Origin of the sequence: Desulfosarcina variabilis str. Montpellier (assembly GCF_048565275.1) — a bacterium.
Lineage (GTDB): Bacteria > Desulfobacterota > Desulfobacteria > Desulfobacterales > Desulfosarcinaceae > Desulfosarcina > Desulfosarcina variabilis.
Map to the genome: position 1 here is coordinate 8,647,702 of NZ_CP159846.1, position 57,671 is coordinate 8,705,372.

Consider the following 57,671-nt stretch of genomic DNA (forward strand, 5'->3'; position numbering starts at 1 on the left):
ACCCGAAGGAGCGTTTCTATGGAGTTCGCCTATTTGAAAAGCGTGCAGGCTCGTCTGGATGCGATCCGCACGTTGACCCGCGACAACCGTATACCGCCCAGCCGGCGGTTCAACTATTCCATCAAGGATATCGCCCCGGGCGGATTCGTTCGCCTGGACGGCGATGTGTGTCACGTCATGGCCGGCGGCCGCTATGATGAATGGGATGAAAAGTACCGCAAAAAACTGGGGTATACGTCCCATGAGTATCGTCTGCGCAACCTGCGCACCGGACAGATCATTCTATTGGAATGGGACGAGGAGGATCAGGTCGTCAGCGCCAGTGTCAGTACCAAAAAGCTAAAGTGGGCGGAGCTGGCCGACGAGGCCGGGGAGGCCATCGACGAGGACGATCTGGAAGAAATGGATTCCGGAGACGGGATCAAGTACAACGGCAAGGATTTCTGGTACGACGATGACTGGGCAGCCAAGTATGTACCGGCCGGCAAGCGCAACGGGGAAAAAGCCTGGATCTATGAGTTCGAAGCCAAAGACGGCGAAATGCTGACCATCGAGGAATGGGGCGGCGGGGAGAAGGCCGACGACTACGAGATCTGGCACTGTCTATCGGTCGATCCAGACACCATCGAGGTGTTGGCCGCATCCGGTGCGAAGGAGGCCTCATGACCTGTCGACGGTGGTGTGCCATAATCGTCGCCTTTTTGCTGCTGGTTGCGTGCGGCATCGACAGGGATCTCAAACGCGAGGCAAAAACGCGCCAACAGGACATGCAAAACGCCAGGTCCCGGATCAAGACCAGCCGGGACAAGTACATGGCCTGGAAAGACACACCGGAATTCGAGCCTTTCGCGCGTTATGAGGCAACCTACGGCTGGCCGGACCAGTATGCGGCGGCGCTTGCCGAACTCGACTCGGCAAAGGCCGTCTGGACTGAAATCGAACAGATCCTGGATGCGAACCAGCCGGAAGACGAGGGCAAGCTCCGCTCCAAGATTATTCAACTCAGACGCCGGCTCGCCGTGGCGTTGCAGAAGTCCAGACAGCCGAACAGCCAGATTCGTTTACTGCACAACCTCATGGCGGATGCCCCATCGCACATCGCCAAAGCCGAGGCGCAGGTGGCCGAAATGAAATCCATGGTCGCCGAGATCCGGCCGCTTGCCGATCAGGCGACGGCCGACAGCAAGACCCACGGCTGGAACAAGGAGGAGGATATCGCCGAGCGCTTCAACGGCTTAAAGAAAATCCACACCGATGCGCTCGAGGCACTGGGCCGCGCCAAGGCCCAAACCACGGCAACAGACACCAACTATGCCATCATTGCCGACGGCCTCCATCAAGTCGAGCAGCAGCGGGAGGCCATGGAGAAGTCCGCCAACGCGGTGAAGCAACGCCTCGGCGAACTCAACCGAAGCTATACCAAGCGGCTGATCGACATGAAGCATGTCTATACTGTCACCATCGGCAGAACAAGCTGGGACAACTACTACGACTATCCCCGCGAGACCAACTTCATTTACCCGCCGCGGCCGGTCGACCAGGCAACGTTCGAGTACCTGTCTAAACAAACCGGCGATATCGCCTCAGGGTTATACCGGCCGCGGCCGCGCATTCCACAGAACATGTGGCGGTCGCTAAACATCGACAGCGACAAACGCGCCCCACAGGGAGACGATAGCGCTGTCTTCTGGGTAAACGATTGGGAGATCCTGTACTATCACCGTTACCGAATCATCGAAAACGGACAGAAGCGTGAAACCGACTGGGAGGCGGTGGATGAGGATGTTTTTGCCGAGAACATCGACAACATGGGCATGGACATTCTGTCCAAACCTTACGGCATGTATGCCGACGAGGCCATGCAAGCGGCCATGCCACCCGGCATGGCCTATGTGGGCAATAAACAATACGGACGCTGGCAACAGGATTCGGCGGGCAACCGTTTTTGGGCCTTTTATGGCCGCTATGCCTTCCTCAACGCCATGCTGGGAGGCAACCGCTATTATTACAACGACTGGGACCGTTGGCGCCGGGACTACCGGGGTCGCACCCCCTACTACGGAAAAAATACCGACGGGTCAACCATATACGGCACGAACGGATCCATGGTTCGCAATGACCCAAATTATCGATCATCCACCTTTGCCAGCCAGGGCGGCATTAAGGCGGCACCGGCCAATATCCGGTCCGCTGCCGGTGGTGTCCGCGGGCGTGGACCGGGCAGCCGTGGTAAATAGGACACACTTAAGCGGTTAACTGTTAGCGATTAGCATTAAAAAGGATATTGAACCGTTTTATCTTAAAGCTAATGGCTAAAAGCGAACCATTCACCTTGGGTATGACACAGGGGCGTTTTATTTTATCAGAAGGAGCTTTTGCCATGGATCAATTGAATAAGGCTTTCATCATCATGGGCAGCGGGCTGGTCTATGTGCTGATATGTAGCGGCTTTGCCTATCTCGCCTGGTGCATTGCCGACTGGCGGACCGCACAAATCGACGATCTCAAGGAAATCGACAACGGCAACATGGCCGTGGGCGTCCGCCGCCTCGGCCTGCTGACCATGTTCGGTTTCGGATTCTCCGGCGCGCTCACTGGTGGCGGAGCCGGTTTCGGCTACGACGTATTAACCTTGGTGGTGGATGGCGCCCTGATCGTTGTCTTTGCATTTGCCTGCCGGTATATCAATGACGTGGTAATGATGGGCCATATCGATAACGATGAACACTGTAAAAACGGCAATTTGGCGGTGGGCCTTGTCGAGTCGGCCAATTACGTGGCCACCGGGCTGATCCTCTGGGGGGTGTTTGCCGGCGACGGGATGGATCTGGTTCGGGGGTCGCTCGGTGCGCTCATTTGGTTTTTAATCGGGCAGACGACATTGCTCGTGATCGGATGGATTATCGAAACCTATTTCACCAGATTCAACATCCGCAGCGAGATTGAAAACGGTAATATCGCTGCGGGCGTGTTTCTGGCCGGGGTGCTGATCCCGCTGGGTATCATTATTCGTGCCAATATCCTGGGCCCGAGTTTGGGACTGATCAACGATGTGATCCTCTTTTTGGCATACATGCTGGTAAGCCTGGTGTTACTGGTGTTGTTCAGCTTCGTTTTCGATCTTATACTCCTGACCCACGCCACGGTCCGGGAGACAGTGGAAGACAAGCGTAATGTAGCCGGCGTCACTGTCGGTGCGGCAGTGAATATTCTGGTGGCGCTGGTGGTTGCGGCGAGCCTGTAGGTAGTGCCCATCCAGAAATGACCAATTTGCCTAACCGGTTCTCCGGAAAGCTCCAGCTGACATCTGTTCCAGCATAGTAGCATGATTTAACTGGTCTATGGGCCAGTGTTAAGTTTAAAGTGTTAAGGAAAGGCATCCTATCGATTCCTATATAAAATCAGATCTGATCCACCACTTAACACTTAGGGTGCAGGTAAAAAATAATTACACCAGATTGCGCCGGATTTGCGTTCGTCTACAAGGCGCATCCGCCGGTGCATATTTGGAATCTGTGCCGGTGGATGGAACGCCGTAGACGGGCACAAGGACAAGCAAGATGGAGTAATTATTTTTTTCCTGCGCCCTTATACAAAACAACCTTGTTGGGAGCTTTCTGGAGAACCGCGTTTGCCTATTTCTGGAAGGACAATAGTGAGGACAACAAATGGCGTCACCGCCGACGGCAAAGCCGCCATTGCCTGGGCCCGTCTGCTGCTCGTCACCTGTACGTTTTTAACCGGTGCGTGCGGTCTGGTGCTGGAGTATATCCAGGCAACGGTTGCCGCCTTCATTCTGGGGAACGCCATCGAGCAATGGGCCGTGGTGATCGGCCTGATGCTTTTCATGATGGGCATCGGCAGCAAGGCCCAGCGGTTCGTTATCGGTGACAAGAATCTGGTCCAGGCCTTCATCGGTATCGAGATCACCCTGGCGCTGGTCGGCGCCTGGTCACCCCTTAGCATTTATGCAGCCTATGCTTACATGGCCAACCATTTCATGCTGGTGCAGTATGGCTTTATCATGTGCATCGGGTTTCTGATCGGCCTCGAGATTCCCGTGGTCACCCGCATCAACCGGGATTACACCTGTGAGCTGAAAATCAACCTGGACTATATCCTCAGCGCCGACTACTTTGGCAGCCTCGCCGGTGCGCTCTTTTTCGCATTTGTGCTATTGCGCTATGTGCCACTGACCGAGAGCAGTTTTATCGCCGCCACCCTCAACTTCGTCCCGGCCATGCTGGCCTTTGTCTATTTTTACCGGCAGGGCCGCATCCAACGCATCGGCGGTTTGCTGGTTGCGTCCCTTTTGGTCTTTGCCTCCCTGGTGACCGGATACACGTACAATCGCGACTGGAATATCAAACTCGAACAGTACTTGTATGACGATCGTATCGTGTACAGTAACACCACGCGGTATCAGCACCTGGTCGTCACCCACAACCCGACCCTTGATGAATATCGCTTCTACATCAACGGTCACATTCAGTACAGCACCACGGACGAGGCCCGGTATCACGAATCACTGGTACACCCGGCCATGCAGGTGGCCGCCTCCCGAAAAAAAGTACTGATTCTAGGCGGCGGCGACGGCATGACCCTGCGGGAAGTGCTCAAGTACAAGGATGTGCAGTCCGTGGATCTGGTCGACCTGGATCCGGATATGGTCCGGCTGAGCGCCACCCATCCGGTCCTGCGGCAACTCAACGGCGGCGCTTTTGACGATGCGCGGGTTCGTGTTGTCGATGCCTTGGGCGTCGAGACGGGCGAGGGGTACGACCTGTTCCAGGAAAACGGGAAGCAGACCGATGAAAAGTTGCCGGATGTCGAAAAAGTGGCGAGGCTGAATGTCATCAATATCGATGCGGACAAATTTTTGACCCACGCCAAACAGCCTTACGATACCATCTTCATCGATCTGCCCGACCCGTCCACGATTGAACTCAACAAGCTTTACACCAAAGGATTCTACAGCAAGGTCAGGCGTCTGCTCACTGATGGCGGAGCCGTTGCCGTGCAGGCCACCAGCCCGTTTTTCGCCCGCGAGAGTTACTGGTGCATCAGTCGCACAGTGGCCGCCGCGGGATTGAACACGGTCAACTACCATGTGAATGTGGAAAGCTTTGGCGATTGGGGGTTTGTCCTGGCCACCAAAAGCCTGAAAAAGGGGTATGTAGAAAAACGCATGGCTGAGATGTCTCTGGATGGAATCAACACCTCGTTTTTAACAGCCGAGGTGTTTCGGGCTGCCTGCGTGTTCGGCAAGGACTTGATGCAGGTCAAGCACGATGAGATCAATACGGTCATGCACCCCGTACTGACCTACTATTATCTCAAGGAGGACTGGCAGTACGATTAGCGATTAGGTGTCTTTCAACCCGAAAGTGAAAGTATATTTTACGATGTTTCAATTGTTATCCTACCACCATTTGGTATTCAGAGAATGCTCTACTTTCGGGAAGAAAGGCAACCCGGAAATCTACATGCGATTGCCCTGCCGGTGATCTTCAGGGCAATTTGACGAAACCAGATGGTTGATCTATACTGAATTCGTCCAATCGCACAAATATTTATTTATCCAACAAGCAAATCAAACGGTCCAGATCAAGGCTTTCGAAAAAGCATGTCGAAAGCCATCATTCGATATTGTTGCTTTGTTCAGCACAGATAGAAAAGACATTGGACATTGTTGAATAAAAACGACCTGCCTGATTGTTAGAAAAATACGGCAGCACGCTTGGCCCGGAGCCAGGGATGTTCGTCGAATCTTAGTTCACCGATCCCTTGGCAACATCGAAACCCGACGGATTGCAGGTGCCCCATGGAAGAAATTTTTCAATATGTGATCAGCAATTTTCCCACCATACTGCGGTTGACCATCGAGCATCTTTATCTGGTGAGCATATCGGTGGGCGTTGCCATCCTGACCGGCGTCCCCATCGGAATTCTCATTACCAAAGATAAAAAACTTGCCGATGCCGTCCTGTATGCCGCCTCGGTCGTCATCACCATCCCATCGGTTGCCATGTTTGGTCTGATGATTCCAATACTATCACTGGTCAACCGGGGAATCGGGTTCTGGCCGGCGGCCATCGCCATTTTTCTGTACTCCCAGTTGCCCATCATCCGCAACACGCACACCGCCATCAACAATATCGATCCCGCCCTTCGCGAGGCAGCCAAAGGCATGGGCATGAGTGACTGGCAGCGCTTGGCCAAGGTAGAAATCCCGCTGGCGGTACCCGTGATCATGGCCGGCGTACGCATGGCCGTGGTCATGAATATTGCCGTGGCCACCATCGCCGTTTACATTGGTGCGGGCGGTTTGGGAACCATCATCAACGAGGGAATCACCGGCACCAACAGCACCAAACTGATCGTGGGGGCACTGGCCGTGTCTTTGCTGGCGATTATCGCGGACTACCTGTTTCTTTTCATCCAAAAAATGTTGACACCAAAAGGCTTGAGTGGGGAGACGTCATGATTCGGCTTGAAAATTTGACCAAACATTTCGAGGTACCGGGCAAAGAGCCGGTGATCGCCGCCAACAATGTTTCCATGGAAGTCGGCAAGGGAGAGATTTGCATTTTCCTGGGACCATCGGGATGCGGTAAAACCACGGCACTGAAGATGATCAACAAGCTGATCCCCAAGACCTCCGGGAAAATCTACATCGATGAGCAGGATATCGACAGTATGGACCCCATCGCCCTGCGTCGAAAAATCGGCTACGTGATCCAGCAGATCGGCTTGTTCCCCAACATGACCATCGAGGCCAATATCTGTGTGGTGCCGGACCTGTTGAAGATGGACAAAAAAAAGAGCCGCGAGAAAGCCTGTGAACTGATGGAGATGGTCAACCTGGACCCGAAAATCTTTTTAAAGCGATACCCACGGGAGCTTTCCGGCGGGCAACAGCAGCGTATCGGCGTGATTCGGGCGCTGGCCGCAGATCCACCGGTGATGCTCATGGATGAGCCCTTTGGCGCCATCGATCCCATCAACCGCGAGGTGATCCAGGATGAATTTCTAAAAATGAACGCGGAGCTGGGCAAAACCGTTCTGTTTGTCAGCCACGACATCGACGAAGCCATTAAAATGGGAGACAAGATCGCCATCTTTCGGGAAGGTGTTCTCGAACAGTGCGATACACCGGACGAAATCCTGGCCAACCCGGCCAACAGCTTCGTCAAAGAATTTGTCGGCACGGATCGCGCCTTGAAACGGCTCAAACTCCTTAAGGTCACCCGGGCCATGATGCCCTTCCGCATGGTTCTCAAGCCCGAGGACACAATGGAAGCGGCGGCCAACAAAATGAGCGACCGCAAAGCCCACATTGCCGTCGTGGTCGGTCCGCGAGGACGTGCGAGGGGTTATGTTACCAGCGAAGAGGCCAAAGGCGTCCGCAACGGGATGGTCGCTGACTTTATCGATCCCATCCCTGGCATGATCAATGAGAACGACAACCTGCATGACGCCGTATCGCAAATGTATGCCCATGCAACAGACTGGATGCCCGTGGTGGACGATGAGGGCATTTATAAAGGATATATCACCCAGCACATCATCGCCAGTCTTCTCGGAGAAACGCCTCGTAAGGTAGGCGATAAAATCGTTTAGGATCGAGACATGAACACCATCATCCAGCTCATTCAAAGAAGCAAGACGTTTTTGTTGTATCTGTTGTTGGCCCTGGTCTACCTGTTTGGCGTGCTTTCGGAATCAACAGGATTGATCGATGAATTCACGGCGTCCTACGAAGACTGGATTTACCTGGTCCGGCAAAATATTTACATCGTCTTTGCCTCGGGAATCACGGCCTCCATGTTGGGAATCGCGGCCGGCATTCTTATGACCCGCCCCTGGTTTAAACGATATTCCCAGGCCTTTGCCCAGAGCTTCAATATCCTTTCGGCGGTGCCCACCCTGGCGATTCTGGCCATCATCATGACCCTTACCGGGCTTGGATTCAAATCCGCTTTTATCGGCCTTTTGACCGTCACCATTCTGCCCGTGGTGCGTAACACGTTCCAAGGCATCCGGGAGGTGCCCGAGCACATGATCGAAGCGGCCCGGGGACAGGGCATGACCGATGGACAGATTCTGTGGAAAATTCAGATTCCCAATGCCAGCTACGTGATCTCGGCGGGCATCCGCACCGGTTTTGCCTTGAATGTAGGCACCAGTCCTCTGATTACCCTCATTGCTGCCGACAGTCTGGGAGAATATATTTTCACCGGCATCCAGCTCAATGAGTTCAATTCGCTGTTGATCGGCTCCCTGTCCGTTGCCGCACTGGCTATTGTCACGGACTTTGTCTTGTCCAAGCTCCAATACTGGCTGCTGCCCAAGGGGGTTAACCCCCAACGTTTCGCAGAATAATAAAAAATATAAAAAGGAGAGACTCGTGAAGAATGAAATGAAGTTTTTCGGCCTTGCCGTGATGCTGATGACCCTTGCGTTTTTCGTGCAAACGGCCTCGGCAGCCTCCATCGTGGTCGGTGGCAAGGGGTTTACCGAGCAATTGCTGCTGGCTGAAATTACCGGCCAGTATTTAACCAGCAAGGGGTATACGGTCGAGATGAAAACCGGTATGGGCACATCCCTGGTACGCGAAGCCCTGGAAAACAAGCAGGTGGATCTGTACTGGGAGTACACGGGCACGGCGTTTCTGACGTTTCACAAAAACAAGTTCGCCAATCAGCCGGGAGAAGCGATCTATCAGGCGGTCAAGGCCAAAGATGAGAAAATCGGTATCGTCTGGCTTGACGCCTCAAAAGCCAATAATACCTATGCGCTGGCGGTGCGCCAGGCCGATGCCAAGGCAAAAGGGCTCATGTCGCTGGAAGATCTGGCGACTAAACTCAATGCCGGTGAAGAATTAACCCTGGGGTGCAATATTGAATTTTACAAGCGCGACGATGGATTAAAGCCGCTGCAAAAAGCCTACGGGTTCAAGTTTCCCCGCTCAGCCATCAAGCGTATGGACACGGGGTTGGTCTACAAGGCACTCAAAGATGGTGACGTGGACGTAGGGCTGGTGTTTGCCACGGACGGCCGCATTCCGGCTTTCAACTTCAGTGTGTTGAAAGATACCAAGAATTTCTTTCCCGCGTATGCTATTACGCCGACCGTTCGCAAGGAAACCCTGGCCGCGCACCCGGATCTGGCCGACCATCTCAACAAACTCTCTGCATTGTTCGACGATACGACCATGAGTGCATTGAACGCCCAGGTCGACGTCGACAAAAAATCCGTCACCACCGTAGCCGAGGGCTTTTTAAAAGAGAAAGGCTTGATTTGATCAAGCGCGCGCTCCAATGGACTCACTGACCGATCATGCCATTGATTTCACCCTGCGGACCCACTGGGCGGATCTGCCCGTCAAGGTCCGGCATCAGGCCATACGCTGTCTTCTGGACACCCTGGGCGCTCTGATCGCCGGATCGCAGACACCGGTGGCCGGCCTGGTTGAATCGATTGCCCGGCAGCAGTTCGCCGGCGACCAGGCCACCATTTTAGTTTCCGGAAAGCGTGTATCCGCTGCCGGGGCTGCCCTAGCCAATGGTTTTTTCGTTAATGCCCTGGACATTGACGACGGCTATCGCAACGTCAAGGGGCATCCCGGTGCATGCGCCCTGCCGCCGGTATTGGCCGGTGCCGAACTGGCCGGCGCCTGCAATGGCCGTGAGTTTCTCACCACCCTGGTGATCGCCTACGAGCTGGGTATCCGCGCCGGTTTGATCCGTCATGCCACCTATGCATGCTACCACGCATCCGGCAGTTGGGGGGCCATTGCAGGAGCCGCTGCGGTGGCCAGGCTTTTGGGATTTTCTCCAGAAAAGGTCTGTCACGCCATGGGAACCGCCGAATACCATGCGCCCATCGCCCCCATGATGAAAGGCATCGACACCCCGTCCATGGGCAAGGACGGCATCGGCTGGGGCTGCATGGCGGCAGTAATGTCCGCGCTTATGGCCGGTGCCGGATTCACCGGTATCCGGCCGTTGTTCGACGACGCCCCGGACCCTGACTGGGTGGGCGGCCTGGGAAGCCGCTGGGAAATTCTCAACCTTTATTTCAAGCCCCATGCGGCCTGCCGCTGGGGCCAGCCGGCGGTTGTTGGCGCACTGGCCATCGCTCACGACCAACAATTGATGCCCGACCAGATCAGGCGCATCCGCGTACGCACCTTCGAAGCGGCCACCCGCCTGCCCAATGATCCCCCAAAAGATACCGAAGCAGCCCAGTACAGCCTGGCGTTTCCCGTGGCCGCCGCCCTGTTGGATGGCGCGGTGGGGCCCAACCAGGTATTACCGCCGCGCCTTCACGACCCAGACCTGTTGTCCCTGATGAATCGGGTATCCACCGAAGCGGCGCCGGAATTCGAGGCTGAATTCCCGGCCAAGGCGCCGGCTGAAGTCATCGTGGAGACCTCGGACGGCCGGACCTTTTCTTCGGGCCGCATCCAGGCCCCGTGGGAGCCGCCGGATACCCTGCCGACGGACGGCGATCTGGAGGCCAAATTCCTCTGGCTGACCGCCCCGGTTCTTGGAGAAACCAACGCCTCGTCTTTGATGAAAAGCATCTGGTCGGCCGACCAGTGGGAAACCATTGATCCCCTGTTGGATGGGTGCCGGGTGTAAGCGCCGCATGCCGTCGCAGTCAAATGTATTCATCTAACCCCGAATCGGGCGATTATCACCGAACTAACGAGAATGGCAAAAATGAAAATTTTCCTAAAAATCTTGAAAATTGTCGGCATTCTTATTGTTGCCGTTCTGGTAATTGCAAGTGCGGCAATCTATTTTTCCGGCCCGCGATTACCTGAGGCTGCTGACGAAACCATTAACGCGGCGTTGAAATCCGATTTGCCTGAGCTTATCAAAGGGCAAACCGGATATGTCCATCCGGAAAATACATCCGTCTGGTATGAATCCATTGACCCAAACACAAAGGCCAAGGGGACAATCCTGTTGTTCATGGGCATCGCCAATGATGCCTTGGGTTGGCCCCAACGGTTTATCGATTTGTTGGTCGATTCCGGCTACCAGGTCATACGGTATGACTATCGAGGCACGGGGATGTCGGATTGGATGCCCGAATGGCAACAATCCCCTTATTCTCTATCCGAGTTGGCCTTGGATGCAAAACTGATTCTCGACGCCCTCAATATAGAAAAAGCCCATCTTCTCGGTCTTTCCATGGGCGGCATGGTCGCCCAGGCGTTTGCCATCCGCTTTCCCAAACAAGTGTTTACCTTGACGTTGATGATGTCTTCCGGAGATATCCTGGACAAGGACATCAAAGGCATTTCAAAGCAAACATCGATTGACCTTTTTAAAATCGCACTTAAATATGGAATTTTTCCGACAGAGAAAAATCTGATCAAACTGCACATTGCGGCCAGAATGATCCTCCGAGGAGATGCCGACTATCGAATTGATGTGAAAGGGACCGCCGAGCAGGTCCTATACAATTTAAGGAAAAGGAAGGGGTACAATCCTCAGGCTTCCCGTCAACATCAGGCAGCGGTAAGCCGGTCCGGTTCCCGTTATGAGCAGCTCAAGCAACTGAAAATCCCCGCATTGGTCATTCATGGTCAAAAAGATCCTTTTGTCCCCATTGACCACAGCAAAAAATTGGCTTCCGCTTTATCAGATTGCCGAACGAAATGGTTTGAAAACATGGGCCATGACATCCCCCCCGATTTATATGATGCACTGGTAACGGAGCTGATCAAAAATTTTGAGCAAAATCCTCAATAACACCGAAACGGCATAGCCATTTGGGAGATTACACATGAACATCACCCACGCTTCAATCAGTCCAGGCAACAATCAACCATCGAAAACAGTACGCGTATTGGGTATCGGCGGCAGTCCCCGAAAAGGCGGGAATTCAGATGCGTTGTTGGAACAAATACTCAAAGGTGTTCAAGAGCATAATATTGACTATCGAAAAGTCCAGTTGCGGGAGTATCAGTACCAGGGATGTATCGGATGTGAAAAATGTCGAAAAAGCGGTCGCTGTAGTGGATTAAATGATGGCATGTCTCTGATCTATCCATATGTGATTGAATCCCAGGGGTTGATATTAATTTCGCCGACACACAATTACAATGTTACCGCATGGGTAAAAAGCTTTATCGATCGACTGTATTGTTTTTATATTTTCGACGATAATCGTCCACGCGGATGGTCGAGCAGGCTGGCCGGTCAGGGCCGCAAGGCCGTCATCGGAGCCGTTTGCGAGCAGACCAATAAAACCGACATGGGATTTACCTTGGAGGCAATGCGCTATCCGCTGCAAGCCTTGGGATATGAAATCGTCGGTGAGCTGCCGGTCTACGGTATATTTGACAGGGCAAAGGTCAAAGACCAGGATGAAACCATGCAAAAGGCCATAAAATTGGGCCGTGCATTTGCCAGTTCCTTTTAATATTTTCCCAATGCAGGCATCAGCCGGCTGCGGAAGATGAGCCAGAATGTCAGCGTGATCGTGCCAACGATCGTCCCCATCACTCCCAGGACCAGGATTTTGTCCTGCCATGCCAGGGAAATGATTCCCATCCCGGCGGCACCGATGGTCATGAAGGCAAAGATGACCAGCGCCGAGGCGGCGCCCACATCATGCTCCACCTGTTCGAGAATCAGGTTGTTGCTGGGCGGACGGTTCAGACCGAAGAAAAATGAGAGCACCCACATGGGAACCGCCAGGCTCCACGGACTGTGATGGGGCAGAACAATCAGCGCAATACTGGCCAGCACCATGCCGACGAAAGAAATGGTGATCAGGTTGCGCGATGGATAGCTGCGGGTAAGGATTGAGAAGGCAAAGGGACCGAACATCAGTGCCAGGGCGTTGAATCCGAAAAAATAACCGAATTGTCTCTCGTCCATGCCGAAGTGGCTCATATAGATTTCCGAGGAACTGGCCAAAAATCCGAAAAAAGGCAAGATCAGGATGGACATGGCGACCATCAGCCCCATATAACGTCGGTTGCGAAGCAGACGGACGTACACCAACGCCACCTGGCCAATTGAAATACGTTCCAATTGCTGGAGTGGTTCGGCCATGCGAAACACCCCTACCCATGCGATGGCACCCATGACCGCCTGTACCACAAACACCCAGCGCCAGCTGAAAAAGTGGATCATCCATCCTCCAATGACTGGCGCGAGCATGGGGGCCAGGGCTCCGATTACGGCCATGTAAGCCATGATCCGTTCACGCGTTTTGGTTTCGAAAAGGTCCTTGCACATGGCCAGGCTTAAGGCCGAGGCCGACGCTGCCCCGGATGCCTGGAAAACCCGTGCGGCAATGAGGGTGAACACATCACCGGCCAAAGTGCACATAAAGCTGGCAATGACATAGATCCCGATACCCACCATAAGCGGGCGGCGACGGCCAAAGCGGTCTGAAACCGGTCCGTAAACGAGCATGAACAGACAGTAGGTAAGAAAAAAACAGATCAGGGTCAGATTGACCATCATCAGCGGCTGGTTCCATTGTTCGATCAGCTGGGGGATGGCCGGCAGGTACATATCCGTGGACAATGGTGGAAAAGCCGCCAACAGAGACAGCAAGAAGATCATTCGCGTCATAAAAACGTCCTAATTAAAAATTTTATCCTCACGCAACTGAGTGGCAAGATTGGTTGACAATTTAAAACCATTTTTTTAAAATTAATTTTGAAATAATAAGTTTGCCAAAATCAAAGTCAATGGGCATCAGGAATCTTTTATACCATGGCCAAAAGAAAAGACGGAAAAGAAACCAAACAGAAGCTATTGGATGTTGCCTGCCGCATATTTGCCGAAAAGGGCTTTCGTGAGGCCAAGATTACGGAAATCTGCCGGCGGGCGGGCGCCAATGTGGCGGCGGTGAACTACTATTTCGGTGACAAGGAATCCTTGTACGTAGCGGCCTGGCGACAGGCCATCGAACAATTCATCACGTCCGACATCCTGCCACCGGAAGACCTGTCGCCCACGGAGCGACTTCGCCTGGCCATTTACCGGATCATTCAAAAAACCCTGATCGTCGATGAAAAAGGGGGGTATTTCCGTAGCCTCGAACTGATGGAACTTGCCAACCCCACGGGACTGATCGATGAATCCTGGAATGAGTTGATCGCTCCCCGCAAACAAGAGCTGCTCAAAATCGTTCGCGACGTTGCCGGCCCCACCGTTCCGGAGGAGGCTGTCAGGCTTTGTGCGATGAGTATCGTCAATCAGTGCCGTGGATTTACATTGATGCAAAAGGGCCGGCTAAAGTCCTTTGACGATTTGCCCTTGACCCCCGAGCGGGCGGAACAGATCGCCCTGCACATTACCGACTTTTCCATTGCCGGCATCGCCGCGATCCGGAAGCAAACCACGACCACCATCGATGAATAGCCTTCCTGTTTAAATTGTTTCTTTCCATTGCCAAAAGGAATCAACAATGAAAATTGCATATTTTGACTGTTTTTCCGGGGCCAGCGGCGACATGATTCTAGGGGCCTTGCTGGATGCCGGCCTGGACTTGACGCATCTAAAACGGGAGTTGGCCAAGCTGGGGTTGTCCCACTATGCCATCGATAAGGCCGCGGTGGTTAAAAACGGCATCAGCGGCAGCCAGGCGTTGGTGAACGTGATTCAGGATCATCACCGTCACCACCATCGCCATCTGGCGGATATCACCGCCATCATCGCGTCCAGCACGCTGGATGCGGCCATCAAGACAAAGAGCCTGAAGATCTTCAACCGCCTGGCCGCGGCCGAAGCCAAGGTCCACCAGACCGCTGTGGATCAGATTCACTTTCACGAAGTGGGCGCCATGGATGCCATCATCGATGTCGTCGGGGCCGTGATCGGCCTGCATGCCCTTCAAATCGACACCATCATCTGCTCTGCCTTGCACGTGGGTTGCGGCACCGTGGAATGTGCCCACGGCACCCTGCCCGTGCCGGCACCGGCAACAGCCGAACTGGTGCGTGGCAAACCGATTTATTCCACCGGAGTCGAAGGCGAACTGCTGACCCCCACCGGGGCGTCCATTTTAACCACCCTGGCCAGTCAGTTCGGCCCCCTGCCGTCAATGACTGTGGACCGCATCGGCCATGGCGCGGGGACGGCCGACCGCTCCATCGCCAACATGCTGCGTTTGTTCATCGGGTTCGCCAACCCCTGTGAGGGGACATTTCAGACAGAGCAGACCGCCACAATCGAAACCACCATCGATGACATGAATCCGCAGCTTTACGATTATCTCATGGAAACCATGCTCAAACGGGGTGCCCTGGACATTTTTTTCACCCCTGTGCAGATGAAGAAAAACCGTCCCGGCACCCTCGTCACTATTCTTTGCCGGCCGGAAATGGTGCCCGCGCTCTCCGATTTTCTGTTCCGCGAAACCACCACCATCGGACTGCGCTGGCGGATAGACAACCGCTACACGCTGCAGCGTGATTTCGTCACCGTCAAGACCCGTTTTGGCGAGATCACCTGCAAGGCCGCTACCCTTGGAGATGAACGCATCAATGTAACCCCCGAATATGACGATTGCAGGCGTGTGGCCATAGAGCAGCACGTGCCGCTCAAGACGGTCCTGGAAGAAGCCCGCGCCCAGGCGCTGGCGCTGAGTCGCCGGAAAGACCCATAGACGGGCAAACGCCCCTTTGATAAGACGGTTGAATTCAATTTGATTACTGCGCCAGCCAGTGCCTTTACGCTATACTAAGTGGTTGCATCGCCAATATTGATATCCAGTGCCAGAGTATTGGCCTGGGATATTGCCATGGTCAGATCAGCAACAGCAGCCGTAACCTTATCCAGCTTCACCTTTACATCCTGAAACGGTTCGGCAATGGCATTCATCCGGCGTCAATTCTTTGCTATTGTCCTGCGTTAAGTTATCTCCCTTTGTTTTGGCGGAGGCCGCTTTGCCTAATATGAGCTCAATTTTCCCTCGCAACAGACAAACCTTTTTTTGTAATGGCTTAACCGCCTTCCTAATCTCAGCAAACTGCGGCACCGATCTTTCATCAGCTATTTTTACTTTCTCCGCCGGATAAGCGAGGGCCTTAACAGCCTTCTGCGCATTGCGCAAAGCCTCCTCGCCAGGTTGGTCATCATGAGCCGGCTTTGCCAGATCATCTTCCAGCATTTTGCTCGTCAAGCTGTTTTCCCCAAGCACATTTTCCGCCTGGGCAATCAGCCCGTCGGCTCCCTCCGCCAGCGCCTTTATCTCTTTATCGACCTCCCCGCCATCCGCCCAAGGCAATGCGACGTCATCGGCACCCAGACCGATCAACATCTTGAACGCCTTCTGTCGCGCTTGGGCCCCCTTATCGGCTAAGATTTTCAGCCCGCTGACCTTACTGCGCAAAGCGATGATTTTGTCCAGCGTACTAGATTTGGCTGGATCGAGTTGTTTACGGGCATCCTGGACCAGGTGGGCTGTGCTGGCCAGCGTCTGAGCGGCAGTTTGGAGGGTATTTGCGTCTCTGTAGGTTTCGGAAAGCGGATCCTTAGGGTCGAGGCTTAGTAGCTTCACGGCATTGAATTCATCTGTAACGCGGGTTATCATTTCATCATTCCAAGCTACTTGTTTATAAAGGGAAATTATCGTGTGCCTCTAATCTAGATTTATTGGATTGACTTCCATTTTGACAAGTTTTTTTTTGAGTTATAACTGGATCTCCTCCTGGGAAAAGCGCTACAATAACAACTACCGTGGATCTTTGCTACCGTTTCCAATTGCTAAAAACAGTTACGATTACCCCCGAGGTGCAGTTCCTGTTCGATCCGGCACTCAACCCGGATGCGGATGTGATTACCGTATGGAGGATGCGGATCACGACAGTATTTTAACCAGCCCTGAAGCACTGGAGCAATTCAGGATATTATTGAGGGAATAAAGGAGTCGGCAATGAAAACAAGGTTACCCTGTCCGAAGGCCGGCTTTCTTTCGGGCCGCTGATGTCGACCCGTATGGCCTGCCCGCCCGACACCCAAGATGCCCTGTTCATGCGCGATCTGCAACGGGCCGGTTCGTTCTTCGTTGAAAATGAAGACCTTTACCTGGAACTGCCCATGGGCAGTGGCAGCATACGGTTTCGACAGGCGCCGTAAGAGCACAGCAATCTTGGTGCATTGCAATCGCGCTCGGGCGATTGTACCTGTCACCATTCTTCTAACGCATAATAGACATTGAGGACGCCATGCAAAACACCACCGGTGTTTCTGATCAAGCGCCCCATTCGCACGCGCCGCAAGCGGACGGTCCAGGGCACGAGCCTTCTTTGGTTCCTGTCGCCGCTTACGGATATCCGGTATCGCTGTTGGCCATTGGATTGTGCCTGTGCGCCACCCTGGCCATCATCAGCCAATATAATTACCTGCTTTTTCATTCATTGGCCGAACTTTTTTCCATTGCCGTGGCCTGGAGCGTATTTCTGCTGGTGTTCAATGCCCGACGTTTCGTGGACAACGATGCGCTGATGGTGTTGGGCACGGCCCTTTTGTTCATCGGGCTGATCGATCTGTTGCATACCCTGGCCTATAAGGGCATGGAGATTTTCCACGCCGCTGACGAGGCGAATCTGGCCACGCAACTATGGATTGCCGCCCGTTATATGGAAAGCCTGAGTCTGCTCTTTTTTGCTTTTTTGATAGGCAGAACCGTTCGGCTGGCCATGGTCACAGTTCTCTATGCACTGGTGACACTGTTGGTATTTGTCCTGATTTTTTTCTGGCCGGTGTTTCCCCAGTGTTACAATAGCAGCACCGGCCTCACCCCATTTAAAATAGCCAGTGAATATGTAATCTGTCTTATTTTGTTGCTTTCCCTCGTTTTGCTCGTTCGCAAGCATTCCCTGGTGCAATCACAGGTCTATCTATCCATGGTCGCGGCAATACTGCTCACCATCATTGGCGAACTGGCGTTTACTTTTTATGTCAGTGTTTATGGGGTATCCAATTTGATTGGTCACCTGGCCAAAATTTTATCCTGTCTGCTGATTTATCAGGCCCTGATCCGCTCCGGTTTGACACAGCCGTACAAGGTTCTTTTTACGGCCTGGCAGAAAGCCCAGGAAAACTTTCGTCAATTGGTGGAAGCGGCACCGATTTCCATCATGCGCTTTGATTCCAGCGGGACCGTCACCTATGTCAATCCGTTTCACCTGCAAACGTTTGGCGCCGGCAAGCACCCTGCCGGATATTTTGTGGGGCAGAAAATCCACGAGTTGCCCGGCATTGTACACGCCGGCATCAGCGAGCAGGTGGCACAGGTGCTAAATGGCGTCCCGGTGATGCTTCCCGACGTTTACTTTCCCCGATTTACCGGCGGCCATGCCGGTCACCAAAGCATCAAGGCGGTCCCTTTTGCAAAAGACGGCATTGTCACCGGCGGCCTGTTGTTGCGGGAAGATATTTCCCAGATCATCCGCCATGAGCAGCGTTTTTCCAGTGCGGTGGCTACCACCGCCGATGGATTCTGGATTTTGGATCAAGATGGGAAGATACAGGAAGTAAACCATGCCGCGGCCCAAATGCTTGATTACACCGCCGAGGAACTCAAAGGCATGCATATCCAGGATATCGATGCGGTTGAAACTCAAACCGATATCCACCAGCGGTTGGAAAAGATCAAACGGATGGGCCATGATCGATTTGAATCCAGGCATCGGCGTCGCGATGGACATCTTATCGACGTGGAGATGAGCGTCAGTTTTCTGCCCGATATGGAGCAGGTATTTGTCATCTTCGCCAGAGATATATCGCAAAAAAAACGCAGCGAGGAACAGCTGGCGCTGTCGGAGGCAAAATTCGCCACGGCGTTTCATCACAACCCAATACCGATGAGCATCAGCAATCTTGCCGACAATGTTTATATTGACGTCAACGACGCCTTTTCACGCGTGACCGGTTATTCAAAACAGACGTGTATCGGCAAATCATCCACCCAAATCGGCTTGCTTGACAATGCAGCGAAACAACGCCTGGCCAATTTGCTGATCAAACATCGTCGTTTGGAGGGGGAAGTACTGGATATACGCAAGAAAGACGGCACGCGTCTGGTGTGCGAATATTGGGGAGAAATTATCAGTATCGGCGACCAGTTGCGGCTGGTTTCCATCGCCCACGACATTACCGCCCGGAAACGGGCCGAATGGGAAGGCGAGGCCTCGGAGAAGCTGCTGCGGCTGATCAACCAGCAGAAAAATCTGAAGCAGCTGATTCAGGAAACGGCCGGGATGCTCCGGCACTGGTCCGGTTGCCAGGCACTGAGCATCCGGCTGAAGGCCGAAAATGGTCTTTCTCACGCTGCCGCGCTTGGATTTACCGCTGACATGTCTATTCCGGGAGCGCTCGAAAAATCGCCCCTAAAAAGCAGCCTATCAATGCCGCATCCACGCCACCGTTCGTTTTTAATGTTTATGGGAGCCAGTGTCCTAAACGGAGAAAGCGAGGCTTACCCAAAATACTTCACCAAGGGGGGCAGTTTCTGGACCAACAGTATTTCTGAATTGACACTGCCGGCAGACACAACCGCCGATTCACCCCCAAGCCATGTAAAAACGCATCCATACGAATCCGTGGCCATGATTCCCTTGCGCTTCGGCAACGACATCATGGGCCTGTTGGTCTTTTGCGATCTGCGTGCCGACTTGTTCTCACTCGAGACCATAGCCCTGTTCGAGCGCCTGGCCAGCAAGCTCTCCATTGCCATAAAAGAGCGCCTGGATGTCGAAGCCCTTCAAAAAAGCGAGCGTAATTTCCGGTCTCTGTTTGAAAACGCACCGGTGGGAATTTTTACGACCACTTCCAATGGACACGTCCTTGCGGTCAATCCGGAAATGGCCCGTATTGTCGGCATGGACAATACCGAAGATGTACAAAAGCATTTTACGGATTTAAGCCGTCAGCTCTATGTATCGCCAAAACAGCGCAGCGATTTTCTGAACGCGTTGTCTGCCCACGGACAAGTCAAAGGGTTTGAATACGAGGCGGTAAGTGTAACCGGAAAGCGTCTATGGCTGCGCATGGATGCCCGGGTAGGAGAAACGCTGGCAGGCGGCGGTTTTACCATTGAAGGCTTCTCCATTGACATCACCCGTCGCAAACGGATGGAACAACTGTTGCGAACGCGTTTACAGATCCGTGAATATGCCGATACCCATAGCCTGCAGGAGGTGTTGCAACGGACCCTGGACGAAGCGGAAACACTCACCAACAGCCAAATCGGGTTTTTCCATTTTGTCGAAGCGGATCAACAGACCATCCACCTTCAAATGTGGTCCTCCACAACGCTCAGACGCAACTGCAAGGCTGAGGGGGTTGAGCGGCACTGCCCTGTCGAAAAAGCCGGGGTATGGGCGGATTGTTTGCGGCAACGCCAGACCGTGGTCCATAACGACTACCCGTCTCTTCCACACAGCAAGGGACTTCCTCCAGGCCATCCACCCATTGTCCGGGAACTGCTGATTCCTGTCATTCGCGATGATTGTGTCGTGGCCATTTTAGGTATGGGTAATAAACCCGCCGACTATACCCAGGATGATATCGATGTGGCCAGCGAGCTGGTGAACATGGCCTGGGACATTGTCGTTCGCCGCCATATGGAAAAAGACCTGGTGGATTCCCGTCGGGACCTGCAGACCCTGGTGGGTAACTTGCCCGGTATTGCTTTCCGGTGTAAAAACGATTCCTGCTGGACAATGCTCTATATCGGTGGCAACTGCCGTCAGTTGACCGGATATGCCCCAGAGGATTTCATTGATAATCGCAGGTTGTCCTTTGCTGACATCATCCATACCGAGGACCGGGAGCCCGTGGACAGTGCGATTCAGGCCGCTCTCAAAGCCAGCGGCCATTATGAAATCGAATACCGGATCGTGGACGCGCAAGGGACACTGAAATGTGTATGGGAGCAAGGCCAGGCCATTGCCGACACCATTTCCGGGCAACCCATTGTGGAAGGCTTTATCACTGATATCACCGAGCGTAAACAAAACGAGGAAAAACTGAAACTGCAGGCCATGGTGCTCGACCAGATTCACGACCGGGTGCTGGTCACCGACCTGGATGGCACTATTACCTACGCCAATCGCGTCCAACGCCAGGCCTTTGGGTTTTCCAATCACGATTTGATCGGCCAGAAAACGGATGTGCTGGGCCATGATTCGGAATATGGTGCCAGCCAAAAGGAAATACTCGACCGCACCCTCGCCGACGGCAGCTGGCACGGTGAGGTGGTCAATTATGCCAAAAACGGCACCCCGCATATCATGGATTGCCGCACCAAAGTGGTTCGTAATGCCAAGGACAACGCCATTGCCCTTTTCGGCATCTCCACGGACATCACCGAGGAAAAAAAACTTGAAGAAAAACTTGGCCAGGCGCAAAAGATGGAAGCCATCGGCACATTGGCCGGCGGCATTGCCCATGACTTCAACAACATTCTTTTTCCCATGGTGGGATATGCTGAAATGCTCAAGGAAGACCTGCCGGACGGCAGCCCCCAGCAGGAGTACGTGGCCGATATCCTTTCTGCGGCGCTGCGTGCCCGGGATCTGGTTCAGCAGATTCTGGCCTTCAGTCGGCAGTCGCATCAAGAGCGATACCCCATCAGAGTTCAGCAGATCCTCAAGGAGGCCGTCAAACTGACGCGGGCCAGCCTGCCGAGCAACATCCGTATTGATGTGAATATTGATACGCAATGCCCGGCGGTGATGGCGGACCCGACCCAGATTCATCAGATTGCGATGAACCTGATCACCAATGCTTATCATGCCATGGAAGAAAGTGGGGGGGTGCTGACAATTTCTCTGAACACCGCGGTATTGGACGGCAAGCATCCCAAAGCGTCAGTGCTGCCCGGTGGAACTTACGTCTGCCTGAAGGTCGCCGACACCGGCCATGGCATTGATCCAATCATTCAGGAACGTATTTTTGAGCCCTATTTCACCACCAAGGCAGAGGGCAAGGGAACCGGCCTGGGGCTGTCGGTGATTCACGGAATCGTGACATCGTGTCAGGGCGATATCCAGTTGGAGAGCGAGCCTGGCAAGGGCTCGGTTTTCATTGTTTACCTGCCCGTCGTGAAGACTGCCACAAAAGGAGATACCCAGCGCGAGACAAAAGCCATTCCAGGCGGAAGCGAAAGGATCCTTCTGGTTGACGATGAAGTACCGGTTGTGGGCATGGTCAAAAAGATGTTGCATGGGTTGGGATATACGGTAACCACAAGGACCTCCAGCATCGAGGCACTGGAAGCCTTCAAGGCCGATGCAGACCGGTTTGATCTGGTGGTCACGGATATGACCATGCCGGGGATGACCGGAGATCAGTTGACCATTGAAATCAAGCGTATTCGCCCGGCCATCCCAGTGATTCTGTGCACCGGTTTCAGCAACCGCATCGATGAATCACGAGCGGCTCAAATCGGTATTCAGGGGTTTGTATTGAAGCCCATTCTCCGGAAGGATATTGCCGAGACAATTCGGCGGGTGCTGGATGACCAATAGTTTAGTGGCTCAATCCTCGTCGGCATTTTCATCATTTTCAACTTCGTCGGCATATTCGGGATAATGAATGGCCATGCATTCAGGGCAGATGCTGTGGCTGAATTCAGCCTGGGAGTGTTTGCCCACATACGCTTCCACCTGATCCCAGTAGCCTTTGTCATTGCGGATCTTTTTACAAAATGAACAAATGGGAATAATCCCCTGCAGGGTTTTGATGTGCTTCAAAGCCTGCTGCAACGCCGTTACCTGTTCGGCCAGACGCATTTGCAGATCAACAATACGCCGCCCCACCTCGATCCGTGCCTTGAGCTCACCGGCATCAAACGGTTTTACCAGGTAGTCATCCGCTCCCGCATCAAGCCCGACGACGATGTCGGATTTTTCTCCTTTTGCCGTCAGCATGATCAAATACGGTGGCTGTTCGGTCTGAAGTTCTCGAATCCTGCGCACGACTTCAAGGCCGTCCATTTCCGGCATCATCCAGTCGAGAATCGCCATGCGGGGAGCGTCCGGCTTTTGCATCACCGTCCATGCATCAGTGCCATTGGTGGTCTCCATGACCTCATGTCCCTTTTTTTTCAGTAAAGCCGCCAGGATGTTACGGCTGGTCAGATCGTCCTCGGCGATTAGAATGCGCATGGCGCCGGCCCCTTTGTTTATTTAATCCTTTTGGATCATGCCTTGTCTTTCCCAGCATATTGACGCAGATACGCGATCATCATCCGCTGCAATGCTGCAAACTGACGCCTCAGCTCATTGCGTTTCTGGCCCAGGACCTCTTCGGCTCCGGCCTTGGCCGCCGTTTCCATCTCAGATGCCGCTTTGCTAAGGGCCGTGCCACCAATGCTGGCCGCTGCGCCTTTGATGGTATGGGCCTGTTGCACAAGACCCGCGATATCCTTTGCGTCAAGCATCGAATCGACGGCATCAATCTGCCGGGAAAGATCTTTTATAAATCCTTCCACAATGCCCGCCAGTATATCTTCATCCCCCATCAGGCGCGCCAGTAATGCGGCATGATCCCACACTGTGGCGGTGGAATCTGTCGATGGTGCCGCGCCCTGCGGCGCCCCCCCTGGAGCCGTGTCACCATGCGCTGCATGGGGCAACCACTTGGCAATTTCCCGGACCAGACGATTGGGGATGATGGGTTTGGAAATGTACCCGTTCATGCCCGCCTGTAAACATCTGTCTCGATCACGGGCCATGGCATGCGCGGTCAGGGCGATGACAGGCACCTCATGATTCAACACACCCGATCTGGAATCACGGATTCGGCGCGTCGCTTCAATTCCGTCCATTTCGGGCATCTGAACATCCATCAGCACCAGGTCGTAGGACATAATGGACAGGGTGTCGAGTGCTTCCTGACCATTGGCCACTGCATCGGCTTTGCACCCCATTTTAGTGAGCATGCTCAATGCGACCTCCTGGTTGACCGGGTTGTCCTCTACAACCAGAATGCGCACCGGCTCAAAAGTGGAGATCGGATAGGTTGAACGGGTTACATCGTGCGGACCCGTGGATAGCGGTTCGGATTCATTCTCTTTACTGCCGTCGGCCTGTTTTCCCAGATGCACGGTAAACCAGAACGTCGATCCGACGCCGTCCCGGCTTTCTACGCCGATTTCGCCTCCCATCAGCTCAGCCAGCTGCCTGGAAATGGCCAATCCCAACCCCGTCCCGCCATATTGCCGCGTGGTCGAGGCATCCACCTGGGTAAATGGCTGAAAAAGATCGCGCTGCCCTTCCGTGGAGATACCAATGCCGGTGTCACTCACGGAAAAACGCAGACGAACGGTATCCGGGGATTCGTCGACCAGTGAAACCCGCACAGCCACTTCTCCGGCCCGGGTAAACTTGATGGCGTTACCGGCCAAATTTGCCAGAACCTGGCGCAAACGGCCCGGGTCTCCACGAAGCCGTGTGGGAACAGACGGATCGATGGTGTAAATGAACCCAATACCTTTTTCGTGGGCGGAAAAGGCCAGATTGGCGGCAAAGTCGGCCATCTGGTGCTCCAGGTTGAAGTCGAGTGTTTCCAGGTCGAGTTTACGCGCTTCGATTTTGGAAAAATCAAGAATTTCGTTGACCCGGTGGAGCAAGGTTGCACTGCTGCTGCGCACAATGTCAAGATAGCCCCGTTGTTCGTCATTCAGCTCTGTATCGAGCAGCAAACCGGTCATACCGATGATCCCGTTCATGGGCGTGCGGATTTCATGGCTCATGTTGGCCAAAAATTCACTTTTGGCCACATTCGCCGCTTCGGCTTCGGCGGCCATGCGATTGGCACGGGCGGTTTCTTGCCTCAGACGGCGGTTGGTTTCCAGCAAGTCCGCTTCCGCTTGTTTTTTCTCGGTGATGTCGCGCACAATGCCCACGGCGTGCCATTTGTTTTTCAGGGCCACCGATGAGAGTGACAGGGAAATGTCGATTTCCTGGCCGTCTTTTCGTCGGGCGGCCAGTTCCACGGTCTTGCCAATGGCATTTCCGTCTCCGGTACGCAAAAAGCCCTGGAACGCAGCTCGGTGACCGTCCAGAAAACGATCCGGCGCAAGCAGTTGATGCAGGTTCTGTCCGATGGCTTCCTCGTGGCTATACCCCAAAATCCTTACTGCCGCCGGATTCCAGAACGTAATGCCCCCTTGATGGTCCATCATGATGATGGCGTCCTGGGTCGATTCGGCGATACTGCGCAGCCGGGCTTCTCCCTCCGACAGGGCATGCTCGGCAATCCTTTTTTCGGTCACATCGCGAAACCACCATACCCGCCCGATGATTTCATCACCAAACCATTGCGGGTGCGAATAGCGTTCGAAAAAGCGGCCATCGGAAAGCTCGATCAAATCACTGCTGACCTGTTCGGGATGCGCGTATAATGCATTGACCCGGTTTAAGAAATCCGCCGGCTTTCTCAGTTGATCCTGTACATGGGCCAGCAGCTTGCCGTCCGTGCCTTGCCGGGTCAGTTCATCCGGAATGCCCCATAGTTCAAGGAACTGGCGGTTCCATTTGGTGATGCCGCCCTTGCGGTCAACCACGAGGATGCCATCGGTGGTGGATTCCAGCACACTGTCAAGCAGAGACAAAGACGTTTGCAGGGCGACTTCGGACTGTTTGCGAGGCTCCAGGTCATCGACGACCCAGATCACACCGCGGCTCAGATCATCCGTGTCCAATGCTTTGCCGGAAAGGGAACACCACACGGGTGAACCGTTATTACGGCGCAGTTGGTAGTCAACCTGAAACGGGATGCCATGGGCCAGAGAATCTTGATGCGACTCACTGAAAGCCTGGAACCGCTCTTCATCCAGATGTAGCTGCCGCATGTCAATGCCAAGCATCTGGGCCGGGCTCTCGTAACCCAGGATATCGGCCAGACGCTGATTGCATCGCGACAGCAAATGGTCTCCGCGAAGCAACATGATGCCAATCTGTGAATTCTCGAAAATAATCTCAAAATCACGTTTAGCCTCGGCCAGAGCAGCCTCGGCATGCTTTTGGGCGGTGATATCGGTAATCACCCCGACCAGGCCTGCGGGCTCGCCCAGATCATCGGCAACCACCGCCTTGTGCAAAACGATACTGCGCAGTCCTCTGACAGTGGTTATTTCGGTGGCATATGTCCGGGCTCTGCCTTGGGCAATCAGTTCCAGATCACTAGCGTGCTCGATTTCACCCACCTCACCCGGGATGACCTGGGCCGTGGTACTGCCGATGATGGCCGATCTGGGCATGCCCAGAAAATCGCCAAATGCATCATTGCAATCCAGATATACACTCTCGGCATTTTTATAGAAGATGGGTGTCGGGGCGGCATTCAACAGGCTGCTGATAAAAAGCGACTGATTCTTGAGGGCGTCGATCGATTGGTTGCTTTCGGTCAAATCGACGACGGTTTCGATCAACACCGTCTCGCCATTCAATTCGGTGGTCACAACCGTTTTCAGGACCGGAATTTCTTTGCCGTCCACGCGCCGCACAATGCGCACGGAATTTTTCACATGCCGACCTTCATCAAGCACCGGGCAGGCTGCCTGATCCACCTTGCACAAATACGCCGCGCAATGCTGTCCCTGCATGGATTGCCAATCCTTCATACCGACAATTCTGCGAGCATATTCATTGGCCCAGCGGATGCGCCGATCCTTACCGATAACAACTACGCCGACCGGACATTTAAAAAGAATGTGCAGCGCGTTGTCCACCATGGGAAACGCGTCTGCCGAGAATGCCGGCCGGTTTCGGCCTTTTGAATGGTCATTGGTGGGCGTTGTTGTCATCCGTCTCTTTCAAATTCGTCTGGTTAGACAAAAAGAAACCGTACGGGTCAAACAAGCTCTAAAAAATCCACAACCCCTTGTCCAAATCGCGCGGCAAAGGCTCCATCCACTTTCTGCACGGGATTGGCTCCCAGAAAAGCCAACAGTTTTTTCATTTTTTGCTTTCGTTCACCAGCATCGGCGACATTTTTAAGGGCGGCAAGCTGATCTTCAATGGTAAAATACTTCAGCTTGTCAGAAAGGGGCAACTGCCAGAAAAGCAGAAACCCCCGCTCGGGAAAATCCACACCCAAAATCTGATAACAATAGCCCATGAAGGCACGTTCCAACTGTTCCCTGATGGCAACGAGCGACGATTTAACAGCATTGATGGTGGACGGGTCGAATGGCTGGCCAAGGACTTCAATATAGATCTTGAACTTGGGTTCGGTACCCGAGGGCCGCACGGTGAGACGGATACCGCGGGTCCCTTGCAGCGGCTTCAGCCTGAGAATCAAGACGTTGCGCGAAGCGGTGTCAGTGCGAGAAAGATGGGGTTGGGGATCACCCTGCCAGCGGTCGATCTTCTCGGTGACCGCAAATTCTCCGATGCGATCAATGGCGTTTTCCCGCAAGTGGGACATGATGCTGGCGATCTGGCCGATGCCTTTGGCACCGAGCAGGCGGATTTCGGTCAGGTAGTTGTGGCAGTAACCGTATTTGGCATACACGTCGTTTAAATAATCCACCAGGGTGCGGCCCTGGGCCTTGAGCTGTGAGGCCACCTCGGCCAGCCACACGGCGGCACCGGCCGCATCCTTGTCGCGGGCGTAGTTGCCCATGATATATCCGTGACTCTCTTCGGTGCCCATGATGAAATCGCCCTGGCGGCCGTCCGCCTCCAGTTGGTTCATGCGCGCACCGATGTATTTGAACCCCACCAGCAGATCGCCGATACAGCCAACGCCGTTTTCCCGGGCAATGGTGTCGATCAGCGAGGTGGTCACATCGGTCTTGATGATCACGCTGCCGGCCTCAAGCCGTCCCTTTTTACGGAATTGGTCGATGGCATACTCACACAGCACGATACCGATCTCATTGCCGCTGATAAATTGCCACTGCCCTTGGTGACGCACCATGATGCCGATGCGGTCGGCATCCGGATCCGTGCTCATGATCACATCCGCATCGATGGCCTCGGCATTGGGCTTGGCCGTGTCAAAAGACTGAACCACCTCTGGATTGGGAATGTTGAAGGTAACGTTTTCAAACGCGCCGCTCAAGTTGGCCGTGGCCGGGTCCAGATGAATATCAAATCCCATGGATTTGAGCACCGGATAAACCGAGGTTAGGCCCGTGCCGTGCAGCGGGCTGTAAAGGATCCGTATCCCCCTGGCATCGCTGAGCTGTAGGCTGGCCACGGCCTGCTGGTAGGCCTCGTCCACCTCGGCACCGATCATGGTCAGCAGCCCTTCCTGTCTGGCTCGGTCAAGGTCAATGATCTGAATCGAGCTCACATTGCCGGCCACCTCGTCGACCAGCTTCTGGTCATACGGCGGAATCAGCTGGCCGCCGTATTGATCGTAAACCTTCTTGCCATTGTCCGTCGGCAGGTTGTGGCTGGCGGAAAACATGCAACCGGAAATGGCGTTTAAATGGCGAATGGCAAAGGAAAGTTCCGGGGTGCTGCGGGTGCCGTCGAACAAAAAGACCCGGATGCCGTTGGCCGTATACACCTTTGCCGCCGCCTCGGCCAACTGCCGGCAGTCGAGATCTTTGACCGGATTGGGTCGATCATCGGCATATCGAGCGGTATCGGTGAACTGCCGCACATCGTAGGCCAGGGCCAGCCCGCGTTGTTTGGCCGACTCGCCATGGACCTTCACCAGATACTGGCTGTGACCTTGGGCCGAGGCCTGGATGGTCCACTGGTTGATACGATTGGGGCCGATGCCCACCAGCCCCCGCCGTCCACCGGTTCCAAAGGGAATTACCTGGTAAAATGAATCGAGCAAAAAGTCCCACTGCCCGGTTTCGATGAGATGCTCGATCTGAGGCACATAATCGCTATAAATATCCTCGTTCAGCCAGGTGTCCAGCCATTTCAGCGCGTCTGTTTTGAAGTGCGCGGGAAGGTCAAGGGTTTCAAATCCTTTTTTTGCTTTTTGAACCAGTGTCTGGTAATTGAGCATGCCGTTGTCCTTGAATGTTCAAAAGGGTAATCAAATGGGGGCATCACTTTGCTGGAAAGGAAATGCAGCTAAGCTAAAGTCACAGCCCCCAATCGATCCGGGAGGGGTTCAATGTAGTATATGGGCGTATTATTTCACTTTTTTTTGATGTTGACAATGACCGATGTCAAGCGGTTGCATCGTTAGAACCCGATAAGGAGTTTGACAGCCCCCATGAACGCCAATGACCGAAAAATATTCGGCACCCTGTTCTTTTCCATTTTTGCGGCGGTCACGGGTGTGGGCATCGTCGTCCCCCTTTTACCCGTCTACGCCCATGACCTGGGTGCCAGCGGGATCTACATCGGTTTAATCTTTGGCGCATTCTCCCTTTCGCGGACCTTTTTCCTGCCCTATTTCGGCCGTCGCTCCGATAAAAAAGGACGCAAACCACTGATCGTTACCGGGCTTTTTTCATACGCCGTGATCTCCGTGGCATTTATCCTTTCCAAGGGCGTTGAAGCCCTGATCGTCATCCGGTTCATTCAGGGGATTACCTCGGCCATGATCATGCCCGTGGTCCAGGCCTACGTGGGCGATATCACCCCCAAGGGCAAGGAAGGCTGGATCATGGGGCTGTTCAACATGTCCCTTTTTATCGGCCTTTCCGCCGGCCCACTGCTTGGCGGGGTCATCAAGGATCGCTTCAGCCTGCAAGGGGCCTTTGCCTGCATGGGCATCCTGTCGATTCTCGGATTTGCCTTAAGCCTTTTGTTCCTGCCCCCCGTGACTGACGAACACGTGGTCAAGAAAGGACTGCCCCCGCTGGCCTGGTCAAAAATCATGAAGGATCGGACCATCATCGGGCTTTTCGCTTACCGCCTGGTCCATACGGCCTGCATCGGCATCATCTGGGGATTTTTACCGGTGCTTGCCGACACTGATTTTTCAATTTCTGCATCGGCCATCGGTATCCTGGTGATGATCGGCGTTTGTGTCAGTGGTATCATTCAAATTCCCATGGGATGGATCGCTGACCGGGTCAACCGTAAAGTTATGGTGTTTCTGGGAGGACTGATCACTACCGGCGCCGTGTATGGGTTTAACCATGCGACCGGTTTCAATTATCTGTTCTGGGACAGCGTAGCCTTTGGCATCGGCGGCGGTATCGCCATGCCGGCCCTCATGGCGGCGGCGGTTCTGCGCGGCAGTTTGATCGATGCCATGGGATCGGTCATGGCCCTTTTAACCGTAGCCCACAGCCTGGGAATGCTCATCGGCTCGGTAATGGCCGGCGTCATGATGGACATGTTCGATTTGAAATTGGCCTTTACACTTGGCGCGGCGGTGATGATATTGGGGACGATCCTGTTTATGGCCTGTACTTGGCGTACTGATTTAAACACCGGCGCGACCCCACCCCCGCGCCGCCCCAAATACCCGAGGTCTGATATGGCAATCCCCTTTTCTCCCATCGGCGTCATCCACACGCCGTTTACCGATCTGACCGGCATGCCGATCCAACCGGCCGGTGCCAGGGATGTAATCGGTAAAATCGTTCTTGACCCCCAATATGAGCCGGGGTTGAAAGATCTGGATGGTTTTTCGCACCTGATTTTGATCTACCATTTTCATCGATCAAAAGGATTTCAAATGACGGTCGAGCCCTTTCTGGACACGGTGGCCCGCGGCCTGTTCGCCACCCGGGCGCCGCGCCGACCCAATCCCATCGGCCTGTCCATTGTAAGACTCTTGAATGTTGAGAAAAACGAGTTGACCGTTCAGGGCATCGACGTTCTGGACCAAACACCGCTGCTGGACATCAAACCCTGGGTGCCTGCCTTCGATATTCAGGGCGAGGTGCGGGTTGGATGGATGGAAAAAAGACAAGGCCATGCCCATGAACAAAAATCCGATGACCGGTTTGTGGAGGAAAAGCGAAAGCGCTGAGTTTTCTTACCGCGCCCTTAAGGTTTTTGCAGCACTTGAGGGTCTGTTACTGCTTCGTCCTTATTTAGGCAGGCATGGATTTTTGGTTTTTGGGTTTCATCGTCTGGGATGATACCAATACCCGGTGCAACTGCTCTATCTGGATGGGTTTGCGGATGTAATCATCCATTCCGGCGGCCATGCAATCCTTGCGGTCTTCCATCATGGCGTTGGCCGTGGTGGCCACAATTTTAGGCTGCCGCTTTGGCCTTACCCTCAAGAATAGCACAGGTATCGAACATCCCGGTTCCCTTCGGCCCCAGCGTGACCGCCCCCTCCAGGCAAAAAAAGTCAAGTGCCTGCTCACCGGCTTGAATCGCTTTGATCAGTTCCCGATAAACCGACGGCGGATGACTGGAAAGCGATGGGTGGTACAGGATTTCAATACCCGCGCTCTCACATTTCAGAATGCGCGTATGGGCCACGGCAGATCAAGCACAGTGATAGAGATTTCCTATCACCAACCAATCATTTCGCTCCCATTGCCTCAGGCGCCTTGCGCACTAAACTTATAAACAAAGAGAAACGGATCATTGATAACCGAAGAATTCAAAAGGTTGGATAACCTGAAAATAAATGAGGTGATAAAATGGCTGAAAACTATATCGCTGTAGATACCAATACAAATACCGGCAGAAACAAGCACAAAAGATCAGCTGCTACCAAACCGAGAAAGGGCTTATGGGCAAGATATATCGATCGCCTGGCAGCCACCCGCTGCACCCTTACCCCTCCGGAATGCAGGTAATGGCACACAAAACAGGATGATAGTTCCTTAGGTCGTAGCTTCCGGGCGGCTGAGTTAAATCCTCTTATTGAGACATGATTGCCAAACAGATTCAATCCATGGATGACGCATTGGAAGAAGCCGCTAAAAATCGATACAAGGTGGATCGTCCAACCCCCAGATAACGCGCAGCCCTGGACTTATTGCCACTGCAATGATCCAGGGCCTTGACTACGCGCTCGGCATCCAATGGGCAGTTTTTATCGGCGGGCGCGCTCTCCTTTAACTCAAGCGGCAAATGCCTTGTGTCGATCACACTGCCGCGACTTTTCACAAAAGAGAAATGAACGGCATTTTGAAGTTCACGCACGTTGCCAGGCCATTGATAATCGATCATGACTGCCAATGCCTTGTCGGTGAATGCCATCGGCTGACGTTGGTAACGGGCTGCCGCCAAATTCAGGAAGTGCTGCGCCAGAAGCGGAATGTCCATCTGTCTGGTCTTGAGCGGCGGCATGTGGATGGGCACCACATTGAGTCGATAGTAAAGATCCTGCCGGAAGCGCCCTGAACGCATTTCTGTTTTGAGCGGTTTGTTGCTCGCGCTGATCACCCGCACATCAACGCTGACAGTTCGTTCTCCCCCCACTTTTTCAAACTTTTTACATTGCAGCACCCTTAGCAGTCGAATCTGGATGTAGGCAGAAAGATCCGCCACTTCATCCAAAAAAAGCGTTCCCTGGTGGGCCAGTTCAAATCGCCCTTTGCGTGAACGTCCGGCACCGGAAAACGCTCCCTTGACATGGCCGAACAGTTCGCTCTCGACCAAATTTTCAGGTAGTGCACCGCAATTGACCGCCACAAAAGCGGCATCACGGCGGGGGCTATGGTCGTGAATCGCCCTGGCAACCAGTTCCTTGCCGGTCCCGGTGGCACCAGAGAGGCATACCGGGTAGTCATAGGGCGCAACGTCCAAGATATAGCTGAAAACCGCCTTCATCTTGGGATCTTGACCAATGATGCCGGGAAACGGTGAGAATGACGCCCGCACGTCCGGGCCCGCTGTTTTCGCAGCGGAACCGGATGGCCCCGTGCCATGGGCCCAGGCCGATGTTTTCCGTTTAACGACAAGGGGCAGATCGTCATAAACAATCCCGTTGAGGACTTCCAGTGGAAAGGGACCGTTGACGTCGTGGGTCGGTTTGATGGGCATGGTGTCACCTCTTTGGGGGCTTAGACAAAAAAGAATGCCAGAGGAAGACGAGATTCTATCAGAATGCCAGAAGCAAAAGTGATTGGCAAACGTTAAAATCAGATTAGATACAAACAAAAAAGAAAGAATCAGGCTTGCTATGTATCGATATTTTCATACGCACCGGGAACAAAGCGCGGGGTGCATAATGCCAAAAAGACAAGGTCCACGCGACCGGTATTGGAAATCTGCTGAGGGCTGTCGGGGGGGATGATCACCACGTCCCCAGGACCGACCGGCCGGGCAGCTTCACCGTCCACCGACACCATTCCCATACCTTCAAGAATCACATAGCGCTCGGTAATTTTATGCAGACGGTGCAAACGGGTCGTCACCCCGGGACGGACCCGTGCCCGGGCAATGGAAAGATCCGGATCATCCGGGGTATTGGACAGCTCCAAGATAAAACATCCCTCGACAAAGTAATATTCCAACTGGGGGTTGATTTTGCGAATGGTTGAAGTCATAATAATTTCAACATATCCTACTGTAATGATGACGATTGATCGTCGGTCCCATACACTTGAAGTGCTTGCGTTATATATAGTATCCATCCAGAAATGGCCAATTTGCCCGATATCGGCGTTGCGCGAAAAATTTAATCCTCGGAATATCAACCATATGCCTGTGGTTAAATTTTTCTTCGCGCCTTGATCTCGACCAAATTTTCCTATTTCTGGATGGACACTACCTAATTTTCCCGGTTCGTGCAAAATCAAATTGAAATATGCCCCCAGGCAGGAAATAAAGATGCAAAAGGGACGAACCATTTTGGTCATCGACGATGAAGCCACCGTATTGAAAAGTATTGCGGCATGCCTGGAAAGCAGGGGGTGGCGGGTCATTCAAGCCGAAAACGGGCGTAAGGGGCTGGACCTTTTCAAGCGTAATCAACCCGACCTGGTTCTGACCGATCTGCTAATGCATGAAATAGACGGGTTGACGGTTCTGTGGCGCATCCATGAAATCGATCCCGACCAGCCGATCATCGTGGTATCCGGCACCGGCCGAATCACGGACGTCGTCGACGCATTGCGACTGGGGGCGTGGGACTATATTGTCAAACCCATCGAAAATATGTCCATCGTCCTGCATGCCGTGGACCGGGCCTTTGAGCGCAGCGATCTTTTGGCCCAAAACCGCGCTTACCAGGAAAATCTGGAAGCGCTGGTAAAAAAGCGGACCGCCGCACTTGAACAGGCCAACAGCCATCTATCAACAATCAATACCCGTCTTAAAAAAGTGGTTGCCACCACCCGCGGAATCTCGTTGTACGACGATATTGGCAAGTTCGGGGCAACCCTGCTCAGCCAATTCGCCAAACACATGCTGGCCACAGGGGGCAGCCTGTTTTTGCTGGAATCGGATGGACTACACCTGTTGTACACCCTGGATCCAACACATGTTCCATGTTTTATCCCCTTTCCACTGCAGGAAAAGTCGGTTCTGGGCCGTGTGCTCCAAAGCCGCCGCCCTTTGCTGGTCACAGATATCACCAAGGAAAAAAACCTGCGTTGCAGTGGATGGGAGCAATATCCCAATGGGTCGGCACTGGCGTTTCCCCTGATGGACGAAAATAGCCAGATCATGGGCGTGATCACCTTGCACAGCAAGACCCCCCCGCCTTTTATCGAGCAGGACAAGGAAATCGGTGCCATCCTGGCGTCCTACAGTTTTGAAACGCTCCGGGCGGCCAGGACAATGGAATCGTTGAGGGAAAGCGAGGCCCGTTTTCGGGAACTGGCCGAAATGCTCCCCGAAGCGGTGTTTGAAACCGATCTGAACATGATCCTGACCTTTGCCAATCAAAAAGCCGCCGAGATTTTTGGATATTCCCGCAAGGATTTGTCCAGTGGCTTCAATGCCATGGACATGTTCATCCCCCAGGATCGGCGGCGAGCAACCGTCCATCAGCCCCGCCCCATGGATGATCATGCCGCTGGGGCCGGAGCCGGTCGATATACCGGACTGCGCAGGGATGGTTCCACGTTTCCAATGCTGTTTCACATGGTGCCCATAAAAAAAGATAACAAAACGGTTGGCTACCGGGCAGTCATTGTGGATATCACCGATGAAATGATCCTGAGAGATCATCTCAAACAAGCCCAAAAAATGGAAGCGGTGGGACAGTTGGCCGGCGGTATCGCCCATGACCTCAACAATATGCTTTCCCCGATTCTCGGCTTCAGTGAAATGCTGCTTGAAGACCTGGATGAAAACGATGAACACCGGGAATCCGTGGATGAAATTATTCGTGCTGGGATGCATGCCCGCGACCTGATTCGCAAACTTCTGGCATTCAGCCGAAAACAGACGCTGTCCGTCAGGCCGGTGAACATCAACACGGTTTTGAAAGAATTCGAAAATCTGTTACGCCGGACAATCCGTGAAGACATTGAAATAGATATCATCACGGCGCCCCGGCTTCGGGCGTGCATGGCAGATGTCGGTCAGATCGAGCAGGTCATCATCAACCTGGCCATCAACGCCGCCGACGCCATGCCCGATGGGGGGAAATTGACCATCACCACCAGTGTTGAGCGTCTGGATCCCGCGCATCCGCACATGGAGCCGGAAATGCAGCCGGGTTCCTACGTCATGCTGACGATCAGCGACACCGGCCATGGCATGGATGAGGCGACATGCCGGCAAATTTTTGAACCGTTTTTTTCCACCAAAGGGATTCGGGGAACCGGACTTGGATTATCCACGGTCTATGGGATTGTAAAACAGCACGAGGGCAGCATTCGGGTCGACAGTCATCCGGGCAGTGGATCGCGGTTTACCATCTATTTACCCGTTTGCAGCCAAACAAAGGTGATAAAAACGACCAGCCCGCCGGCAGGTGACAACCTGAAAGGAACGGGCGCCATTCTGCTCGTGGAAGACGACGCCCAGGTCCGCAAAATGACCCACACCATGCTTGACCGGTTAGGATATACAGTCATTGTTGCCAAAAACGGTGATGCAGCGATGTCGGCCCTGGACACCCATGGCAGTCATATCGATCTGATGCTGACCGACGTGGTACTTCAGGGCATGAACGGACGGGAGCTTTATGCTCGGGCCGCAAAAGCGTACCCCAAACTCAAGGTCCTTTACATGTCCGGGTACTCTGACGACATCATTGCCCACCACCGGGTACTGGAACAAGGCATGAACTTCATTGAAAAACCATTTTTAGCCCGCGATTTGGCGAAAAAGATCAGCGAGGTGCTTGGGGAAGGAGAAGCGTAAGTCCCCAGCGATTATTGATCTGGGCCGACAACCCGAACCTCCCGTTCCAGATGGATCCCATAGCGCTGGTCAACGGATTGCCTGATCTGCTCGGACAGGTCCAGGATTTCCTGCCCGCTGGCCCCTCCGCGATTGACCAGCACCAGGGCCTGCCGGTCGTGGACAGCGGCCCGGCCAACGCATCGGCCCTTCCAGCCGCAACGATCGATCAGCCAGCCGGCGGCCAGCTTGAACCGGCCATCGGCCTGGATATAATGGGGCAGATCAGGATAACGCTCGAGCAAATTTTCGAGCACCCCATATTCAACCACGGGATTTTTAAAAAAACTGCCCGCATTGCCAAGGACAGCGGGATCGGGCAATTTATGCTGCCGGATATCAATGATGGCCTGGCGCACGGTGTTGAGGCTGGCGCCCCCCAGCGCCTGAACCGCCTCACCCACGCCGGGATAGTCAAGCACAAACCGGGGATGCCGATCGAGGCGCAACACCACTGCCGTAATGATGAACCGGTCCTGCCCTTCTGCCTTGAATCGGCTGGACCGATACCCGAACCCACACTCCCCGGCGGAAAAAACAACCCGCTGGCCGGAAGAAATGGCAACAGCCTCCACACGGTCGATGACCGTTCGCACTTCCACCCCGTAGGCACCAATATTCTGCACGGCACTGGCCCCCACGCTGCCCGGAATCAGGGACAGGTTTTCGATCCCCCCCCACCCCTTATTCACGGCAAAGGCCACCAGATCATCCCAGGTTTCACCGGCCATAACCTTGATCCACAGATGGTCTTTGTCTTGTTCAACAATGTGGATGCCCTTGACCATGGGATGCAGCACGGTACCGGGAAAGTCGCCGGCAAACAGCAGATTGCTCCCCCCCCCCAGGACCAGGTGTCTTGATTCTTTAAAAGCGTGACGGCTGATGAAGTCATCGATTTCCGATTCTGCCTCAAAACGCACGTAGCGGTCGGCAACAGCCTCGATTCCAAAGGTATTCAGGGCTTTCAGCGAATAGTTTCGTTTAGATTGCATGTTTCAAGACCAATGCCGTGCGACACGGCAGATAAAGCTGAAGTTGGCTGCCCCAGGGATTGTCCTCGGCCTGATGGGGGTGATGCACCTGTCCGGCCACCAACCGGCCATGGCCGCCAAACTGGCGATCATCCGTATCCAGCACCATGCGAAAGCGCTCCGCCGGGGCGGGAATGCCATAGCCGGCAAAGGATTGGGTGGGATGGAAGTTAAACGCAAAAATCCATCCGGCGCGCAAAAAGGCAATGATTTTGTCGTGATCATGCTCCCACAATAGAGATGGCGCACCCTTGGCCAGCAGTTCAGCGGTGTCGATCAAACGAATCATCTGCCGATCAAAACGGGCCAGCAGATAATATTTCAGCTGCGGATCATCCACCAGACACCACTGACGCCGGGCATAGGCATAGCTCCAGTTGTTACCCTCCCGGGGAAAATCGATCCACTCGGGATGGCCGAACTCATTGCCCATAAAATTGAGGTAGCCACTGCCCGCCGTGGCCAGCGTAATCAACCGGATCATTTTATGCAGCGCCATGGCCCGTTCAACCCCCAGATCCGGATCATCGAGGGCCATGTGCCGGTACATGGCGGCATCGGCCATACGGAACATCAGGGTTTTGTCTCCCACCAGGGCCTGGTCGTGGGATTCGGTGTAGCTGATGGTTTGCTCTTCCTGCCGTCGGTTGGTCAACTCGTACCACAGGTGCCCCATGGGCCAGTTCTCGTCGGGCGTGTCCTTGGTCAGCCGAATCCAGTGGTCAGGCACCCCCATGGCAAAACGGTAGTCAAACCCCACCCCGCCCGATTCGACCGGAAGGGCCAGTCCCGGCATGCCGCTGATGTCTTCGGCCACGGTCACGGCATCGGGCCGCAGACGATGGATGACCTCGTTGGCCAGGGCCAAGTATGCCAGGGCATCCTCATCCACGGTTTCGTTGAAGTAATCGTCATAGCCGGTAAAAGCCCGTTCCAGACCATGGTGGGTGTAGAGCATGCTGGTGATGCCGTCAAACCGGAATCCGTCCACATGAAAGGCATCCAGCCAATAGCGGCAATTGGAGAGCAGAAAATGAACCACTTCCGGTTTACCATAATCAAAACAGCGGCTGTCCCAGGCATGATGGCGGCCACGCGGACCTTGATGGAAATACTGGTATTGTGTTCCGTCGAAAGCCCCCAGCCCCTCAACCGTGTTGGACACGGCATGGGAATGCACCAGATCCATGATCACGGCCAGCCCCTGTGCATGAGCCGCATCGATCAGCGCCATGAGGTCCTCGGGTGGGCCAAAGCGCGACGAGGCGGCGAAAAAATTGGATACATGGTAGCCAAAGGAGCCGTAATAAGGATGTTCCTGAACTGCCATGAGTTGAATCGTATTATAGCCGGAGCGGACGATTCGCGGTAGGACATTCTCGGTAAACTCAGCCCACGTGCCGATCTTCTCGGCTTCCTGGGCCATGCCCACGTGAACTTCATAAATCAGGGGCGGTCGCTTTGATCGCCGGAAATCCGGGCATCGCCACACGTATGGCGTGTCCGGGGCCCACACCTGGGCATTGAAAATCAGGGTTCGGGGGTCCTGGACCACCCGCCGGGCATAGGCCGGGATGCGGTCGCCCGCACCGCCGGGCCAATGGATGCGCAGTCGAAAAAGATCCTGGTGATGCAATGCCCCCAAAGGCAGATCGATGGCCCATTGACCGCTATCGCCGGTCCGGGTCAGGGCAAAAGCGGCATCTTCCTTCCAGCCCGAGAAATCTCCCACCAGGTAGATGGCCGTGGCGGCCGGTGCCCACTCCCTGAATGTCCATCCCTTGCCGGTCCGGTGCAAACCGAAATGCTCGTGACCCGAAGCCAGGTCCAATAAATCCACGCGACCTTCGGTAAGACGTTCATGCATATGGCGAATATGGTCGAGGCGCCGGGTCAGATCCTCACGGTGGCTCTTGAGGTAGGGATCCGCTGCGATCAGGTGGTCGACCATGGTAGTGATATCAGTCATGTTTTGTCCAAATCCAATCCAGTATTACAACTGACATTCAAACGACGTGTCAATCGTGTCCTTTTCAGGCCCCCGATAGACGGGGAGGCCGGTTTTTTGGGCAACCGCCCGCAGCATGCCCTCAAAAAGCCATTGGTGGGTGGGAAGCAGCACGTACCAGTAAAGCATGCCCAAAAGGCCGCGGGGCAGGAAACGCGATACCATTTTCAAACTGACCCGACCCGGTCCCTGTGGATCGATGAGAAATTCAAGCAGGGCATCCCCCGGTGCCTTCATCTCCGCCAACAGCAGCAGTCGGTGGGGCGGCTCAACGGCAATGACCCGCCAGAAATCCAGGCCGTCCCCCACCCTCAGGGTTTGCGGTTGACGCCGCCCCCGGCGTAGCCCCGGCCCGCCGACCAGGCGATCCATCATGCCCCTTAAGCGCCATAGTTGCTGGGCAAAATACCAGCCATTGTCGCCGCCAATGGCTTCCACCGTCCGCCACACGGTTTCGGCCTCGCCTTCCACGACGATACGGTGGGCGCCCCCCAGAACCGTGCCCCCGGCATAGTCGGCATCCCCGCAGGTGGTCCACTCGGGCGGCAGGCTCCCCCCGCCGTCGAACCAGCAGGTCTCCACCTGCGCCTGACGGACCCGGTCCAGCGCCCTGCCGATGGCCTGCCGGGTATCGGTCAGCCGGATCGGAACCAGCTCTCGGATGCGGTTGTCTTGGCACACCACCGGAATGCTCAGCCCTTCGGCCAACGGCTGGGCAATGGATGATGGGATCGGGGTGACCAGATGAACCCACTTGGCGCTGAGCCATGGGGTGAGGACCGGCACCGGGATGATCATACGCCGCCGCAATCCGGCTTCACGGGCATAGATTTGGATCAAGTCCCGATAGGTGAGCACATCCGGCCCGCCGATATCAAAGGTCTCACCGGCGGTTGCAGGAGCGTTCAGACATCCTTCCAGGTAATCCAGCACATTGCCGATGGAGATGGGTTGACAGGGCGTCTTGACCCACCGCGGCGTAATCATCAGCGGCAGCCGATCCACCAGATAACGCAGCATCTCAAAAGACGCGCTGCCCGCGCCTAAGATCATGGCCGCCCTTAGGATAGTTACCGGCACCGAACCACCGCTGAGGATCCGTTCCACCTCGTGACGGGATTTGAGATGACGGCTCAAGGCTTCATGATTCTGATCGCCCAATCCCCCCAGGTAGACAATTCTCGACAACTGATTTTCCCGGGCCGCGGCCACCATGTTCTCGGCCGCTGTCCGGTCGGCGTCGGCAAACCGGCCTTTGTGGGCGTTCATGGAATGGATCAGGTAATAGGCCACGCCGCACCCTTGGGCCGCCCGGACAAACGAATCCCGGTCCAGGGCATCTCCAGGCACGATCTCCAGCCGTTCGTGGCGCCCCCAGGGCCGGCATGAAAGGCGTTGGGGCGAGCGGGCCATGGCACGCACCCGGTGGCCGGACGATAGCAGTCGCGGGATGAGTCGTCCGCCCACATAACCGGTGCCACCGGTAACCAAAACTGAACGCATTGATGTTGTCTGCATTGAAAATAATCTTAATCTTTTTTATTCAGTGCTGGCCTTAAAATGCGTTGATGGCATCCACCAATTCGCGTAGTCGGCCAAAATCGCGTTTTTTGAAATCGATCACCAGGCGGGGCATACCGGCCAGTTCCACCTCATTCTTTTCTTCTTCAAGAGGACCACTGAGCCGAATATCGCCGCCGGGAACAAGGATATCGCCAAACTGTTTTTTAAGCAGCGCCACCTGCTGCTCTGAAATCGGTGACACCAACCGGATCACCATCTGTTCACCCACCCAGCGCAGGCTGTGATACCGTGAATAAAATGCCTGAATTTTTTCCACGGCGTCCTCGGGGCAATTCACCCGCTCGATCAACCGGAAATCATCGTGGGAAATATACCCGTGGCGGGAAAGCTCGTTTTCAAGAAAATGACACAAGCGTTCCCAGTAGGTGCCATCGGGCTGATCGATGCATATCAACGGCAGCGGATAACGCTTACCGGTCTGCAGCAATGTAATGGATTCCATGGCCTCGTCCATGGTGCCGAACCCGCCGGGAAACAGTACCACCGCATCCGCCTCCTTTAAAAAGGCCACTTTACGGTTGAAAAAGTATTTGTAGGTAATATGCCGGGGATTGCCCACCAGCACAGGGTTGGGCTTCTGCTCAAAGGGCAGCCGAATATTGACACCAAAGGAGTGCTCCGGGCCGGCCCCCTCGTTGGTGGCCTGCATGATTCCCGGCCCGCCGCCGGTGATCACCATGAATCCGGCCCGGGTCAGTTGGTTGCCCAGATCGCGCGCCAGTTTGTAGAGCGGCGCATCCGGCTTGATTCGTGCCGAGCCGAAGACCGTCACCTTGCGCACCTGACGATAGGGGCCGAACACCTTGGCGGTAAAACGCATCTCCTTCATGGAGGTGTTCATCAGTTTGAGGTCCATGCGACCGCTGTTTTCCTGGCCGGCTTTGAGACCGGCAAGGATGATTTCCCTAACAATATCGGGGTGGGCAATCCCTCCCACCTGATCCATCAAATGGTCGATGGCATCATCCACCGCACCGTTGGTATACGTAAAATGAAGTTTCACTGGCGCCCCAGTTCCGGTATTTCCATTCTTTGGCATGTGCACCTTTCTTTAAAACAGCTTAAAGCATTATGTTAATGGCTTTATCGCGGTTTGCAAGATCAAGCAAACGCGTTCGCTACATTCCTTTTCCATCAATTCAATCTGGTCCTATTCAGCCACCCCCTCATCGAGCCGGATGGATGCCAAATGCATTAAAGATGGTTATTGTTAGACATGTATGGAAAAGGAGGTGCAAAAATGCCGTTTTCCGAATTTAACGTCAAGGGCAATCTGTTGACCCTCGAGGTACGATCAGAAATTACGAAAAAACGCTTCAACACCATTTGCAAGGAGATGGACCAAGCGATCAAGGCGTTGGGGCGGATCCGCCTGGTGCTGGTGATGCGGCATTATCCGTCTTTCAACAGCGCCGAGGATTTTTATGACGATCTTCGCTTCCTGAGACTCTATGACCACGCCATCGACAAGGTCGCCGTGGTGTGCGATCGATTCTGGAAAGATACCTGGGTGGGAATCTTTAGCCTGTTCAGCGGCATCCGCATGGATTTTTTTGAAATCACCCAGGTTCAGCAACTGGCCCAATGGATCCAAAGGAACTGATCAGGCAATGGGCAAACCATAGCCCATGGTGGATTATTCGCCTGTTTGACCGTGCTCCCATGCGCTGCATGGGAGCACCCATTGGGTTTTCCTGAATTTGAATAGAAGGCACTCAATCCCTCAGCCGATAATGAAACAGCTCATAATGTGTTTTCCCACCCAAAAGGGCGTCGATCTTCTCTTGAATGGCCTGCCGCTCTTTGCTTAAAAGCCAGGTTTCCCAATCCGCCGCCGATTCCCAGGTACTGATGACCAGAAAAACATCGGGACGGTCATTACTTTTCAGGGTCTCTCCGGAAATGTAGCCGGGCTGGGCGGTAGCCAGATTTCGCATATCCCTGAAAAGCTGCAGCATGTCTCTTCCTTTATCACCGGGAATGGTTCGGGTAATCAGGACCTTTACACTCATATGAACCTCCTTATGCGTTGGGGTGAGGCGTTGCGAAGATCCACTTCGCATGCTGGCACAAGGTCGACAAGCGCAGGAAAAGGAGTCAACATCCAAATCAAAGGTGGGCATCCGTACCAACGAAGTGGCGTAGTTTTATTAAATTATGATACCGGCCAATTGTCAAGCAAACGCCCTCAATAGTTTTAAAAAACAAGGCTATCCACCGCCGATAGAATTGAGAAGTGAGCATTTTGCCAACGGCTGGCAAAAGCAGTCCGGCAGGCAAAAGGAAAGAAGAACAATGTTACCCGCAACGGGGAGTATAGTAGCGTTTAAGCCACGAGGCCAGGCCGTCTAAGCCTGGGAACAGAATTCTTTCGGTAATGTTGGCCAGATCCAATTTATCACGAATCTCCCACTTGAGTTCCCGGGGAATAATGATCCGACCGTATAAGTCAGGATGATTCTCCAACCAACGGTCCAGTTGGGCGGTGGGGCTGGACATGACCGAAAAAAAAGCGAACTGGTTGACAATACGGCCGTCAATGGAGGGGGGCTCGAAAAAAAGTACCAAATCGTCACCCAGGGCATCGAACTTCTTGATATTGCCCAAGGCATGCTCGAGCATCTCCAGGGTAAAGGCGTTGGCACCGTGATCAACCAACTCGTCTGACAGTGGACTGGGCAACATCTTGTTGATTTTTACGTAATCCGCAAACCAGATAACCCCGTCACAGTCGAAGCGGTCCGTGTCTGCCGTGGCAAAATGAGCCGCCACAAATGGAGAATAGGTCCAGTCCAGAAGCCGGGTTGGCAGTCCATGGTGCTGGGCAACGGTAAGCCAGCGCCAGTCTGACGCATTGTTGCCGGTCCAGGGAACGTCGGCATATTTGCTGAAGTTGCGAAGCAGATGATACTCCAAATGCGCGTAAGCTCCGCACCGCCGGGTAAAACTGTTTTTCAGACTGTAGGCGTTGTCCGACAGCCCCCTGAATGCAAAATTGGAACGAAAACGAAGCAGGTCCTGCTGCCAGGAATTCTCGTACAGCCGCTCACACAAATCGCACCAGCTTTGCACCCTGATATCGTTGGATCGCTCATTTGCATCGGTTATGGACACCAAACCCCCTTAAATTCAATGGAGAATGGAAAATTGAGAATGGAAAATGATAGATGAATTTTACGATCCTTAATTATCCATTTTCCATTATCCATTTTCAATTGAATATTGGTTTACCATCTGATCAAAGATCGCGTTAAGGGTTGCAATCAGCGACGGGTCCGATCGCATCTGCTGCACCTCGTTTTCCATTTGTAAAACCGTCGGCCGGTCAAGGCCCACCTGCTCCCACAAGCGCGCATAATCCTGCCAGGCCGGGGTGCTCAGGCAGTGGTAGGCCTGTTTAACAAAGCCGAAATAATTGTCAATATCCACGTCAGACTCTTGATTGGGGGTCTGGCAGGCAACCAGCAGCGGTAGATAATCGCTCAGTTTTCCTTTGGCTGCATCATCCATATCCTGAATGACCTTGGCAGCGGATACACGAACCCACCGTGCAATAGGTGTCAACGTCGTCAGGTCCCCCAGACACGCAGCATGAATATCCCCCTGGATCTGGTCGCACGCACAATGAATATGCCAGCCCAGGGTAAAATCATCGGTGGCAAACGCCGGATCACGAAAACGTGCATCATGGGTCTGTTGGCGGGCCACGCCGGTGACCCAGCGGCTGTCCGGGTAAAGTGTTCCCGACAGATAAGCCTGCCAATCGGAAACAGCCAATTGATCGGCAAGGACGGCGGCAAAACGAAGATGGGTGGCCGGCAGGGCCATAGGTGTTATACTCCAATGCTGAAAAAGCAGGAAAACAATTTTTTGATGGTTATAAACAAACCGGACCCTAATTGGCAAAAAAGGCCCCGCCACGGGGCGGGCAGGCAAATAAGACGGTCGGTGCGGCACCGGCCCCACACCCAACGGTTATTAGGAGGTCGATGCTGTTCAGATAAGGCTGACTGGGGGCGGTGCCGCACAAGCACTTGAATCGTCGAACCAAGGAGTCATTTGTCAGTGTTCATCCATGATGAACAAATGGTTTTTACATGTCATGTGTTCCCACATGAACCGGGACCTGGTAAACCTCTTCCAGTTTCTTTGTGATTCCGGGCAGATTCATAGGGCAGTTCATCATACCGTGGGCCTTTTTCACACAGGTGCCGAAATAAACTTCATCCACCTTTGTTTCAAGTTTTTCCATACACAGCATTTGCAACTGTATACGCGGCAGAACCAGGCCGGGACAATCGCCGCAGCCGGTCTTGAAAACAATGTTCACGTCATCCTGCCCTTCAAACGCAAACAGTTTGTCATTCACCGCCTTGTAACACTTCGCGCATCCGACGCAACTGCTATCCTGGATCTTTTCACAATAAATGATGCCGATATTTTTGGCCACGCTTGCTTCTCCTTTCCAGTTTATTCGGCATCGGTTCACCTCCTTTGATACCTGGCGGACAGTACCCCGCCAGGCATTTTCGATGGACGGGTCACCCTTGATCGCAAATGGTGTGGAACGTTTGTTGGGGAAATAGGCCCAAGGTTGCTAAAGCCTGGAGGCTCCAGCCCCAAAACACCAAGGGTGGAGCCGTTGGGCCATCTTTTTTTTTCAACGTTGGGGTAGAGAGTTTGATGATGGATTATCAACTTTACTCCGGCTACCAATGTCCCTGGGCATTGGGTTCGGACGAGAACGTGACGTTACCGGTTGAAAAGGCTTCCACTGCTTCACGCACCGTGCCGCTAACATTGTCAGCTACCTTGATATTGGCCGCGGCCAGTGTCTTGAAAGCATTGGGGCCGCAAAACCCGGTCAAAAGTACGTCCGCATGTTTGTCATTGATCATGGTGGCGGCCTGAATACCGGCACCTTTGAGAGCATTCAAATTTTCAGCATTATCCAAGGCCTCAAATTCCATACTGTCGGTGTCAACAATAAGGATATAGGCCGCCCGTCCAAAACGGGGATCCACAGGAGAATCAAGTTCCTGCCCCGTGGAGGTTACGGCAATTTTCATTGGTTTTACTCCCTTTTGGGCTGCCCGCCAAAAAGCGGTGGGCAGCAATTGTCATTGTGACCCTTGTAAATGGCCGACTTAAACCTGGCCACCACCACCGCCACACACCTGATTGTCCTGAATCATTGTCAGTTTCCCGGCAATCAGATCTTCCACCACCGGACGAATTTCCGGACGCTGGTCGTCATGGTAGACATCAATGCCTACCTGGCGGAATCCCATCAGGGGCCGCATGCCAATCCCACCCACGATCAATGCATTGACCTTGTTTGATGCCAGCAGATTGACCGGTACCATGCATCCCCCCTGAACATGGGTTTCATTGTTGATGGTGGATACCTTTTCGATGGTGCCGTCTTTGACATCAATCAGGGTGAAGGTGTCACAATGACCGAAATGGCCTGACCGTTTACCGTCAAGCCCCCCCTCCAGCATGGAGGGGACTGCTATTCTTCCGTTTTGCATGGTACTAGATGCTCCTTTCAATGGTTGACGGATTCGTAAAAAACCCGATATCGGCGTTACGCGTATCCTTCGTCACTGCGGAGTACGATATGTACGCCTCATTCCTTAGGATTCGCAAGCCTTGATCTCGGGCTTTTTACGAATCCGTCTGAACGTCGACTTTTTACGAGTTCATCAATAGTTAGTGCCTATCCGAAAAATGGATACTAAAATTAGTCTGCGGTCATGGCCGGCGAAGCCATAATGGCTGACCACACCTGGCGGACGGATTCGCTGGCCGGTCCACGCGCATCATATTCAATCAGTGTTTTGCCCTGCACCATAGCACGGGTGAAATCTGGATCAAAGGGGACGCGCCCCACGACCGGTAATCCCGCATCATTGGCTATTTTTTCGATTTTATCGCTGTTTTCCAGGTTCAGATCGAACTTGTTGATACACACCATCACCGGCACCTTGAAGTGCTGGCACAATTCGACGGCCCGGCACATATCATGAATTCCCGACACGGTGGGCTCGGCAACAATCAGCGTGCTGGTGGCACCGCCGACCGATGCAATGACCGGACAGCCCACTCCCGGAGGACCATCGGTAATGATCAGATCAATGCCTTTTTCCTCGGCCAACTGTTTGGCCTGCTGACGCACCAGGGTCACCAGTTTACCGGAATTTTCCTCGGCAATCCCCAACCGGGCATGCACCATGGGACCGAAACGGGTATCCGAAATAAACCATTGCCCACAGGTTTTGGTTGGAAAATCAATGGCCTTTTCCGGACAAAAATCAACGCAAACCCCGCAGCCCTCACAGGCAATCTCATCAACAAAAAATTCCGAATTGATGGCCTCCCATCGGCACATGTCGATGCAGGTACCGCAGCCGCTACAACGCTCCGGATCGATGATCGCCACGCCCCCGCCTTCAAAGTCAGTCTGTGTCTTTATTTCGGGCTGCATGAGCAGATGAAGATCCGCAGCATCCACGTCCGCATCACACATGAGGCTGCCACTGGCCAGAACGGCGAACGATGCGGTCAAACTGGTTTTGCCAGTACCCCCTTTGCCACTCAAAATCACCAGTTCCTTCATTATTCACCGGCCCCCTTTCCGATCAGCGTTTTTATCTGTTGGAGCAGTTCACGAAATCGGGCCTTCCATTCGGGAAGCGTCAGGGTGAACATTTCACCACGGGAATAACACTGTGCAATCTCCCGATCAAATGGAATTTCCATCAGGATGGGCAAGCCTTCGCGCTGGGCATAGGCCTTGACCTTGTCATCCCCCATGTCGCAGCGGTTGATGACCAATCCCATCGGGATTTTAAGTATTTTCACGGCTTCCACGGCAAGCGTCAGATCGTGCAGACCAAACGGCGTGGGTTCGGTTACCAAAAGCACAAAATCCGTGTCCTTCATGGCGGCGATGACCGGGCATGAGGTCCCCGGTGGCGCGTCAATCAGCGTTAGGCCATCGGTGGCGCCGGCCTGCCTGACCAGACGAATCAACGGCGGCGCCATGGCTTCCCCGACGCGCATGCGTCCGTGGATAAAGGCGATACCATCCCGGTGGCCGATTTCAAGCGCACCCAATTCGCGATCCGTTTCCGTAATCGCACTTTCAGGGCAGATCGCCATGCATCCCCCGCAACTATGGCACAGCTCGGGAAAGGTCAAAACCATATCACCGATGACGGCAATGGCCCTGAAGCGACAGATGTCCATGCATTTTTTGCATTGATTGCACGCGTCCAGATCAATCTGGGGAACCGGCGTGTTGACGGTTTTCGTTTCTTCGATGGTGGGATGCAAAAACAGGTGGGCATTGGGCTCTTCCACATCACAGTCCAAAAACTGGACGGGGTCGTCCACAGATACCGCCAGGTTGGTGGCCACAGTGGTCTTCCCTGTTCCGCCCTTCCCACTGGCAATACTAATAATCATTGGATTTTTTCTCCTCCGGCCCTTGGCCGACGTTCAAGCGTACGTCACAGATTCACAATTGAATTCGCTCTATCAAACCGTTTTTTTTGCCAAGCCAACAGTAAGCATAAGCTCAAAAAACGTCAAGTGCTTTTTTCATCCGAATACTCGAAAAATCGGATGGCCAATATATCCGCTTGAATAAATTTGAAAAATTTTCAGGGGCGAGAAGGATCATGGACACCAGGAGGGAAATTTTGAGCAGGCCGGTCAGGAATGGAATTTGATAATTTTCACTGCCTCATCCACCCATTCGGATATCATGCGTGACTGCTCCCGGTGGGCCTTGGTTTTTTTCAGGCGCTTGAAGACCTCTTCCCGGGTTTTAACATCTTCCAAAAGCGGGATGCAGTCCAGGGTACCGATGTTGGCCAGACCGCGAATGGCGATGCGCAGGTTTTGCAGCAGGTGCGATATGAAACGGTCGCTTTCCTCTAAAAAATAAAGATCCGATTCCGGACTGCCGTATTCGTGGACCGCACTACGCAGTACCGATCGCCCGACCAGGGTTTCAACCATGGATAAAAAGATATACACTTCCCGCTCTAAACTGAGCAGATCCTTGACAGAAAGATGCTGCCGTCGGGTCAACCCCAATTCCAGGGCCTCACACAGCCCATTGTGGATGGTCCGCACCTTGTCGAAAAACGCCTCCTGCTCCCGCTCCATGCGCCAGGCGGCGTATCGCGCCACATCCTTGTCCAGCCCGTGCCGATCGAACAGAATATCCTCGGGGGTAATTTCGATGTCGGCCAGGGCTTTGTCATACTCGTGTAGAATCAGGTTGGCCAGCACCAGCGCCTTGGCGTCCGAAAACTGGATATCCTTGGGATCTTTTAAAAAATCTTCCAACAGGATCTTAAAGGCCCGCTTGGGCTGCTTCATCCGGGCCGTGAGCGTCTGCAGGGCATTGAGAAAAGCCGTGCGATCGTCTGAGGCGATCACGTCCTTTAAATGACGCCATAAAAATTCGAAAATCTTTTTTTCGTAACGGGCAAACTGCGGCATCCCTTCGATAAAAGCAGCCTTAAGAAAACGCCCGCGGTCATTAAAGCAGTTTTTGAGCGTATCCACCAGGGTGTGGGCATCTTCAAGATCAATGCCGAAATCCTGAGCAAGGATATCGTAATCGCGAGCCTCGAAATGGATGGCCCCGCGCACCATGGATTTCATCTTTTTACGCGTCGCGCTACGCCCCTTGAAAAATGAAATCATCTTGAACAAGCGGCGGTGAATCGCCTTTTTAACTGCGCCCGGTTCCTGTATTTGGTTATCGTCGGCCCGGTTGACATACAGATTTTCAAACACATCATCACGAACCGTATCCAGGCGTTTTTGCAGATTGCTCAAGACCTCCAGACGGGCATCCTCGCTTTTCGGCTTCTGGTCAATGGCATCCAGCAAATGCGATGAAAGGCCCAACCGCTCTTCCAGGTGCCTGGCATTGATTTTGGGATAGTCATCACCGTAGACACTTTTGATCACTTTGGCCACTTTTTCAGGAGAAACCGCGACACTGGCGATGATCCGGGCCACTTTGGCTTTTTCGCGGGAAAAGAGCTGCTCACTTTCCTCCCGCAGGAGCCAGTCCATATTGTTGATCTCAATGGGTGGAGGCGTCAATTGCGCGCTGATTTTGGGCAGCCCCAAAATGGCGTTGTAGACGCTGGTAAACCGGCAGCCTTCAGGGGAAGCCTCTTTTTTCTGCATCCAGTGATCCACCTTGGCCACCAGTTTTTTCATGGTACCCGCCGACAGGCGGTTGACACCGGCCGTGAGAGTCAAATTGGGATTGACCGCCCCCCCTTCATCGACCACGACCGGCACAACATCGGTTTTTCCCGGCCCCAGAACCAGATCATGAAGACGTTCCTCGGGACGGTAGAAACGGCACAGAATATGAAGCGATCGGCGCAGGCGCTCAAGACAGCCGGGATCGCGGTCCGGCAGGTTCAGAGATAAATTATTGATGCCGTACTCCGCAAAGATGCCGAATGCATCCAATAATTGTTTCATCAGGTGAGACAAGCGGTGCCCATGCCGGTTGATCATGGTCGGAACCAGATCCAGATCCACCACCATGTTGCTGAAAAGAATCTCGTAGTCCTGCTTTTCGGGCACCTCTTCATCACTGGAAAGGCCCCGGTAGCGGACCAGGATCCGCCCGGTATGCTGAGGAAGCTGGGCAAGCTTGGCCAGTGTTTCTGTCAGTTGCTCGAAGGTACGGTGCTCTTCCGGCTGACCATCATCCAGGTCAATATGCTTGATATAATTGGCAACATGATGAATAATTTCACACATCAAAATTCGCCAGACGTCCTGTTGTTTCTGCTCTTCGGCAAGGCTCGCGGCCATCATCTCGGCGGCGGAACGTCCCTTTTTATGCTCTTCCATGCCTTCAATCTGGGAAAAGAGCTGCTTTGCCTCGTCGTCCAAATAGATTTCTTTGTCATCCATAAGCGTGACCTGGGAAGCGGCGTAACATTGATGGTTGAATAGCCACAAAGCTCGTCCGACAATGCTGATAAAGTATAAAATATCACAGTTTTAGCCAAACGGGAATCAAAAACGCGCACGTATCCGATGGTCAGCAAAAAGCCCGTTGATTGGCTTTAATCCATATATAAACCGGTAGGATAGATTATTATCAACAGGTGCGCTTGGCCCGGACAAGTCGAGCATTGCTTGAAATCGACGCATCCGTCTGATAACTTGGTTTTTGGAAGTATGGTTCCAGCTGAATAAAGACCGAGCACCGAAACAACCCGCCAATATATCGATTCATGGGGGATTCCCGCTTGAAAACAACCATGATCAAATCAACAGCCCTTGAGGCCAATATCGCCAGTACCCGGGTAGACGTGACCATCGATCCGCGCTATGCGTGTATCCAGTCGGTGATGTCCCGTTATTATGGACTGATGGAAAATGTGAACGTCTTCCTTCAGGAACTGAGCCATCCCTACCGCAACTGGCAGTTTATCGTCGGAGAAGCCAGGGGCTATGCCCTGGACTATTTTCACCTGTTCCAGTCCCACCCCCAGGGTGTCGAGGCTGCAGGGGTCATGATCGGCATCTTTATCGAAGTCATCGAGGCCGACGTGGATGACCCTGTGCGCACCGACGCCGTGGACAACCTGCTGCTATACTTGAAACAAATTATCGGCAACGCCCGTGACCGGCTGGTCGACTTTCTGCCGGTCCTCAATATGGGATTCAAATGGCTGACCGACTGTCCGGATGATCGTTTTTTCCTGTTTGTGAAAAGTTTCTACCCGCTCAAGCGCATTCTTCTGCTGCTGCAAGAGCGGGGAGACGGCGTCATCACCGACCATGCCATATTGAACCGGCTGCTGATCCGGACATTCAGCGAAACCTACGCCTTCTGGCACAAGGTCAATGATCCCTGGGAGAGCTTTCAAGCGGCCACGGGCAAGATCCCCAATCCGAATCAGGTGCGGGCCTGTTTTGCCGATATTTCCCATGCCACCCTGGACGCATTGGCGGATGATCTGAAACGGATCCAAGACCAGACGGACACCGACGATAGGGCCGTGTTTGAGCAACTGCTCACCCTGACCGACTTTGGCACAATGGTCGAACGGTACCGCAAAATGCCGCAAACCCTGATGACGGTCGGCGCCGACAGTGGTCAAGGCAATCAGTGGAAGGTTATTTTCCTTTTTCATATCATGAGCATTGTCGGCCTGTCGTTGATCCACGAGGAGGCCTTGCGGGAAATCAACCGCACCGTGGGCTGGTTGATCGAGAACGAAAGCTATCATCATATCGGCAATCTTATCGAAAAGACCTTCAAGATTTTAAAGCCCCAGATGGAACAATTCCCGACCACCACCCTGACCTGTGTGCTCAATATGGGCCAGGCGGTCTATCAAACCGACGAGATCGATCTCATTAACTTTTTCATCGATCAGGTGGTCGATTTAGGGTTCCAGACCCCCATGCTGGGGGGGGTGGGCAACGACTGGCAGATTCAGGTCAATGCGGCACACCTGCAGAACATCCGCACCTGGCTGGAACTGATCGAATGCAAGCCCGGCTGGTCATCCCGGTTGCTCTCCTGCCTAATCATCAAACTGTCCCTGTTCGGTATTTTCATCAAGGACACGGATCTTTTCCCCAAGGATATCACCCAATTTCTCAACAGCAAGATCGAGCCGGTCTACAACCTGACCAAGCAACTGACCCGGCTGTTTCCGGCCTTTTTCAACGATATCGGCGCTGAAGGCGTCCTGCGCGATATTTCCACCCAGCTGGATGAACTCACCCATCGGCGGGACATTCTGATCCACTTTCTGCGCAAGCAGAGCCATGTGGAAAGTTCCAACCGTATCATCCGCTTCATGGAGGCGGTGCTGCATTTCTGGCAAACGCGCGAGAAGGAACGGCTCGCCCCCTTTGTGCCCCCCAGTATCTATGATCAAATCGACTCTCAGGGCCAGTATATCGACGGGGTGAACGATCTGTTCAACCACCTGGCCCACCAGGGGCTAAACCTTCCCGATGAACTGCTCATCGAGACAGATGAGCACATCCGCGGCATCTTGAGCCAAGTTCCCGATGCCGATCCCATGGACCTTGAACGCGTGGCCCTGATCGCCGCGTTCTACAAGCTGCTTTACCACAAGTACCAACTGGACCATAAATCCCTGCGTCATCATCTGGATCACCTGGATCGGGAATCGTTCCCGGATTTGGAAAAACTGCGTACTGCCCTGGCGGAAACCGACCTTAAGCAACGCCTGTTCCTGCTCATGGACTACCTGGAGCACTTAAAGGACATCATCCTCTCCGACCAGACGTATGAGATACGAGCCGACATATATAAAAAACGGCATATTACCATCGACATCCCCTCCATGTACGGCAGTTACCATGAGCGTAAATTCGATGCCCTGGGACTCACCTTTCGGGTGGAATCATTGATCAATGTGCTTTTCGAGGAACTGGTCGATCAGATCAACCTGGGGCTGATCACCCGGGCCACCTTTCACGACATTTACGAGCGGCTGACCCTGTTTGACAAGGCCCTGCGGCTGGACGGCATCTATTCGGTGGAGCTCGAGCGCCAGCTGGACCTGTTGGCCCACGCCCTGGAAGTCAGGGGGTTCACCCTGACCCAGTACCTGGATATTTTCAAAGGCTTTGCCGTGGCCGTCAAAAACGTCATCAACGATTACTTCAACAATATCCACGGCCAGAATCTGACCCGCACTCTTTCCCAGGTTTCCCCGGAACAGGTGCTTGACAAATATCTTCCCCGGGAAACGGGTGTCGATCCGGAAAAGGTCAAGCACCGCGTATCGGAAATCTTTTTTCGCGATCGGATCGCGACGTCTTTGGGGTTGCAGCAACTGGATCTGTTCCTGACCCGTATTCTCAACACCTTGTTCCACCAGTCCAACATGCTGCCCAAGGAAAAGCTGCACCTTCTTCTCAATTACGATCCCCAACGCATTGTCACCGGCCTGGATCAGATCAACAACAGCGCCGTGGGCATCATCTACATGGGTAACAAGGGACTCAACCTGCTCAAACTGAAGAATCTGGGATTGCCGGTGCCACCCGGATTCATCATCACCACCGAAGCCTTTCGCTGCCGTGAGCTGATTGAAGGATTCGGGCCGGTCAAAAAAAATTTTCAACAGCAGGTTCGCCGGCAGGTGGACTATCTGCAGAAAATCACCGGCAAACGGTTCGGCGAACCGGACAACCCGCTGCTACTATCCGTGCGCAGTGGTGCCTCCATCTCTCAACCCGGCATGATGGAAACCTTTCTGGACGTGGGTATCAACGAGGATATCGCCGCCGGCCTGGCCCATAAAATGGACAACCCCTGGTTTGCCTGGGACAATTATCGTCGTTTTCTGCAGTGCTATGGCATGGCTTTCGGACTGGCCCGCGACGATTTCGACGCCATCATCGCCGATTTTAAAACGCGTCTGGGCATCCCCCTTAAAAAAGGCTTCACCGGTGAGCAGATGAAAATGGTGGCGCTGGCCTACAAAGCCCGCATTCAAGATGAAGGCGTCGAAGTGCTTGAGAATCCCATTGATCAGCTGTTCATGACCATCAACATGGTATTTTCTTCCTGGGAATCACCACGCGCGCAAACCTACCGTAAAATCATGGGCATTTCAGACGACTGGGGCACGGCCGTCACCGTCCAACAGATGGTTTACGGCAATATCTCACCCCAGGCCGGCTCGGGGGTGTTCTTTACCCACAACCCCCGCTGGTCCGGCGACACCCTGAGTCCATGGGGAGATTTCACCCTGGAAAACCAGGGAGAAGATGTGGTGGCCGGCCTGGTACGCACCCTGCCCATTTCGGTCAAGCAGCAGGAGAGCGAAATGCGCGATACGGATATTACCCTGGAGACCCACTATCCGGGTATATACGCGGCCATCCGCAAGTGGGCGGCCACACTGATCTATAAAAAAGGCTGGAGCCCTCAGGAAATGGAGTTCACTTTCGAAGGACCGGCGGCCGACAGCCTCTACCTGCTGCAGACACGGGATATGGCCATGCGGGAACGTAAAACCGTGCTCACCTTTGACGTCGATACCCCCCTGGATAATCAATACTTGGGCAACGGCATTGGCGTGGCCGGCGGCGCCATGAGCGGCCGGGCCGTCTTTACCCTGGCGGAAATCGACCGCTGGCGGGAACTGGAACCCGACACCGCTTTGATCCTGATTCGCGGTGATACGGTCCCTGACGACATCCGTGAAATTCATGCCGCGGATGGACTGCTCACCGCTAGAGGCGGCCTCACCTCCCACGCATCGGTGGTTGCCCACCGCTTGGACAAAACCTGCGTGGTCGGTTGCGGCACCCTGGTGTGCAATGAAAAGCAAAAAACCGCCAGTTTCAATCAGGTGATTGTTCGTTCCGGAGATTATATAAGCATTGACGGTCGGGAAGGATCGGTTTATCAAGGAGAAATAAAGATCCGAGAGGCTTGATTCATTTCCATCCACTAATCTGGCCGGCGCGTTACCGGCTATACTCGGAGAAAAATGCAATGAATGAAGGACAAATGAAAATCGGCATCAATGGCCTTGGCCGAATCGGCAAGCTTTGCGTGTGGCATCACGTAGGACGCCGTTACTTCAGTGAAATCGTAGTTAATATCGGACGCCAGGCAGGCACCGGTCTGGCCGATGTGGCCCATTACCTGGAACGTGACTCCACCTATGGCAGCCTGCATGCATTTTTGCATGGCCACAGTGCCGCCCCGGTCATTGAAGCGATGGACGAGAAGGCCGGGACCATGATGATTGATGGGATTCCCGTACGAATTCTGAGAAGTGCCCGCAACCCCCAGGCCATCGATTGGAAAGCCAATGATGTGTCCCTGGTGGTGGATACCACCGGCCAATTCCTCGACCCGACCCTGCCGGCCGATCACGCCAAGGGTTCGGCCCGGGGGCATCTGGAATCCGGGGCCGAAAAAGTGGTGGTCTCCGCACCGTTTAAAATCAAGCAGGAAGGCGCCCAGATGCCCGAAGATGCCATCACCACGGTGATGGGCATCAATGCCAACGATTACGACCCGCGGCGCCACCGCATCATTTCCAATGCCTCGTGCACAACCACCTGTCTGGCGCATATGATGAAGCCGCTGCTCAACGCCTTCGGGGCCAAACGGATCCTGTCGGCGTCCATGGCCACGGTGCACGCGGCCACCGGTTCCCAGCAGGTACTGGATCGCCTGCCCAAATCCGGCAAGACCGACCTGCGTAAAAACCGGTCGATCCTGAACAATATTATTCTCACCTCCACGGGCGCGGCCAAGGCGCTTCGACTGGTGATCCCCGAGATGGAGCATATCGGTTTCATTGCCGAGTCAGTGCGTGTGCCGGTCAGCGCAGGCTCCCTGATCATCCTGGTGCTGGGCATCCAGGAAAGTCCCTCCGAAAAGCCGATCAACCGCCATATGATCAATGACGTCTACGAGCAGGCCGCCCAACTGGACCCCAATAATTATCTCCAATACACGGAAAAACAAAACGTCTCCGGTGATATCCTCGGCGACCCGCGGGCGGCAGCGGTAATCGAAGGCGATGAGACCCATACCCGCACCGCAGACCTGACCCTGGATCTGGCCAGCATCCCCGGCTTTTCCAAAGCGGTGCTGGACAGCCTGCCCGACACAGTGGTGCGCGCCCCCGTGACCCAGGCGGTGATCTATGGCTGGTACGACAATGAAATGGCCAGCTATGTGAATATGCTGGGAGACCGCACGGTAAGCATTGCCGAACACATGTAATGTGGATGAATAGATGACCCAACCAGCCGATCCCAAAGAAAAGGCGTGTATTTGCATTGATATTCCGGATGCCTTGTTTCATCGTGTTGAGGAATACTGCAAGAGCAAAGGGATATCCACGGACGAATTCATTTTTGATGCGATCAGTGACAAGCTGCTTTCCGTTCATCGGGAAAAGCGCCGGAAACCCAGGCTTTGAACCGATGTGGCACCCCAAAAAACACGGGGCCCATGATCAGGCAAACCTGTGCCCGGTCATGGACCCCGCATTTTATTTTGCAAAACGGCTGATGGTGGCGGCAGGTTGCCTGATGCTTATGGCAGCCTTTTCAGGCTGCAGCACACTGCGTGTCCACCAGATGCAGCGCCGCGCCGATCAGGGTGACGATGCCTGGATCATCGCCCAAACAATCGACTGTGACACCCCTTCCCCGGCATGCGGCCAGCTGCACCGGATCAAGGGCAACGCCTGTTTGCGCCTGGCCCGGCGAGGCACAAAACCGGCCACCTTTTATACCTGTGCATCGGATGAACTGGCCAAGGCCATGGCCTTGACCCCCACCTGGGATAATTTGGACGAGCAGTTTGAAACCGCTGAGCGATACTGCAACGCCTTGGACGGGTTGCAGCATCTGCAATCCGGGAAAGCTGCCGACACCACCCGGGATCGGCTATTGGACGCCGCCCAACACCTTTATCAACTGGCACCGGGCAGCGTTCCAGCAATATACTACATGTCCATCGCCCAGTTGAGACAACTGACGCCCAGGCTGGAAACGCTCAACGCAGCCGATCGCCTGCCCGTCTGCAGCCGCCTCAAGCGCACGGTCAACCAGGTCCTCTCGCTGATGGAAACCGCCAGGCGCGAACGATTGCCGGATTGGGATCGGTTTGCCGAGCGCTATCAGCGCCTGGCCTTTGATTTGGGGGCGGCCATGCATGCCGCCGAATGCCGCTAAGGGTGGCTATTGAATACTCAACAGGCGATTAATCTCATCCTGACCTGCCGCATACAGGCTATCCAGAAACGCCGTGAAA

General features: G+C 54.0%; 46 protein-coding genes (2 of these 46 only partly in view). 23 read left to right on the top strand and 23 right to left on the bottom strand.

Annotation, left to right across the window (positions count from 1 at the left end):
* From Dvar_RS38980 to Dvar_RS39035, 12 genes are all read left to right on the top strand, one after another.
* Position 1, top strand: a 1-nt sliver of a protein-coding gene (locus tag Dvar_RS38980; protein ID WP_419658852.1) for a tellurite resistance protein. 1,244 nt of this gene lie to the left of the window's left edge; just 1 of its 1,245 coding nucleotides falls inside the window; its start codon lies off the left edge, out of view; only part of the stop codon is in view: it crosses the left edge, with 1 base visible at position 1.
* A 17-nt stretch (positions 2-18) separates the two neighbouring features.
* On the top strand, positions 19-666 hold the full coding sequence (locus Dvar_RS38985) for a DUF4178 domain-containing protein (protein WP_419658853.1): 648 nt from the start codon (positions 19-21) through the stop codon (positions 664-666).
* Positions 663-2,237, top strand: coding sequence for a hypothetical protein (locus Dvar_RS38990; RefSeq protein ID WP_419658854.1), 1,575 nt, complete (start codon positions 663-665; stop codon positions 2,235-2,237). Before Dvar_RS38985 ends, Dvar_RS38990 begins: the two co-directional genes overlap by 4 nt.
* Before the next feature lie 143 nt (positions 2,238-2,380).
* A complete protein-coding gene (locus Dvar_RS38995) occupies positions 2,381-3,244 on the top strand; it encodes a DUF350 domain-containing protein (protein ID WP_419658855.1) in 864 nt (287 codons plus the stop codon).
* A gap of 411 nt (positions 3,245-3,655) precedes the next feature.
* Complete coding sequence (locus Dvar_RS39000; protein WP_419658856.1) at positions 3,656-5,362, top strand: polyamine aminopropyltransferase; 1,707 nt, start codon at positions 3,656-3,658, stop codon at positions 5,360-5,362.
* A gap of 462 nt (positions 5,363-5,824) precedes the next feature.
* Complete coding sequence (locus Dvar_RS39005) at positions 5,825-6,487, top strand: ABC transporter permease (RefSeq protein WP_419658857.1); 663 nt, start codon at positions 5,825-5,827, stop codon at positions 6,485-6,487.
* Positions 6,484-7,623 (top strand): ABC transporter ATP-binding protein, encoded by a 1,140-nt coding sequence (locus Dvar_RS39010; protein WP_419658858.1) that lies wholly within the window; start codon positions 6,484-6,486, stop codon positions 7,621-7,623. Before Dvar_RS39005 ends, Dvar_RS39010 begins: the two co-directional genes overlap by 4 nt.
* Positions 7,624-7,632: 9 nt before the next feature.
* Positions 7,633-8,385 (top strand): ABC transporter permease, encoded by a 753-nt coding sequence (locus tag Dvar_RS39015; protein WP_419658859.1) that lies wholly within the window; start codon positions 7,633-7,635, stop codon positions 8,383-8,385.
* A gap of 25 nt (positions 8,386-8,410) precedes the next feature.
* The gene (locus Dvar_RS39020; protein WP_419658860.1) at positions 8,411-9,307 is read left to right on the top strand and encodes a glycine betaine ABC transporter substrate-binding protein; all 897 of its coding nucleotides are present in this window, start codon (positions 8,411-8,413) and stop codon (positions 9,305-9,307) included.
* A gap of 16 nt (positions 9,308-9,323) precedes the next feature.
* Positions 9,324-10,649: an MmgE/PrpD family protein gene (locus Dvar_RS39025; RefSeq protein WP_419658861.1), complete on the top strand. Its 1,326-nt coding sequence runs from the start codon at positions 9,324-9,326 to the stop codon at positions 10,647-10,649.
* Between the two features lie 81 nt (positions 10,650-10,730).
* Complete coding sequence (locus Dvar_RS39030; protein WP_419658862.1) at positions 10,731-11,771, top strand: alpha/beta fold hydrolase; 1,041 nt, start codon at positions 10,731-10,733, stop codon at positions 11,769-11,771.
* A 34-nt stretch (positions 11,772-11,805) separates the two neighbouring features.
* A complete protein-coding gene (locus tag Dvar_RS39035; protein ID WP_419658863.1) occupies positions 11,806-12,444 on the top strand; it encodes a flavodoxin family protein in 639 nt (212 codons plus the stop codon).
* On the opposite strand, the gene Dvar_RS39040 is transcribed toward Dvar_RS39035, so the two are convergent.
* A complete protein-coding gene (locus Dvar_RS39040) occupies positions 12,441-13,610 on the bottom strand; it encodes a multidrug effflux MFS transporter (RefSeq protein WP_419658864.1) in 1,170 nt (389 codons plus the stop codon). The two genes, Dvar_RS39035 and Dvar_RS39040, sit on opposite strands and share 4 nt — an antisense overlap.
* Positions 13,611-13,754: 144 nt before the next feature.
* Between Dvar_RS39040 and Dvar_RS39045 the strand changes: the two genes are divergently transcribed.
* Both Dvar_RS39045 and larC read left to right on the top strand, forming a co-directional pair.
* Positions 13,755-14,405 (top strand): CerR family C-terminal domain-containing protein, encoded by a 651-nt coding sequence (locus Dvar_RS39045; RefSeq protein WP_419658865.1) that lies wholly within the window; start codon positions 13,755-13,757, stop codon positions 14,403-14,405.
* Positions 14,406-14,451: 46 nt separating this feature from the next.
* On the top strand, positions 14,452-15,651 hold the full coding sequence (gene larC, locus Dvar_RS39050; RefSeq protein ID WP_419658866.1) for a nickel pincer cofactor biosynthesis protein LarC: 1,200 nt from the start codon (positions 14,452-14,454) through the stop codon (positions 15,649-15,651).
* A 165-nt stretch (positions 15,652-15,816) separates the two neighbouring features.
* Here the strand turns inward: larC and Dvar_RS39055 are convergent, their stop codons facing one another.
* Entirely contained in the window at positions 15,817-16,578 is a 762-nt protein-coding gene (locus Dvar_RS39055; protein ID WP_419658867.1) for a hypothetical protein, read from the bottom strand.
* Positions 16,579-16,937: 359 nt separating this feature from the next.
* On the opposite strand from Dvar_RS39055, the gene Dvar_RS39060 reads away from it, so the two are divergent.
* Positions 16,938-17,123 carry an META domain-containing protein gene (locus Dvar_RS39060; RefSeq protein WP_419664226.1) on the top strand — a complete coding sequence of 62 codons (186 nt, stop codon included), beginning with the start codon at positions 16,938-16,940 and terminating at the stop codon, positions 17,121-17,123.
* A gap of 89 nt (positions 17,124-17,212) precedes the next feature.
* On the top strand, positions 17,213-22,522 hold the full coding sequence (locus Dvar_RS39065) for a PAS domain S-box protein (RefSeq protein ID WP_419658868.1): 5,310 nt from the start codon (positions 17,213-17,215) through the stop codon (positions 22,520-22,522).
* Positions 22,523-22,531: 9 nt separating this feature from the next.
* Here the strand turns inward: Dvar_RS39065 and Dvar_RS39070 are convergent, their stop codons facing one another.
* Genes Dvar_RS39070 through Dvar_RS39080 form a run of 3 tightly spaced genes read right to left on the bottom strand, consistent with a single transcriptional unit; the run spans position 22,532 to position 28,976 of the window.
* The gene (locus tag Dvar_RS39070; protein WP_419658869.1) at positions 22,532-23,161 is read right to left on the bottom strand and encodes a response regulator transcription factor; all 630 of its coding nucleotides are present in this window, start codon (positions 23,159-23,161) and stop codon (positions 22,532-22,534) included.
* A gap of 35 nt (positions 23,162-23,196) precedes the next feature.
* Positions 23,197-26,805, bottom strand: a complete 3,609-nt coding sequence (locus Dvar_RS39075) for a PAS domain S-box protein (protein WP_419658870.1) — start codon at positions 26,803-26,805, stop codon at positions 23,197-23,199.
* Between the two features lie 47 nt (positions 26,806-26,852).
* Positions 26,853-28,976, bottom strand: a complete 2,124-nt coding sequence (locus Dvar_RS39080; protein ID WP_419658871.1) for a phospho-sugar mutase — start codon at positions 28,974-28,976, stop codon at positions 26,853-26,855.
* A 213-nt stretch (positions 28,977-29,189) separates the two neighbouring features.
* Between Dvar_RS39080 and tsaA the strand changes: the two genes are divergently transcribed.
* A complete protein-coding gene (tsaA, locus tag Dvar_RS39085; RefSeq protein ID WP_419658872.1) occupies positions 29,190-30,905 on the top strand; it encodes a tRNA (N6-threonylcarbamoyladenosine(37)-N6)-methyltransferase TrmO in 1,716 nt (571 codons plus the stop codon).
* Between the two features lie 64 nt (positions 30,906-30,969).
* Here tsaA and Dvar_RS39090 read toward each other — a convergent pair whose 3' ends face one another.
* The 4 genes from Dvar_RS39090 to Dvar_RS39105 form a co-directional block, all read right to left on the bottom strand.
* Positions 30,970-31,131 carry a hypothetical protein gene (locus Dvar_RS39090; protein WP_419658873.1) on the bottom strand — a complete coding sequence of 54 codons (162 nt, stop codon included), beginning with the start codon at positions 31,129-31,131 and terminating at the stop codon, positions 30,970-30,972.
* Positions 31,132-31,135: 4 nt separating this feature from the next.
* Positions 31,136-31,369, bottom strand: a complete 234-nt coding sequence (locus Dvar_RS39095; RefSeq protein ID WP_419658874.1) for a hypothetical protein — start codon at positions 31,367-31,369, stop codon at positions 31,136-31,138.
* Between the two features lie 414 nt (positions 31,370-31,783).
* Positions 31,784-32,884 carry a sigma-54 interaction domain-containing protein gene (locus tag Dvar_RS39100; protein ID WP_419658875.1) on the bottom strand — a complete coding sequence of 367 codons (1,101 nt, stop codon included), beginning with the start codon at positions 32,882-32,884 and terminating at the stop codon, positions 31,784-31,786.
* Positions 32,885-33,021: 137 nt separating this feature from the next.
* On the bottom strand, positions 33,022-33,390 hold the full coding sequence (locus Dvar_RS39105; RefSeq protein ID WP_419658876.1) for a cupin domain-containing protein: 369 nt from the start codon (positions 33,388-33,390) through the stop codon (positions 33,022-33,024).
* A gap of 283 nt (positions 33,391-33,673) precedes the next feature.
* Between Dvar_RS39105 and Dvar_RS39110 the strand changes: the two genes are divergently transcribed.
* Positions 33,674-36,160: a response regulator gene (locus Dvar_RS39110; protein WP_419658877.1), complete on the top strand. Its 2,487-nt coding sequence runs from the start codon at positions 33,674-33,676 to the stop codon at positions 36,158-36,160.
* 11 nt (positions 36,161-36,171) lie between these two features.
* Here Dvar_RS39110 and murB read toward each other — a convergent pair whose 3' ends face one another.
* The 4 genes from murB to Dvar_RS39130 are packed head-to-tail and all read right to left on the bottom strand — an operon-like array spanning position 36,172 to position 41,828.
* Positions 36,172-37,194: a UDP-N-acetylmuramate dehydrogenase gene (gene murB / locus Dvar_RS39115; protein WP_419658878.1), complete on the bottom strand. Its 1,023-nt coding sequence runs from the start codon at positions 37,192-37,194 to the stop codon at positions 36,172-36,174.
* On the bottom strand, positions 37,184-39,202 hold the full coding sequence (locus tag Dvar_RS39120) for an alpha amylase C-terminal domain-containing protein (protein WP_419658879.1): 2,019 nt from the start codon (positions 39,200-39,202) through the stop codon (positions 37,184-37,186). Before Dvar_RS39120 ends, murB begins: the two co-directional genes overlap by 11 nt.
* 24 nt (positions 39,203-39,226) lie before the next feature.
* Entirely contained in the window at positions 39,227-40,744 is a 1,518-nt protein-coding gene (locus Dvar_RS39125) for an SDR family oxidoreductase (RefSeq protein ID WP_419658880.1), read from the bottom strand.
* Between the two features lie 52 nt (positions 40,745-40,796).
* Positions 40,797-41,828, bottom strand: a complete 1,032-nt coding sequence (locus tag Dvar_RS39130) for a TIGR00730 family Rossman fold protein (RefSeq protein ID WP_419658881.1) — start codon at positions 41,826-41,828, stop codon at positions 40,797-40,799.
* A 237-nt stretch (positions 41,829-42,065) separates the two neighbouring features.
* On the opposite strand from Dvar_RS39130, the gene Dvar_RS39135 reads away from it, so the two are divergent.
* Positions 42,066-42,428 carry an STAS/SEC14 domain-containing protein gene (locus Dvar_RS39135; protein WP_419658882.1) on the top strand — a complete coding sequence of 121 codons (363 nt, stop codon included), beginning with the start codon at positions 42,066-42,068 and terminating at the stop codon, positions 42,426-42,428.
* A gap of 112 nt (positions 42,429-42,540) precedes the next feature.
* Here Dvar_RS39135 and Dvar_RS39140 read toward each other — a convergent pair whose 3' ends face one another.
* The 9 genes from Dvar_RS39140 to Dvar_RS39180 all read right to left on the bottom strand — a co-directional run bounded on the left by Dvar_RS39140 (position 42,541) and on the right by Dvar_RS39180 (position 50,794).
* Positions 42,541-42,837: an antibiotic biosynthesis monooxygenase family protein gene (locus Dvar_RS39140; RefSeq protein ID WP_419658883.1), complete on the bottom strand. Its 297-nt coding sequence runs from the start codon at positions 42,835-42,837 to the stop codon at positions 42,541-42,543.
* A gap of 286 nt (positions 42,838-43,123) precedes the next feature.
* A complete protein-coding gene (locus tag Dvar_RS39145) occupies positions 43,124-43,939 on the bottom strand; it encodes an FRG domain-containing protein (RefSeq protein WP_419658884.1) in 816 nt (271 codons plus the stop codon).
* A gap of 87 nt (positions 43,940-44,026) precedes the next feature.
* Complete coding sequence (locus Dvar_RS39150) at positions 44,027-44,653, bottom strand: hypothetical protein (RefSeq protein WP_419658885.1); 627 nt, start codon at positions 44,651-44,653, stop codon at positions 44,027-44,029.
* A 265-nt stretch (positions 44,654-44,918) separates the two neighbouring features.
* The gene (locus Dvar_RS39155; protein ID WP_419658886.1) at positions 44,919-45,275 is read right to left on the bottom strand and encodes a CGGC domain-containing protein; all 357 of its coding nucleotides are present in this window, start codon (positions 45,273-45,275) and stop codon (positions 44,919-44,921) included.
* A 259-nt stretch (positions 45,276-45,534) separates the two neighbouring features.
* Positions 45,535-45,894, bottom strand: a complete 360-nt coding sequence (locus Dvar_RS39160) for a NifB/NifX family molybdenum-iron cluster-binding protein (RefSeq protein ID WP_419658887.1) — start codon at positions 45,892-45,894, stop codon at positions 45,535-45,537.
* 78 nt (positions 45,895-45,972) lie between these two features.
* On the bottom strand, positions 45,973-46,359 hold the full coding sequence (locus Dvar_RS39165; RefSeq protein ID WP_419658888.1) for a NifB/NifX family molybdenum-iron cluster-binding protein: 387 nt from the start codon (positions 46,357-46,359) through the stop codon (positions 45,973-45,975).
* Positions 46,360-46,571: 212 nt separating this feature from the next.
* Positions 46,572-47,447 (bottom strand): P-loop NTPase, encoded by an 876-nt coding sequence (locus Dvar_RS39170; RefSeq protein ID WP_419658889.1) that lies wholly within the window; start codon positions 47,445-47,447, stop codon positions 46,572-46,574.
* Complete coding sequence (locus Dvar_RS39175; protein WP_419658890.1) at positions 47,447-48,298, bottom strand: ATP-binding protein; 852 nt, start codon at positions 48,296-48,298, stop codon at positions 47,447-47,449. Before Dvar_RS39175 ends, Dvar_RS39170 begins: the two co-directional genes overlap by 1 nt.
* A gap of 249 nt (positions 48,299-48,547) precedes the next feature.
* Entirely contained in the window at positions 48,548-50,794 is a 2,247-nt protein-coding gene (locus Dvar_RS39180; protein ID WP_419658891.1) for a hypothetical protein, read from the bottom strand.
* A gap of 353 nt (positions 50,795-51,147) precedes the next feature.
* On the opposite strand from Dvar_RS39180, the gene Dvar_RS39185 reads away from it, so the two are divergent.
* Genes Dvar_RS39185 through Dvar_RS39200 form a run of 4 tightly spaced genes read left to right on the top strand, consistent with a single transcriptional unit; the run spans position 51,148 to position 57,592 of the window.
* Entirely contained in the window at positions 51,148-55,326 is a 4,179-nt protein-coding gene (locus Dvar_RS39185) for a PEP/pyruvate-binding domain-containing protein (RefSeq protein ID WP_419658892.1), read from the top strand.
* Between the two features lie 59 nt (positions 55,327-55,385).
* Positions 55,386-56,633: a type I glyceraldehyde-3-phosphate dehydrogenase gene (locus Dvar_RS39190; RefSeq protein ID WP_419658893.1), complete on the top strand. Its 1,248-nt coding sequence runs from the start codon at positions 55,386-55,388 to the stop codon at positions 56,631-56,633.
* Between the two features lie 13 nt (positions 56,634-56,646).
* Positions 56,647-56,832: a hypothetical protein gene (locus Dvar_RS39195; protein ID WP_419658894.1), complete on the top strand. Its 186-nt coding sequence runs from the start codon at positions 56,647-56,649 to the stop codon at positions 56,830-56,832.
* A gap of 4 nt (positions 56,833-56,836) precedes the next feature.
* Positions 56,837-57,592 (top strand): hypothetical protein, encoded by a 756-nt coding sequence (locus Dvar_RS39200; protein ID WP_419658895.1) that lies wholly within the window; start codon positions 56,837-56,839, stop codon positions 57,590-57,592.
* Between the two features lie 6 nt (positions 57,593-57,598).
* On the opposite strand, the gene thiM is transcribed toward Dvar_RS39200, so the two are convergent.
* Positions 57,599-57,671, bottom strand: partial view of a hydroxyethylthiazole kinase gene (gene thiM / locus Dvar_RS39205; RefSeq protein ID WP_419658896.1) — the end only. It continues 728 nt past the right edge of the window; the window shows 73 of its 801 coding nt (coding positions 729-801); its start codon lies off the right edge, out of view — the gene reads right to left on this strand; it ends in the stop codon at positions 57,599-57,601.

Coding starts and splice junctions, on each gene's coding strand:
- Dvar_RS39075 (WP_419658870.1), bottom strand. CDS start 26,805: ATGACAACAACGCCCACCAATGACCATTCAAAAGGCCGAAACCGGCCG.
- Dvar_RS39005 (WP_419658857.1), top strand. CDS start 5,825: ATGGAAGAAATTTTTCAATATGTGATCAGCAATTTTCCCACCATACTG.
- Dvar_RS39105 (WP_419658876.1), bottom strand. CDS start 33,390: ATGACTTCAACCATTCGCAAAATCAACCCCCAGTTGGAATATTACTTT.
- larC (WP_419658866.1), top strand. CDS start 14,452: ATGAAAATTGCATATTTTGACTGTTTTTCCGGGGCCAGCGGCGACATG.
- Dvar_RS39070 (WP_419658869.1), bottom strand. CDS start 23,161: ATGCGCATTCTAATCGCCGAGGACGATCTGACCAGCCGTAACATCCTG.
- Dvar_RS39165 (WP_419658888.1), bottom strand. CDS start 46,359: ATGCAAAACGGAAGAATAGCAGTCCCCTCCATGCTGGAGGGGGGGCTT.
- Dvar_RS39175 (WP_419658890.1), bottom strand. CDS start 48,298: ATGATTATTAGTATTGCCAGTGGGAAGGGCGGAACAGGGAAGACCACT.
- Dvar_RS39150 (WP_419658885.1), bottom strand. CDS start 44,653: ATGGCCCTGCCGGCCACCCATCTTCGTTTTGCCGCCGTCCTTGCCGAT.
- Dvar_RS39010 (WP_419658858.1), top strand. CDS start 6,484: ATGATTCGGCTTGAAAATTTGACCAAACATTTCGAGGTACCGGGCAAA.
- Dvar_RS39065 (WP_419658868.1), top strand. CDS start 17,213: ATGCAAAACACCACCGGTGTTTCTGATCAAGCGCCCCATTCGCACGCG.
- Dvar_RS39055 (WP_419658867.1), bottom strand. CDS start 16,578: ATGATAACCCGCGTTACAGATGAATTCAATGCCGTGAAGCTACTAAGC.
- Dvar_RS39080 (WP_419658871.1), bottom strand. CDS start 28,976: ATGCTCAATTACCAGACACTGGTTCAAAAAGCAAAAAAAGGATTTGAA.
- Dvar_RS39030 (WP_419658862.1), top strand. CDS start 10,731: ATGAAAATTTTCCTAAAAATCTTGAAAATTGTCGGCATTCTTATTGTT.
- Dvar_RS39135 (WP_419658882.1), top strand. CDS start 42,066: ATGCCGTTTTCCGAATTTAACGTCAAGGGCAATCTGTTGACCCTCGAG.
- Dvar_RS38990 (WP_419658854.1), top strand. CDS start 663: ATGACCTGTCGACGGTGGTGTGCCATAATCGTCGCCTTTTTGCTGCTG.
- Dvar_RS39140 (WP_419658883.1), bottom strand. CDS start 42,837: ATGAGTGTAAAGGTCCTGATTACCCGAACCATTCCCGGTGATAAAGGA.
- tsaA (WP_419658872.1), top strand. CDS start 29,190: ATGAACGCCAATGACCGAAAAATATTCGGCACCCTGTTCTTTTCCATT.
- Dvar_RS39120 (WP_419658879.1), bottom strand. CDS start 39,202: ATGACTGATATCACTACCATGGTCGACCACCTGATCGCAGCGGATCCC.
- Dvar_RS38985 (WP_419658853.1), top strand. CDS start 19: ATGGAGTTCGCCTATTTGAAAAGCGTGCAGGCTCGTCTGGATGCGATC.
- Dvar_RS39110 (WP_419658877.1), top strand. CDS start 33,674: ATGCAAAAGGGACGAACCATTTTGGTCATCGACGATGAAGCCACCGTA.
- Dvar_RS39040 (WP_419658864.1), bottom strand. CDS start 13,610: ATGACGCGAATGATCTTCTTGCTGTCTCTGTTGGCGGCTTTTCCACCA.
- Dvar_RS39125 (WP_419658880.1), bottom strand. CDS start 40,744: ATGCGTTCAGTTTTGGTTACCGGTGGCACCGGTTATGTGGGCGGACGA.
- Dvar_RS39045 (WP_419658865.1), top strand. CDS start 13,755: ATGGCCAAAAGAAAAGACGGAAAAGAAACCAAACAGAAGCTATTGGAT.
- Dvar_RS39025 (WP_419658861.1), top strand. CDS start 9,324: ATGGACTCACTGACCGATCATGCCATTGATTTCACCCTGCGGACCCAC.
- murB (WP_419658878.1), bottom strand. CDS start 37,194: ATGCAATCTAAACGAAACTATTCGCTGAAAGCCCTGAATACCTTTGGA.
- Dvar_RS39200 (WP_419658895.1), top strand. CDS start 56,837: ATGTGGCACCCCAAAAAACACGGGGCCCATGATCAGGCAAACCTGTGC.
- Dvar_RS39035 (WP_419658863.1), top strand. CDS start 11,806: ATGAACATCACCCACGCTTCAATCAGTCCAGGCAACAATCAACCATCG.
- Dvar_RS39015 (WP_419658859.1), top strand. CDS start 7,633: ATGAACACCATCATCCAGCTCATTCAAAGAAGCAAGACGTTTTTGTTG.
- Dvar_RS39100 (WP_419658875.1), bottom strand. CDS start 32,884: ATGCCCATCAAACCGACCCACGACGTCAACGGTCCCTTTCCACTGGAA.
- Dvar_RS38995 (WP_419658855.1), top strand. CDS start 2,381: ATGGATCAATTGAATAAGGCTTTCATCATCATGGGCAGCGGGCTGGTC.
- Dvar_RS39185 (WP_419658892.1), top strand. CDS start 51,148: ATGATCAAATCAACAGCCCTTGAGGCCAATATCGCCAGTACCCGGGTA.
- Dvar_RS39170 (WP_419658889.1), bottom strand. CDS start 47,447: ATGAAGGAACTGGTGATTTTGAGTGGCAAAGGGGGTACTGGCAAAACC.
- Dvar_RS39195 (WP_419658894.1), top strand. CDS start 56,647: ATGACCCAACCAGCCGATCCCAAAGAAAAGGCGTGTATTTGCATTGAT.
- Dvar_RS39180 (WP_419658891.1), bottom strand. CDS start 50,794: ATGGATGACAAAGAAATCTATTTGGACGACGAGGCAAAGCAGCTCTTT.
- Dvar_RS39190 (WP_419658893.1), top strand. CDS start 55,386: ATGAATGAAGGACAAATGAAAATCGGCATCAATGGCCTTGGCCGAATC.
- Dvar_RS39160 (WP_419658887.1), bottom strand. CDS start 45,894: ATGAAAATTGCCGTAACCTCCACGGGGCAGGAACTTGATTCTCCTGTG.